We start from the raw sequence: 48,067 nt of genomic DNA on the forward strand, positions 1-48,067 counted from the left end.
TTTTAACGGACTTTGGCTATGAGCCTTGAACTTAAGTTCAAGGCGTACTAAAGTCGAGGTGTAAGATCTGAGTCAAACTCGTTTATTGTATTACTTGCGGCAGAGCAGCCCCAAGCGCATTTCCAGGTGGAACCTGGAAACGAGATTGTAATAACTTTTAAGTTCTCGTGCTATTCCACTCTTGTGCTGCATCCTCCACAGCTTTATCTACAGTCTTCTCACCCAGCATAGCCGCTTGCAAGTTCTCGTAAATTGCTTTTTGCAAAAGTTTTATATCCTTGAGCACTGGAGTTAATATCTCTGCCTTTTGCAGTTCTTGCGCACTCATCACTCGCGCCTTATCTAAAGTCGAAGCGTTGGCAGGTGCGTCTTTGAAGTAGCTATCAGCAAGGGACTTCGTTGTGGATGGGAGAACATTCGCGGCTTTGGCAAAACTGAGTTGGTTCTCGTCATTTGTCAGGAACAAGGCGAATTTGAGGGCGGCGTCGGGTTGTTTGCTGTCGCGAGGAATCACAACATTCATGACAGCGACATTTTTCTTGCCAGTTTCACCAGTGACTTGTGGTGCGATCGCAGAAACTTTAGCTATGCTTGGCGCATTTTTATTAATGTTATCCAGAAACTCTCCTCCAGAAAACAGGAACGCTGTTTCTCCAGCTTGGTACAAATCAACAGCACGACGATGTCCTTGTGTCAATGTTTCTTTGGGAATAAGTCCTTTTTTGTATAAGTCTACCCAATACTGAAACGCTGCTTTACCTTGTGGGGAGTTAAATGCTGCTTTACCTTCAGCATCCACTAAAGTTACTCCCATTTGTACCAAGGACTCTAACACCTCTGCAGCATCTTGGGGAACGAAGGTTACAAAAAAGGCATATTTACCAGTTTTGTCCTTAATTTGTTGAGCAGCCTGTGCTAATTCCGCGTAGGTGGCAGGTGCCTTATTGATACCTGCCTGTTTCAATAAATCAGTGTTATAAATGGTTAGTTGCGTGGTGAGGTACCAGGGAATCCCAAAACTCTTGTTATTGAGCGTGCTTGCTTGCCAGATGTTCGGTAAATAGGAGGAACGCACTTGTTTTGGGACTTTTGCATCTAAATCTAACCAGGCATTTCTTCCTGCAAGTTGGGAGGCAAAATCTGGATTGAGGTTCACAACATCAGGCGGTGTTTTTCCTGAAACGGCTGTTAAAATTTTGCTCTGCATTGCCGTCCAAGGCACGTCAACCCAACTCACTTTTATACCAGGGTTTTTTGACTCAAAAGATGTTATCAGGCTTTTAAAGTAGTCAGTAAATTGGGGTTGGAGTTGCATAGTCCAAAATTGAACATTTGCGATTCCTGATGATGCTTGTTTTGTGCTATTACCAACATTGCCTGTACCACAACTAACCATCCAACTGGTTAATACACCGACTAGTGCCCAAATAATTAGTTTTTTGAATTTTTGAATGCTAACCATCGTGCTTGTATTTTATTTAAGTCTATTGGGTTTAAGGTACTTATGAAACAATTGTGGAGATTATAAGCTAAAACAATTTCTTCGTCATGATATCAATCCTTAACAAAAAAGAACTCAGAACTCAGAACTCAGAATGAACTTCTGTACGACTGGGTGATGAGTAGAGGGGTTTAAATAACGAGAGTTAATGGCGGTGTCTACAATTGGTTTGGTGCTGCACCGATCCAAAAGATTGCTGAATTCTGCGTTCTGACAACTGAGTTCTTCTTCAATATCATTTCATTTTTAAATTTGCAATCCAACGAGCAAAACTGTAGTGAAGCTATTCAATAGTTTGTTTGGTAAATTCCAGAAAGGGGTTGGTATAGAACTGTCACCGCAACGTGTGAATTTAGTTCAACTGCGTAAGTTACGTCAAGGTTTGAAACTAGAAACATTAACATCGGTGTCTCTTCCTGAGGGGGTTTTCGTGAATAGTCAAATCGTTGACTCCCCAACAATGGCGCAATTTATTCAGCAAGCGTTAGCTGAAAGTAACATCAAAGCTTCTCGTGTTGCTACTGCTATACCGGGGCGAGAATCAATTATACGCACCATATCTGTGCCAGCGGAGTTAGATGATCAAGAACTACGCCACATGGTACTAAACCACGAAGCAGGTTTGTATTTACCTTTTCCTTGTGAAGAAGCGGATTTAGATTATCAGAAACTTGGGTACTTTGTAGATGATGACGGCATTGAAAAAATACAGATACTGTTAGTCGCTACACGAAAAGAAATTACTGATACATATATAAATACATTTGAACTAGCCGGATTGCGAATCGATGTTCTAGATATTAACATTTTTGCTTTGATTCGCACACTTCGTGAACAACTTCGAGAATTTGGTTCGCAAGAAGCAGTCGTACTCGTAGATATAGAATTTGATTGTACAGAAATAGCGATTATTGTTAACGGAATTCCACACTTTTTGCGTACAGTTCCTATTGGAATAGGTCTCATGCAAACTGTCTTCTCTGAAGCAATGAACTTACCTGTTTCACAAGAGATAGAACTGTTGTATGAAATATCTATTCCTTCAAGTAATATAAATGGAGGAAAAACGGACGCTGATGATGACATTCCTGAAATCAATCTAGGCGTAGTAGCATTGATGAAAGTGTTGGAAGAACTCACTGATGAACTGCGCCGTTCCATTGATTTTTATCTCAACCAAGATGAAAATTTGCAGGTAGCGCAGGTTATGCTGGCTGGACCTGGAGGCGGACTCAGACAACTTGATGATTTTTTGACACAACAATTGAATTTACCAACTTCTCAAATTGATCCAGTAGCAGCTTTGTCATTGCAAATTGATGAAGAGAAATACTCCTTAGTGGAACGTTCTGGATTGGGAATTGTGCTTGGTTTAGGAATGCGAGAGGCAGAATAACAATTCAAAATTCAAAATTCAAAGTTCACAAAAAATAAATATAAGACTCAGATTTTATTTTTGACGAAGCTAGGTACACTTTATGTTCCCTGTTCCCTGTTAAGCGTTCCCTATCTCTACGAGTCAATTCAGAAATAAAACCGGATTCCTATATAAATGTATAATATAGATATTAACTTTCTCAAAAACCGCAAAATTGAGAATAATTTTGAAGAGAAGCAACTAGGAATATCTCTACCTACAGGCAATTTAACACCAGTGTATATAGGACTAGTCGTTGGTCTATTGTTTCCAGCGTTGGTGGGAGTTGGTTGGTGGTTTGTGCAAAGTAAAAATACAGTATTAGAGCAGAACATCGCACAAATGGAACAGGAAAAGAAAAGATTAGAAGTAGAAATAGAAAGTGTTAATAAAATCCAAGTCGAAACAAGTAAAATTAAGCAGGAAACTCAAGCTTTAGTGAGTGTGTTTGACCAAATTCGTCCTTGGTCAGCTATGTTGCAAGATTTGCGCGATCGCATCCCAACAACAGTCCAAATTGATAGTATCAAACAAATCGCACCCACTACACCAACACAAGGACAATCAGCATCCAATCCTGCTGGAAGTTTAGAAATATCTGGGTTTGCTCGTTCCTTTAGCGATGTCAACGATTTCACGTTGACTTTACAACAATCTCGTTTCTTCAAAGCTGCACAAACAAAAATTATCACAGCAGAATTAGTAGATGCACCCATACAACCAGGTACTACATCTGCAACAAGCTTACAAATGAAACCACCCCAAATAGTCAAATACACAATTCAATCTAGTCTGAGTGATATTCCCGCTTCTGAATTCATTCGTGAATTAGAGCAAAAAGGCACAGTAGGACTTGTGACTCGGATTCGCAGTATGCAACAGACAGGAGTCATTCCAAGATGACGGTGGGTGATGATTTCGATTTTGTAGAAGACACGCAATTTGAGACAACTTCCTCAAGTTATCCTGTTGCTTTTGGCATCACCTTAACACCAAAAGTGATCGGTCTTATTTTAGGAGTTTTAGGACTTGCGGGAGCAGCTTATATGCTGATGAATTTCGTGATGCCAGCATGGGATAATTTTCAACAGCAGCAAACAAAACAGAACGAATTACAGCAAAGTATTGACCAAAAGAAAACTTATATTAAACAAATTGACAAAGTTCAACAGGAGCAAGCGCTTGCTAAACAGCAACAAATCCAGGTTTTAGCTTTATTTGCTAACGAGAAAACTTTGGATACTTTACTACTAGATTTGAATCGCTTGGTTGAGTCTAGCAACACTCAAGTTTCTGCTGATGCAGTCAAAGCTAAACTGAAGAAATATGTGCCGACTGGAAAAGCTGAACCCATTACTGATGGTAGTTTTGGTTCATTGGTGAATGGGAAACTAAAACGCAGTAGTATCAATATTGAAATTATCGGAACTTACGAACAAACACAATTGATTTTCCGCAATATAGAGCGGTTACAGCCTTTGTTAATTGTGAAAGACTATCAATCAAGTTTGGTTCCAGAACCCACAACTCAACAGGATAAAGTTATAGTGCGGGGTGTTCAAGCAACACTTATTAGTACATCTTTTCAATTACAGGCATTAATGCCACTGAGTCATGAGGAAGTAGCTGTAGTGAAAGCAGTGAAATCAAATATTAAGTAGTATTTAGCGGCATTTCGCTTATATTCATTGCCGCTTTGAGGCGATCGCGTCGATAATAAAGTGCTGTATCAGTCCGCAAATAATCATCTACTTAAATCCCTTACTCTAAACTTCAAAGCTGAATTATCAACGCTAAAACTTGATGGACACTGAACCTGTAACAGCTAAGGGAGAACCTTGAAGCACATTAGCAGCGTTTCCAACAGACACAACATATCTTGTATCGAATAAGTTCTCAATCCCTAAGCGGAATATGAGGTGATTCACCGTATATGCAGCCCCTAAATCTACCCGCACATAGCTAGGCACTTCAAAAGAATTAGCGCTGTCTCCTTGTCTTTCACTTACATAAATTAGACCACTACTGAGGCTAAGTCCTCTCAAAGCACCTTTAGTAAAGTTATACTTTGCATAAATTCCTAAACTATTGCTAGGAGAATTAATAAACGTGTTCCCGTGCAAGCCTTCGGAATTCTTATTAATTTTAGTATCCAATAGCGTGTAAGCTGCTATCAGGCTCAAGTTATCCGTTACTTTACCTGCTGCTTGCAGTTCTAAGCCGCGACTGCGAACCTCACCAACGAGGATGCTGAAATCTGGATTATTTGGATCAGGTTCTGCAATGTTGGTTTGAGTGAGGTCGAAAAGGGCACCAGTGATGCTGAGTTGATTATTCAGCAGGTTAACTTTGGTGCCAATTTCGTATTGGGTTGCCGTTTTGGGTTCGAGCAAGCTACCATCTGCACGTCTACCATCGTTTGGCTCAGTTGAGCGACTAAAACTGGCGTACACAGAAGCAGAATCTGTGAAATTATAGACTAATCCTACAGTAGGAGAAATAAAAGTTGTCTGTGCATTTGTTTCAACAATTGTGGGATTTGCAGGCTTAAACTTGGACTTAAATGAGCCATAACGTAAACCCGCAAGAACACGAAATTGCCCAAGTTTCATGAAATCTTGTATGTAAATACCATATTGTTTGTTGCTATAAAACTGGTTACCTAAATTAAAGTTAGGAAGTGGTTCGTTAAAAACAGGATTGAGTGGGTCAATAGAACCAACAATCAAATTGCTGATGTTTAAAATTGTGTCAGCTTTGAAGGTATTGTACTCAAAACCGACCAGTTGTTTGTGTTCCGATGCGCCTATTTTGAAATTGCCTCGTAACTCAGCCTTCAAATCTCCTTGAGTATAACTTTCTGTGAGTGGTCGGGTTATAAACCTTAACCTGTCTTGATTAAACACTGCAGCAGAGAAAATATCTAAATCTCGGTTGATGTCAATATACTGACCACTGAGATTGATCGACCAATTTTTGGTTAATGGTTGGTCAATATAGGTACTTACCCGATAGTTATCCCGTTGACTACGATCGCGCGGATCAACGTAGCTGCGATCGTAAAGAAATTTGTTTTTAAAAAACTTGATTCCGGAATTAAAGTTTAGCTCTTGCTGAAAATAATCAGCTTCAAGTGTTACAGAACCACCATTGCCAGTTAACCATGTAAGCGTTGACGCAATTAAAAGACGGTTGTCCTCAACGTTATCGTAAAACGAATCAGCATCTTGAGCCGCTCCTACAAACCGATAAAGCAATGTCTTCTCTGTATTTAGTGGACCTGTAAAATCGACTTCTCCACGGTAGGAATTAAAGCTACCTGCCTGAAAAGTAATATTATTACTTGATGTTGCTTGGGGCTTTTTCGTGATGTAGTTGACCACGCCTCCAGGTGCGCCTGTTCCATACAGCAAGGAAGAAAGTCCTTTGAGAATTTCAATCCGGTCTACATTTGCCAGGTCTCGAATCACAAAACGTCGGCTATCTCGTAAACCATTGATGTAAATTTGTCTGGCAACACTAAAGCCCCGAATCGTAAATTCAGGGACATTACCTCCCTGATTATCATCTGCTTCTGACCCTCTGCTGACACCAGGGATAAAGGGGATCAAGTCTTCTCCACGCTTTGGAGTCGTATCATCGATCAATTCTCTTGTAATTACTCCAATAGAGGCAGGAGTTTCCAGAAGAGGAATATCTAATCTTGTACCAGTGTTCGCGTCAGGTACTCGATACCCATCTTGCTTCCCTGTTACCACCAATTCAATTGGGTTATCCTGTTGTGCGGCTGGCTTATCTTGCTGCGTCTGGGTTGCTGGCTTTTTAGTAGTTTGCGGGGTCTCTGGTTGTGTCATAGTAGCACTTCTGCCCACGCCAAAAACCAACCCGACATTATCATCAAACAACTCAACCACAGGCAAAGCTTTCTCACCAACCACCGTCACCCGCACAGTATTTGCATCAACATTCGTTACTGTTATTTCTATAATCCCCGCAAGGGGTTTTTCGGAACGAAAGGTGAAAGCATCTGGTGAGGGTAATCGCAACTGTCCGCCCGTAATATCGGCAATAAAATTATTACCTGTACTGCGATTAACAACTTGCAGCTGATCCTTTTGGGTTGTTTCTAAGATTACCTCTAAACCTTTGTCTGTGGGATTTGCTTTTACACCTGTAATTAGTACAGTACCTCTGTGTTGCCCCCTTTGCTCTGGAGAGACATTCCTGGGGGCTGGATTCGGGGAGTTGGTTGGTGTTGCTCGCGCCTGTACTAACATAGCTGCACTGGTCGCGGGAAGTTCTATTTCGCTGAGTTGGGGAATATTCTTACTTGGTTTATCCGACTTGACCCGACTGAAAGAATTTGCTATTTGAGATTGGAATTGCCCAGGTTTTCCGGAACTCGAAACAGATACCGGAGATTTGCTCTGGACATCTTTCACTACAAAATTATTTTCTAGAACTTTTCCTACTGTCTGGGTAGAAGGTTGGACTATTCCATTCTCCCGTACTTCCTCACCTTTTGCGGGAGTACCAATTAAAACAATAATCCCGCTTATAAGCAGAAAGCTTTGAAATAGTTTATCTCTTTTCATTTATTACCGTTACCCATCCCTCTCCCAATTGTTTTGGATGTTTCCAGGTAATATCCAAATCATCGGTTAGATCACTGTACTGCTGCGTCTGATCCACTTCTTCAAACAATTCACAAGAGGCTTGGTGTGAGAGTGCGATCGCCATATCAATCTGCCAATTCAGCTAAAATGCTTAAATTAATGATAAATTTAGCATAACCATACAGAGTTTAATTACAAAACTCTCCAGTAAAACAGTTGCAGTTGCAGTGATTGCACCCCAAAACCAAACAGAACTTGTCAATAAGAAAATTTTTACTATAGTGTTATCAGAAAGCTACTTTGGTTGCTAGCGTCCTTGTTGCGTAGGCGCAGGTTGCACTTCCACAAAGCTCAGTGACCGTCGTAGACATCGCTGTTTGGTCAAAGTCACATCTAAGACCACTGGAAAACTAGCGATCGCTTGTTAATCGAATAGCGATCGCCATAAGTTATGAGCAACAAAGTGAGCTAGTTAAAACTCCCAACTGATGGAGCCAGTAATGATAAACGGCTCACCTCTGTTGATATAATTTCTGCCATAGGCGGAACTGGCGTAGTCTATATCAAATAGATTACGGACGTTGAGTGCGGCCTGGAAGCGATCGCGACGGTAGTAAAGGGCTGCATCAGTACGCAAGTAATCCTTTATCTGAAACGAGTTAGCTAAATCACCCTGTCTCTCGCCTACATAAAATAGCCCAAAACCAAATCCTAACCCTTGCAGAGTGCCCTGCTGAATCTGATATGTAGTCCAAAGGCTTGCTTGATTTGTAGGTACATTATTGAGTCGATTACCAACGGGAGTAGTAGTATCCTTGGTGACTTCTGCATCAGTGTAAGCGTAGGCAGCAATCACCTTCCACCCAGGTAGAATCTCACCTGCAACATCTAACTCAATCCCTTGGCTGCGTTGCTCTCCAGTCTGAATCGAAAACACGGGGTTGTTTGGATCGGTCGTTGCCACGTTAGTCTTAGTGAGATGATAAGCCGCTAAAGTTGTGGAGAGCTTACCCTCTAGCCAATCTGCTTTGATGCCAACTTCGTACTGAGTGCCTTTGGTGGGATCAAAGGGTTGAGTAGCGGAATTAAAGAAGGTTTGGGCGCGAAATGAGCGACTGTAGCTGGCATAGAGAGAAATCGTATCACTGGGCTGATAGACTAAACCGATCCGAGGACTAAAAGCTCCAGCATTTCTTTCTGGCTCATCTGTGGTATTTCCCAGTGAGCCAAAATCACCAATTTCAAATGTGCTAGAAACCCAATCATAACGACCACCAATCAGCAGTTTGAAATTTTCAGCAAACGTAACTTGATCCTGAAGATAGATTCCATAGGAACGCACCCGGTTTTGAAATTTGAGAAATGGATCATAAGTTGGCTCTGGAACATCATAATTGGGGTTGTTCAGGTCAAGAAGGGGTAAATTGGTATTAAACAGCCCCTGGTAAGTATCAGTATAATCATTGACATCAAAGCCAATCAGCAGTTGATGGGAAATTGATCCTGTTTTGAACTTGCCTAATAAATCGATTTGTCCGAAGTAGTTATCATAGCCATAGTCCAAATCGTAGGACTCTACTGTGGCAAAGCGATCGCCCGTCACATTGGTTGTATAAGTTTGGGTTTGTATGAGTTTAGAAAGTAGCCCCGCAAAATTATTCCGAACTTGCCAGTTGTCATTAAATTTGTGAGTTAAAGTGTAGCCAAATCTTTGGGCGGACTGTTCGCTATCAGTGAAGTTGGGGTAACTAGTATAGAGATTTCGTGGAGTTAGACGATTATCACTCAGTAGCAAACCACTACTCACAGCAGGATCGGCAACAAATTTAGTGTACTCATAGTACACATTTAACTCTGTATTATCCCTTAGTTCCCAAGTGATTGAGGGTGCTACTGTCACCTCATTCTTCTCGACGAAATCTTGAATATTGCCTTCACCTTTATAACCAGCGATTAAGCGGTACAGTAGATCACGCTTGGTCGTCAATTGGCCTGATAAATCGATAGTTGGTTGGTAGAATCCGTAGTTTCCCACCTCCAACCCAATACTGTAAAAAGGTTGACTCAGGGGTTTTTTCGTGGTGACATTGACAATTCCACCAGGTTCTGTGTCTCCAAAAAGCACAGAAGCGGGGCCTTTCACAACTTCCACTTGCTCAATTGTGCCAATGGGACTGCTGAGGATGTATGTATTAGGCGCATCTCGATAGCGATTGCGAAAGTTACCTGATTGCTCAAATCCTCGGATGAATCTGCTGGATGCGGATGAACCAGCTCGGTTGCCACCATCTATCACACCAGCGACAGTTTCCACTGCTTCCGTTAGGTTTCTCACCTTGCGATCGCGCAATACTTCCTGCGGTACAACCTGAATCGACTGCGGAATATCCCGTAATGGTGTATCTGTCTTCGTTGCAGTACTTGCATTCGGTACTCGATACCCATCCCGTTCCCCCGTCACCACCAACTCAATCGCGTCATCCTGTTGCGCTGCTGGTTGCTGTTGCGGTGCAGGGAGTGCAGGTGTTTGGGGTGGCTGCGTTGCTGTTACCTGTGATACTACCCCAAAAACCAAACCCGCATTATCATCAAATAACTCAACTGTAGGTAAAGCTTTCTCACCCACCACCGTGACTCGCACAGTATTTGCATCAATATTCTGTACTGTTATTTCAGTAATTTCCGCAAGTGGTTTTTCGGAACGAAACGTAAAAGCTTTGCCTGACGGTAAACGCAACTGCCCACCAGATAAATCGGCAATAAAATTATTACCTGTACTGCGATTTGTAACTTGTAGTCGAGTTCCTTGGGTTGTCTCTAAAATTACCTCCACACCTTTGTCTGTAGGATTTGCTTTAATCCCCGTGACGTGATTGCTACAACTGAACCTGGTTGGGTAGGAGGGTTGTTTGGTGTTGGCGACTGTACCAGCATTTGAGCGCTATTAGCGGGAAGTTTGATTTCACTCAGTTGGGAAATATTTTTACTTGCTTCATCCGACTTTGCTCTTTGCGGTAAACTTGCACTTTGAGACCGTTTGAGTTGGGGTTTCCTGGAACGAAGGACACCAACTGGAGATTTGGCGATGACTACGCCCGGCTTCGGCAACGCAAATTCTTTATCTGTAACTGCAACCTTTTCATCTATTTGATCGCTACTTTCTTGTGCCTTTGCTGGTTGAGCTACCAGCACTAATAAAGCACCCATTAAAGATAAGCACTGTAGCTGATTCAACATTGCTCACACCACACTGAAAAATACTCTCAATTACTCTATAACTTTGTTCAGTCCAGAGGAATAGAGTTTTGATCGCTAGACGGAATTTTTTTGATCGCTAGACGGAATTTTTTCGTTGCTTTTTGTATTCTTTGGGATTTAGTCCAAATTTCTCTCGGAATGCAGCCGCAAAATAACCCCGATTAGCAAATCCCACCAGCCGCGAAACTTCCGTCGTACTTATATCTTCCGTTTCCAGTAGTTGGCGGGCTTGTTCTAAGCGATAATCACGCAAGTAGCTAAATACTGTCTTACCAAACACTTGACGAAATTCACGCTTGAGGGTGCATTCGTTTAGTCCTGCTTGCCTTGCCAACTCGCCCAATGAAAGCGGATGATCTAAATTCTGTAATAAAATTTCTCTAGCATGATAGATGCGATCGCGTCGCTCTGGCTCTAAACTAACACTTTGTATTTGCCCTTTGTAAATTTCTGCCTCTTGCTCTAGTACCAATGCCACTACTTCCAGTACTTTTCCTTGCAAACACATCCGTTTAGTAATACCCTGATAGGGACAGCGTAAAATTTGCCACAACATACGCTTCATCATAGGTGTTATACTTCCACAGCGCGTGTAGTGTTCTTGATCGGGTTTACGAATCAAATGGCAAAATTGGGCAGGAAGCTGTCCTTGGAAGTTGCCAATGAAAGAATGTAGCACCTCTGGTTGCATAGAGACTGTTACTTCCAAAACATAATCGCTGTGAACACTATCTATTGTGTCTTTGGGGGCTATGCCGCTACCATAAAGCACGTACTGATGGTCACCCACCTCAGTATATTTATCCTTGTGTTGTCCACAGAGATGGAAGTGAAAATCTAACCAGCTTTCCCGTTCTGGGCGAATAATAAGCAGGCGATTGCACCATCGAGAATTATCAATGTGTAGTTCCAGCCCTTCCCTTAGTATAATTTTTCTTGAATAGCCATGTCCCACAAGCATAGGCGTTAGCTGCACCATATCTAGCTCGTCATCGGGATCTAATTGATAGCAATCTTCAACAGTTTCATCATATAAATCGTCGAAGGCTTCCTCTGAGATGCTGATCGTCAAGTTGCTTCACTTATAAAAAGATTTAATTAAGAAACTATATCATTATTTGCTAATTTCCGAAAACGATACGGCGGGGAAAAAGGCGATCGCTCGCAACTTCCACTATGTATACTTGGGAACAGTCGCAGATCTTCAAAATTATCCAGACTACAAAACATCCGTCTGGGATTTATTTGAATTAGAAAAAGCTGTGTATCAGTTGAAGAAACGATCGCTTGCACTGAAATAGCTGATACCAATAAATCGTTCTGAGGTTCCTCATTCGTCTGTAAATCGCGCCTTGAGGTAGCTTAACCATTACTCAAGCATTTGCTCAATGACTGACAATGGCAAAAATAGTTCTAAAGACGCATCTTCCAAGCTGACAAAACCATAGCCAGAGTAGTAGGTTTTTGCACTTTCATCTTTTGCATCAACAAATAAACCAATGCTTCCCGCATTTTCTGCAACAATTAAGGCACGCTGCATTGCTTCAATCATCAAAACTTCTCCAATTCCTTGTCGCTGATAGGCTTGATCGACTGCTAATCTTGCCAGCTTGACACCAGGAACTTTTGAAGGATATTTCTTAAAAAATTTCGCGCTCAAATTGTCTACGCGCACTTCACACAATGTTAATGTGAAGAAACTAATTATCGCCTCTGGCTGCTCTGTATTAACTAGAACGAAAGTACGGGAAACACCTTTTTGGATATGCTGTCTTGCTGTTTGTTTAAGGAATTGATTTAATGCTTCATTGCCACAGTTAAAGCTATCGCGGTCATGCTGCTTACCTAATAATTCAATGACTATCACTGAAAAATTCCTTGTGCTTTTTCAAGGCTGCTTTTAACTTGGCATTCGGTACAGGAGGATTCTCAATTAGGCTAAATACCGTATCAGCATCATTTTGTGACAAAATAATCACTCGTTCATCTTCTATGATTTTTTTTGCTTCTTTCAACGCTGCCTGAATCATAAACTGATTCAAGGTAGCACCTGATAATTCTGCTGCTCTTTCTAGAGTTTCTTGAATACTCACAGCAATTCTCGCTGTTATCCGAACTGTATTTTTGTGACTATTACACATGGAGATAATCGTGTGATGTTCTCCTAATTTTAACTTATTGGTGTCATTTTGGCACCAATAAGTTACGAGTGGGATTTCGGGAGCATTTAGCACAAACAGCCCATCAATCTCGAACTTCGGTTCCTTGAGTGCGACACAATCAAATCAATACTCGTTTAATAGTAATTCACTTTTGCAAGAAGTTTATTCCCTACTTACCCACCAATGGCAACAACAAAGTCACAAAATAATAAACCAAAGGAGCCGTGAAAATATAACTATCCGTACGATCCAAGATACCTCCATGACCAGGAATTAACTGCCCTGAATCCTTTACCCCAGCATCACGCTTGAGCATAGATTCGGTCAAATCACCCAATAAACTAGCAATACCAATCAGCAAACCTAATGCGACACCAGTAAAAACGAACTTAGGCCAATTGAGATAATATGCTGTGACGACAGCGACGATAACACTGCCAGCAATACCAAAAACCGCTCCTTCGACTGTTTTTTTCGGACTGATATTTGATAAAGGCGTTTTCCCAAAAAATTTCCCAAAAAAGTAAGCACCAATGTCAGCGGCCCAAATACACATAAATGTGAGTGCTGTTCCGGTCAGACCTTGGGGTAATGCGCTAAAATTTCCGTTGACTATATTTGTCCAAATTATGGACAGGTAATCACTCACAGGTAGATTGCTGATAGTCGCACTGTCGAGCGATCGCAACCGCACCCAATAACTCGGCAGATACCCTGTGTAAAATAGTCCTAAAATGGAAGCGGCAATATCCGCTATTGTTGCCATTTTTGGCTGAAACAGCAGGTAAAAACAAATAAAAGTGCCAGCCAGTGGCATTACGGCATCAGCCAAGTTCCGATCTAAAGTGCAAATAATGAGCAAGACTTGACTGACAAACATGGTGGTTTTAGCAGTAGGAGCTATGCCTTTTGCTCGCACCAAATCAAAATATTCTAGTTGACCTAGAAAGACAATAACCGCAAATAAAAGAGTATAAGGCCATCCACCCAAAAGAGTGGCGCTCAAAGCAAGGGCTATTGCAACAATTCCACTAAAAATCCGAGACCAGGGCATGGGCAAAAGAACGAAAAAGTCAAGAGTTAAAAAAGAAAAATGAAGATTGAAGAAATTTTGCATCTTCGTTTCTTCGTACTTCTTTGTTCGATGATTCTGTTTTCTAGTCTAGTTTCTCACCACTGAGAATAAAAATGGGATTAACCGCAGTAAAAGTCGCAGAAGAACCTCGCGTTTCTAAACGGTTCACAGCCGACTGGATGACTTCAACATTTCTCGCTTGCAGTTGGGCAAAGCTTTGAGAAATAGCATACAGACTTTCTAGATTAGCAGCTGTAGCGACAACTCGACCTGAGGGTTGCAAGTAATGCCACGCTGCCTTCATAATTTCTTGAATGGGATGTCCTCCTTCAATACAAACACGATCAGGAGCAAGTTTTAAGTTATGTAAACACTCAGGAGCGCTCCCTTCAATGACTTCGACATTTTTTACCTCAAAGCGATCGCAATTGTGGCGGATCAAGTTGGCGACTTCTTCATCTCGTTCTACAGCAAAGATCTGTCCTCTTGGGCACAGTAACCCCACTTCTATTGGAATCGTTCCTGTACCTGCACCAATATCCCATAACACAGTGTTGGGTAAAAGACGCAGTTGGGCAAGCAACAGCAGTCGAATTTCTCGCTTGCTGAGGGGAATTCCTGGCAAGCGTTCAAATAAATCATCTGGAATACCAGGAGTAATATAAGGCCAAAGTTGGCAGGGCATAGACATATTCACCCATTCGCTTATTCAAAATTAAAAAAAAGATATGTATCTAGCTAGGTTAGGTAAATAGAATAAATAAAAAGGCTTTAAATTTATATCCATAAGTAATCGTAATGAATGCTCAAGTATTAGGCGATCGCTACGAAGTACAGCAGCAATTAGGGAAAAAGACTGGGCGACGGACGCTTTTAGCTCGTGATCTTCTGACAAACGAAATGGTGGTTGTCAAGTTACTGTCTTTTAGCAGTGACTTTGAGTGGGATGATCTCAAGCTGTTTGAGCGAGAAGCTGAAACTCTAAAGAAGATAGCACATCCGTGTATTCCTCGCTATTTAGACTATTTTGAGATAAATTCATCAAATATCAAAGGGTTTGCTCTCGTACAAACTTATATACCAGCACAAACCTTAGAACAATACATCAAAGCTGGACGTACTTTTACAGAACCAGAAGTTAAACAGATAGCTAAAGCACTTTTAAAAATTCTCATCTACTTACACGAGCAAAAACCTCCTACAATCCACCGAGATATTAAGCCTAGTAATATTTTGCTGACAAATCGCTCTGGCAATAGTGTCGGTGAAATCTACTTGGTAGATTTTGGCTCAGTGCAGACTGTAGCCGCAGGTGAAGGCGGGACAATAACTGTAGTCGGAACTTATGGCTACATGCCACAAGAGCAATTTGGTGGACGTACGGTTCCGGCATCTGATCTCTACAGCTTGGGTGCGACTTTAATTTACTTAGTCACGGGGATACAACCAGCAGATTTACCTCAAAAGGACTTACGGATTCAATTTGAGCAAACGGCAATTCTGAGTCCTATTTTAACTGAGTGGTTACGCTGGATGAGCGAACCTAGTTTAGAACGACGGTTAAGTTCTGCGCGTGAAGCACTAGCAGCTTTAGAACATCCACTACTTTTACAACAACAGCACTCAGAAGAAATGCTCCTTACAGACAGGAAGAGAGGGAGTTGGTATTGGGATGGTCAACATTGGATTACTAAAGATCAAGAAGTTTCGCAAAAGCTTAACACCAAAAGTGAGTCTGGACGTCATAGTTTAACCATTAAAATGACGAAACCAGCAGGAAGCAAAATCACACTCAAGCAAGATGAAAATTCTTTTGATCTTCTGATTCCACCAACTGGTTTTCAGCCGTCGATGACGTTCATGGTTTTGTTTGCTATTTCTTGGAATACTTTTATTCTTTTTTGGACAATCTGCGCCCTTGCAGCACCTTTTCCAATAAACATACCCTTTGCTTTATTCTCGCTTCCTTTTTGGGGTGCTGGTTTTCAGATGTTGTCTTCGATTTTATTTCCTTTGTGCAGAAGGACTCGACTTCGTTTAAATCGGGAAAAAATTGCCTTCGTCTGGGATTTTTTTGGCTTGAAATTCAATCGTGTTGCTTCAGCACCAACACAGGATATCACTAAGTTAGTATACTCACCGAAGACCTTTCAAATAGATTCTCAGGGTAAGAGAGTTGACATTTTACCTCAGTTGATAATTTGGGCCGGAGTGCGTAAATATCAGCTTGGTGGTGGTCATGGTCCTATAAAATCTGAACCGGAAATTGAATGGCTTGCTCATGAATTAAGTGATTGGTTGGGTTTACCTTTGACGCAAGAATGAAAATAGTACGAAGTGAGGCAGATCAGGAGTAGATCACAAGCTTCGTACAGTTAATCTTAAACGTTAAGAGTTAAGTGTTCGGGTATTCCCTGTTCCCTATTCCCTGCAATGCATTGCGCCGCCCTGAGCACTTCGATAAACTCAGTGTAAAACTTGTCGTAAGCGCAAGCGCACGCCGTGCCGCAGGCTCAGGACTCAGGGAGCGTGGTCGTTGTGTTCCCTAGCTCAACCAGTTCGCTCATAAACCAAACCAAATTCCTATACTTATGCATTAAAATTTTAAAAAATATAACGTTTAATTGCGGTATCGTAAAAAAATAAGTTTGGTTCTCGTGAGTCAAGCTATGAGCCACTCTGATATTACCCCTACCCAAGCTACTAACCTGATTCACCACGAACCAATTTACCTGCCTACTTCAATTCAGCCTCATGGCGTACTGCTGGGGCTTAGTTCTCAGCTCGAAATTGGATGGCTGAGCAATAATACTCAAGATTTATTAGGTAAACAGCCACGCGAATTACTCAATCAACCCCTCAGCACTCTGCTTAATGCAGAACAAGTCAAAGCTATTGAGCAGTTTTGCCAACACCAGGAAAGTAGCGTTTATTCTTTCAAGCTGTCTATCCAAACTTCAAAGGGTGAGCAATATTTTGATGCGATCGCTCATCGTACGCAAAGTACTGTGATTCTTGAGCTAGAACCAACTGATTCTATCAACCAGATCAGCTTTTTGAACTTCCATGCCTTGGTGCAAGAGGCGATCGCCAAAATGCGAACGACATCGAACCTCACAGATTTTTTGCATCTGGTTGTATCCGAAGTGCAAAAAGTCACAAAATTTGATCGGGTCATGGTCTACCAATTCGATCAAATGGGAGCAGGTTCCGTAGTTGCCGAAGTTAAACGTTCGGATTTATCACCTTATTTGGGACTACACTATCCAGCTACAGATATCCCCCAGCAAGCTAGGGAGTTGTATCAGCGCTGTCTGCTTCGATTCATTCCTGATATGAATGCTCAACCTGTCGAGCTTCTGGCAGTTGAAAATCCCGAAACGCATTCTACACCTGTTGATTTAAACTTGTCTGTACTTCGGAGTACTCATCCTTGCTGTGTTGAATATCATCAAAACATGGGTGTAACAGCTATCCTGGTGATAGCGCTTATTAAGGAACAAAAACTTTGGGGACTCATTTCTTGCCATCATCAAGCACCAAAGCATATTCCTTACGAAGTGCGGAAAATGTGCGAATTTTTAGGACAGATTGTGTCCTTAGAATTAGAACACAAAGTCAATCAGTCTGAATTAGACTATAAAATCAAGCTTCAATCGCTACAGGCAGATTTCATAGAGTCCATATCTAAAGCAGATAACTTTAGAGAAGCGCTTATTTACCCTGAGCCTCGCTTACTGGATATTGTCAATGCTCAAGGAGCTGCAGTTTGTTTAGATAATGACATTACGCTTGTAGGTGCAACACCAACAATTGAGGAAGTTCGCGCCCTTATTGAATGGGTAGACACCCAGATCACTGACAATCTCTTTTCCACGGATTCTCTGCCCAAGCTTTATCCAGAGGCTGTTGCTTTTAAAGATACTGCAAGTGGTTTGCTAGTGTTGCGAATTTCTAAACTTCGGCGCTATTACATCCTTTGGTTTCGTCCTGAAGTTACCCAAACGGTAAACTGGGCAGGTCAACCTAATGAACCAATTCAGGTTAATCCTGATGGTAGCTTTACCCTTTGTCCGCGAGTATCCTTTGAACTGTGGCAAGAAACGGTTCGATTGACTTCGTTCTGTTGGAAATCGTGTGAAGTTGAGAGTGCGATCGCTCTTAGAAATGCAATTGTGGGCATTGTACTTTCTAAGGCAGATGAGTTAGCCAAAATCAATCAAGACTTAGAGCGCAGCAACCGCGATCTCGCTTCTTTTGCCTTCGCCGCTTCTCATGATTTAAAGGAACCTTTGCGGGGCATTTACAACTACTCAAATGTCTTGCTGGAAGATTACGCTCAACTACTGGATGAGGATGGAATGGAGTACCTAAACACCGTGGTATCCTTGTCCGTACGCATGGAAACTCTGATTAATTCACTTCTGAGACTTTCTCTGTTGGGGCAAGGTCAACTGAACCTACAAGCAACTGACCTCAACAACTTGCTTTGTCAAGTAATTGATGTTGTACGTGCTAGCCGAACACCCGCTCAGTTAGATATTCGCATCCCTAGACTAATGCCCACGATTCAATGTGAGCCAGTTCTCGTTAGCGAAGTCTTTAGTAACTTGATTATTAATGCGTTTAAATACAATGATAAGCAAGACAAATGGGTTGAAATTGGTTATTTGGATATTCATCAGCAACCAGAAAAGAGATTGCAACAACTGCAACCGCAAACTTCAGCACCTTATGTCTTTTATGTACAGGATAACGGTATCGGTATTCCAGAACATCACTACCAAACTATTTTCCGACTCTTTAAGCGGCTCCACTCTCAAGAAAAGTATGGTGGAGGTACAGGTGCGGGGTTAGCTATTTCTAAGAAGATTGTTGAGCGTCACGGTGGTCTTATCTGGGTTGAATCGTGTGTTGGTATTGGTTCAGCCTTATACTTCACGCTATAATAGATGAAAATAACATTACAAAATATTTCTTTTTAATACGATTTGTAAAGAAAACCAATGATCACAAAACTCAATGAACCACTGCTGGTTGTTGAGGACAGCAATGAGGATTTTAGGATGCTACAACGCCTAATGCGGCGAATGGCTGTCTCAAACCCCATATATCGCTGTACGAATGGGGATGAGGTTTTAGAGTTTCTCTATAAAGAAGGGAATTATCAAGACCCTGACTTAGCACCAAGACCTTGTGTTATCTTGCTTGACCTCAATTTGCCAGGGATAGATGGTCGTGACATCTTAGAACGGCTGAAGCAAGATAACAGCTTTAGGGAAATCCCCATTATTGTTTTCACCACATCATCTAATCCAAAAGATATCGAACTTTGCTACCAAAAAGGTGCAAACGGCTATCTCATCAAGCCAATGGATACTCAAGAACTGCAAAAGACAGTCCAGGCATTTGTAGGTTACTGGTTGGAGGTAAATACTCGCCCAAGTGTGGGTTAATAGCACAGATCTTATACTAAATATGCTGTCATTTGTGGTAATAAGTGAGACTAGCGAGAGTGGCAACCAACTCCACCGGATCAAACGGTTGGGCTAAATGAACTTGAAACCCCTCTTTAATAACTCGTGAACCCTCCAAATTATTATTGGTTAGCGCTATAGCCGGAATTTTTACGCCTTGCTGGTCTGAAAGATTTCTTACCTGACGAATCAGAGTATAACTGTCTTCGCCTAATGCTCCAATATCAACGACTAGCGCTTGTGGTGGATCTTGAAGCAATTCGAGTGCTGCATTAGCTGATGTAACTGCAATTACGTGGACATTACGTTCTTCAAGCACTGTGCGTAGGCGATAGCGCACCTCAGCCTCAGCCGCCATGACTAATATTCGTAAGCCTTTTAGCCGGAGATAGCCGAACTCGTACTCTGATCTATGGCTCTTACCCCAGTCACACATCAATTCTGTGATTGGTCGAATCGTCTCACCGTATGGTGTGAGCGAGTATTCAACGCGAGGCGGAGTCTCAGGGTAAGTTTCTCGACGAATCAGCCCATCTCGTTCCAGTTCACGTAACTGTTGCGTCAAAACCTTTTGAGTAATTCCAGGAATCAAAAGTTTCAATTCTCCAAACCGCTTTGCATCTCGTCTTAGCCACCACAAGATGACACACTTCCATTTGCCGCCAATCACCTCAAGGGTTACTTGGACAGGGCAAGTATATTCTGTTCCCAACTGTGATGCTCTCATAACAACTTCATTAGTATCTATTTGGTAACTATTGATTGCTTATGGTATCTCTTACCAAGATGGATTCATAGATGACAATGATTACTTGTGCACAGGCTGAACAACCGAAAATATTACGAGGAAATAATGACTGAAGAACTACAAAACATTGAAGTTGCGAAGCGATTCATCAATCAAGGTATCGCCAAGGCTAATATGAAGGTGTTTGATGATATTTTAGATCCGAACATCACAGTTACAACAGGATTAAGTCCCGCCGCATCCATCCAAGGGATAGAGAACTATAAGCAAATCTTCTCCTCATTTGCTGACGCTTGGCCAGTAAAGCACTTTGTCATTGACGATATCTTTGGTGTCAATCACAAAGTTGTGGTCCGGTTTACCGCAACCAGTGTTTTCAAGAAAGACTATTACGATGTAAAAGCAACCAATCAAATAGTACCGCTGAAGGAGGTTCACATACTTACTTTCAGAAACGGAAAGATTGTTGAAAATATCGTTAGTGCTACAAACTTTCCATTTGAATACATTATGTACCCAGTTTTAAAGGATGCTGTGATTGGAAATCTTGAGATAGATATCTGATGCAGCTTGGAAAAGTTCTGGGCAAAGAAATACGTTAACGAAACAGTGAAATAACAGGAGAATTATGGACTTACAAAATAAAGTTGCCATCATCACCGGAGCAAGCAGTGGTATCGGTGAAGCTACTGCTCGTGAATTGGATGCTGCCGGAATGAATCTCGTCCTCACCGCTAGAAGTGAAGACAAACTCAACAAGTTAGCTGCTAGCCTCACTCATGCTACGTTTGTTGCTGGTGAGGTGAGCCATCCAGAATTACCCAAACGTTTATTAGAAGAGGCACTTAGCTCATTTGGTCGAGCAGATGCCCTTGTTAACAATGCTGGGGTGATGGTCGTTGGAACAGTTGAAACCGTTGATATTGAAGCACTTTGCCAGATGGTACGCATCAATGTTGAAGCAGCTTTTCGCATGGCTTATGTTTTTGCAAGGCACTTCAAACAACATGGGAATGGATTTATTGTCAACTTGTCCAGCATTTCAGGGACGACGAACTACCCCACAATGGCAGCTTACTGCGGTAGTAAACATGCCATAGAATCCTTTACCGATTGCTTGCGGTTAGAGTTGGCGGGTTCTGGGGTTGGTGTTGGCTGTGTTGAACCGGGCAAGGTAGCGACGAACCTTTACCAAAACTGGAGTGAAGAGGAAAAGCAAATGGTTGCGATCGAACAACCGCTTGTCGCAGAGGATATCGCCAGAGGAATTCGATTCCTGCTACAGCAACCCAGCAACGTAAATATTGGTCGCCTGCTGATCACACCAGCGAATCAGTCGGCATAACTCATACAAGTAATTTGTACTGCTTGACGCTGGATCACTGAAGAATGCACGCTTTATTGAACCAGCAATGATGCTCTTGGTACAACTGGCTTATGCTCAGAACATGGGTGGAGAGATTGGCTTGAAGTTGCTGCGGCGTTAACGTGTTTGATTTTTGTGAAATTGCCTGCGCGTAGTGCATAAATCTATTGGTTCAGATTCCTGACTTGGAGCCAGAAGTCGGGAATCTTGTTGTTCACGTCAGCTTGTAGGGCTTATGATTGAAAGTCGCTATAGCAAAAAATAAGTTACCTTAGAGATCAAGATACAAGTATTATTTTTCAACAAAGTTAGAAGAAGTCTTAACACACAACAGACAAGGCACAAAAATTATTAATTTCCCATGAACATTCTCAGTAACCTGCTTTTTCAACCAGCTCAAAACAACGGTCAAAAAAGACAACGTAGAGGAATTGAAATAAAATCGCCGCGTGAAATTGACATTATGCGGCAATCAGCAAAAATAGTGGCAACTGTGCTAAAAGAAATTTCTGAGCTGGTCAAGCCAGGTATGACGACCGCTGATTTGGATGCTCATGCGGAAAAACGTATCCGAGAAATGGACGCAACACCAAGTTTTAAGGGATATCATGGCTTTCCTGGTTCAATCTGCTCTAGCATCAACAATGAAGTTGTGCATGGCATTCCTAGCGCAAAAAAAGTTATCCGCACTGGAGATGTTTTAAAAGTTGATACTGGCGCATATTACCAAGGCTTTCATGGTGATTCTTGCATCACAATCGCTGTCGGCGAAGTCACCCCAGAAGCAGCCAGACTGATTCGTGTTGCAGAAGAAACTCTTTTTAAAGGCATTGAACAAGTGAAAGCAGGAAACGACCTGATGGATATTGCTGGGGCAATTGAAGATCATGTCAAAGCAAACAAGTTTGTTGTGGTAGAAGATTTTACTGGACACGGTGTTGGTCGCAACCTACATGAAGAACCCTCGGTTTTTAACTTCCGCACCCGTGAAATGCCTAATGTCAAACTGCGTGCAGGTATGACGCTGGCGATTGAGCCAATTTTGAATGCTGGTTCCAGGTATACACGCATATTATCTGACCGTTGGACAGCTGTAACAGTGGATAATTCTCTATCCGCTCAGTTTGAGCATACTGTGTTGGTGACAGAAACTGGATACGAGATTTTGACTGATCGTACAAAGCTTTAGCTAGCTGTCAACGGTACTGAAGTGTTCAAGAATAAAAGGAACGGAACTTCATTAGGCAATCCTACGTCTTTCTATATCCTGTACAACAGCAACAACGCTTGCGATTCCATCTTCGGCTTGGATTTTTTTCCCCAGATTCGCTGCACGTTGACGCATCGTTTGATCGCTCATAGCCTTTTGAATCGCTTGGGCAAATCGTTCAACCGTTAGTTGCTTACGTGGAATAGGTTCTGGTCCAACACCTAATTCCGCTACGCGGCGTCCCCAAAAGGGTTGATCACCAAAGAAGGGAATAACAATCGTAGGAACACCTGCCCTGAGTCCGGCAGCTGTTGTTCCCGCACCGCCATGATGCACAACAGCCGCGACACGCGGGAAAAGCCATGAATGGGGTATGGAGTCCAAACGATAAACGGTGTCCGGTAAATTTTCTTTATGCAGACCACTCCAGCCAGAGAGTATGATGCCACGTTGCCGCGTTCGTGCCAGGGTTTGCAAGACGAGATTGGCAGTTTCTTCCGGATTCCGATTGCCCATACTCCCAAACCCGATATACACAGGAGGTGAACCGCCTTGCAGGAACTCCATCAGGGCTGAGGGTGGAGTCCAATTAGGTGCTGAATCCAAAAACCAGTAGCCAGTGACATGGGTGTTCTTCCAATCCGATGGCTGGGGAATTATGGATGGGCTGAAACCATAAAGAATTGGATAACGATGTAGACAGGTGGCATTGTATGGGCCAAAAAACGGGGCTACAGGCAAGTTAAGTACCTGCTTTCGTGCTGATGCATCGGCTGTTCGGAACCCCTGCCACATTATCTGCCTAATCAAATGATGGGACAACCAATTAACTGCACTTCCAAACTTGGCAATGGACTGCGCAAACACAACACCAGGAAATGCTTTAGTAGGTGTAAAGGGAAAGACATAGGCTTGAAGCAATGGAAGCCTTAACTTCTGAGCCAGTGAAATACCAATATATAGTCCTCCAACTCCTGTCAACAACATATCCATGCCTTGACAAGCCACTAAACCTTCTTGTGCCCAATTGATCGCTACGCGCTGGGATTCCTTTGCGGTATGGAACATAATGCCAAGGAAATTCCCTTTCTCCAAAAGCTCACGCATTTTCTGGGTTTCAATGATTTGTTGCACATTACCCTGAAAAGCCCAGAAATCCAGACCATGCGAACTAACCAGATCTTCAAAGTTTTCATGGGTCAATACGCGCACAACATGACCCGCTTGTTTTAAACCTTTTCCCAAAGCAACATAAGGTTGAACATCGCCTTGACTTCCTAAAGCAATGATAGCGATACGCATAAATGACACTCTTTTAACTATGGTAGATCCGCACTAGCCCCATCAACCTAATTGGAGTTTAGACTACAAGCTCATGAGAGGTTTGAAAACCGGATTTGGTATCACTTGGGATCCTCCTCTACTATACCGCCAGGTATAGTAGAAGGGATGTCAATCCCTAATTACTGGACGCGGCAGAACTTACGCTGGTTATCATACTGTGGATCTTGCCAAGAAAAAGCAAAATGACTGACTCCCTTGATTTGCGGTGCAAGTTTGCGCAGTGCCTGCATTTGCACTTCCAAGGGAGGACGATTGCTTATTGACGCTCCCCACTGACCGGCTATAGCTGGAATCACCTGGGTACCTGGTTTTGACATGTTCAAAACCCGCTGCACCTGCGCCGCAATACAATCGGCACTAGCACAATTTGCATAGGACATAGGATGCCATTGTATTGTGTTTGGGAATTTATCCCAAGGCTGCAAGCGAGAATCATATCCTTGACCAACCATTTGGTTACCATCAGGAAAAAATACCGCTCCCGCTGGAATACCTTGTTGCTGTGCTGGATAAGCAGCTAAGGCTAAAAAATCTACAATGCCTTGCATGGCGTGAGCAACTGATAACTGCCATAGCTCCAATTGTAGTTGCGGTTGCCTTTGCTCTGGGGGAAGGATTGACTTTTGCTCTTGGGGTGGAGTCCGACCTTGCCATAAGGGTTCTCCTTCTTGAGGATAGAGTTTATCAGCCTCATTTACATCTCCGGGTGTGATATATCCCTTAGCTAAAAAGCGTCTAATTAATTCCAATCCTTTGTAATTTAGTGCTCGTCGGAATAAAGCCTGTTGAGTTGCGTCAGTATACAGCCATAAATCTGTAACTTTGGTGGCGATCGAATCAGTGCCTGCTTGCCGTGGATAGCGTACATAGTCGAAGAGTACCCCATCTGGGCGACGGCGTAGCACTTGCTGTAACATTTGATAGTAGTCTCGTTTGGCTTGCAAGTTGTAGGGATCGATAAAGACCTGAGAGCCGTTATCTACGACGTAGAGGCTGGTTTGACCCTTACCGTTGCGGGCAACTGCCCCTTCTCTATCTGAACGCTGGGCGTAAGTATAGCCAAAATTTGTGGTGAACATCCAAGCGTAAACTTTCAGACCCCGTTCCCGCCCTTTTTGAATAGCTGTGGCGAGCAAATCAGTCTTTTCTGTTCCTGGTGTGCGAATCACAGAAGGCCAAACGGTGGGATTAGCCCCTTTTGGCAGAAGTACTTGACCATCGTAAAAAACTTCCAAATAAACTTCGTTATAACCTCGGTTAACAATCCGATCCATGATTTGGTCAACCATTCCCGGTTGAACATCACAAGGATACAAGCGCAACCAAATTGCTTGCAACTCAGGCCAAGTACGGTTGCGGCATTCTTGCAAAACTTGTGCATTTTGTTGTAACAATTGCTGGTAACGACTTTGTGCCTGTTGATCACCCTTAAGTGCAGACAAACGTAAGTTTTCTTTTTCTTGTGCCTGTGCTTGTGGTAACTGGCAATACTGAGTAACTTGCGCCGCTGCTGGCTGATTTTTGAAAAAGGGAATCAGCAAACTACTGCTAAAAATCAGAGCAGCAAGCAGGCGTTGCCAAAAAAATATTGTTGCAACATTCAAAGGACGGTTGGACATACGTACAAGTAGAAAGACAAAACAGCCATCAATCCCAACGGACGTTACGTAGGATAATTTGTATCAAATTCTATTATTGATAAATAGGGGCTTTGAAGCCCAGATGGTATAGACTGCCAAACCCCTATTTCTGTTGCCGAATTTTGTGATTCAGTTTAAGTAACACGAAATTTTCATACAACGTCTTGAGAAACAGACTGTTTGTTATATTCAGAGCAAGAATCCTATGGTATCTACAAGATTTGACGATGCAAAATTTTAAAATTACAAAAAATCAAAAGACTCTTTTGACTATAAATATGTGGTAAAATTCTTACTAGTATAGAGTAAAAGTTCAGCACTCAAGACTTTAAAATCTGGACTTATGAGTCAGCTGAGTTTTGTTTTACAGGCTTACTTCAGGGATATTTTTATCATCTTTTTGGCTAATATCCCACCGCTATAACGGTGCTCCGTTTAGTGGTGGGAATTACGCCCAATACTTAAGCACCACGCTTTAACGCCACTTCTACCCGCTCAAACTCCTGCTCTAATCGGTCTTTGAGTTTTTGTGGCACGGGACGATTTGGATAAGAACTATAGTGTCCGGCTAGGGAGTTAAGGGCGGTTCGCATGGTTGTAAAGGAAGCCAAACCAGCAACAGAGTCATCTCGCTGATAGCGAGCTGCAAAATCATTAATTTTCTTACGCGCTTGTGCTTGAAGTGATACTCTATCTGGAGAATCTTGTGGTAAGTCTATAGTAGTCCTCAAAGTATTTACGACAGCTAGGGTATCTTGGCGGTAATCTCCTGTTAAAGTAGCCGGAGTGTTGTTACAGCCCATCAAACCAACGACGACAAGCAAAACTAGGGCAAGCAGACGTGACCAATAGCGCTTCATAAACATTAAAGTGAAACAATACCTAAATCAACGTCCATCGTATCCTGGATTGGTATCTTGGGGATCATCTGATCGGGAGATGGACGAGTGTAGGAGTATGCGAAATAAGGAGTTATATCAAATCCTGTTGATTGCACGCAGTTCCCACAAACCTTCACCCTTAATTTATAATGTTTATGGGTTTTTTATACCATGTGCATTTACCCGGATTTGATATTAAGGAGTGTGGGAGTGAGGGAAAAGACTGATTTCGCATTAACTTTTCCCTCCCTCTGTTCCTTCCTCCCTTACACCAAGATCCTTCCCCCCTCATCCCACTCTTTGATATAAAGTATCTCGTTGTTGGTAAGGACGCCCTAGATCGGTGATAGCAGCTTGCAAGGTTTCAACTTCCATGTTGGTTCCACCTTGAGCACCTGCCATTGTCGTAATATGTTCTTCCATTAATGTGCCACCAATATCGTTGCAACCCCACAATAAAGCTTCTGTTGCACCTGCCAAACCCAGTTTTACCCAACTTGGTTGATGGTTAGGAATCCAGTTTCCTAAAAAAATTCGTGCAACAGCAGTCAGTAGCAGTGCATCTGCCAAAATAGGTTGATCGTGTCCTACACGATGACGTAGAGGTTTGGGGGCTTCTTTACCAACGAAAGGTAATATAATAAACTCAGTGATGCGAGCAGGGTAGTCTCGATCAATCGCAGTTTGTTGGAGCGATCGCAGTTTTTCCAAATGTTTAATTTGTTGTTCCGGCGTCTCAATATGCCCTGATAGAATTGTGCTCGTGGTGTATAAACCAAGTCTATGAGCTGTACTCACAATTTCCAGCCAAAGGCTTGTGTTAATTTTTTCTGGACAAAGAATGCGCCGCACTTGATCATCTAACACTTCAGCTGCGGTTCCTGGCATAGAATCAACACCAGCATCTTGCAAAGCGATAATCACATCGGCATATTCCAGTCCATCTTCTCGTGCGATGAATTGCACTTCTTGGGGAGAAAAAGCATGTAGATGCAGTTGAGGAAATTCTTGTTTAATCTTTTCCACAACCTTGAGGTAATAAGGCAGAGATTTTCCGTTCACCTTCGCCTGTAGGTTTAAGCCTCCCTGCATACAGATTTCCGTTGCACCCCGTTGCACCGCATCTGTCGCCTTTTCTAAAATACGCGCCCAATCTAACCAGTAAGCACCCTCCTCCCCCTCATCTCGCCGGAAAGCACAGAAACTACAGTGTTGTTCACAGATGTTGGTAAAATTAATATTACGGTTAATAACGTAAGTAACAGTATCGCCTGCTTGCCGTTGACGCAATTTGTCGGCTGTAGCGCGAATAGCACCAACTGCACTTTTGTCATTTTGTTTGAGTAATACCACTGCCTCTTCCGGAAATAAATCATACCCAGTTAAAGCACGTTCAAGAATAGCATCAACAGTTACAGTAACCACAGTTTCTCAAAAGCAAACCACATTTATTATTTTGACATTTTTGATAAGTATATCGGCACAAAATCAGACATACTTATCAAAAAATCTTATTTTTTGTCTGAGGCTATTCGCACATTTTGCAACTCTAATCATTGAAAAGTATTTAGAGATTTATGCAAGATGACTTTTTTAGCGTTGGGGGACAGTTTCCCATATTGGTAAACACTATTTAAGGTAAACCGCTTGCGACATCAAATAAATAACTTTACCAGAAGTTTTCTCTTATGGAAAAGGTATTATTGAATGCTAATTTACATCAACTGTTAACCAAATTTTAATCAGACTTTTTTATGCTAGAAAATTTTATTTGTCAAGAAGAAGAGTAAAGCTTAACGATATTTTTGATTTTTTTAAGATTTTGTCAAGAGTAAATCAAGCGATTTTATTTACGAACAGCAGTGTTATAATTTGCTCATTACGCCAGGTGGCATCAATTATACCTAGTTTGAAGTGGTCAGGTCTGGTGAAAGTAAGCCGCGAATACTTATTCACTAGTTAATTGGAAGACTATCTAGTCAGAAAGTAAACTCTAAAATGCATAGTACTATCACTTTCAAGTAGGTATAAGCTTTTACTGCTAAGTTCTGCTGTAAATTTAGTTCTCTAGCTTTTGGTGACCTATCCTTTCGATAGGGCAAACTTTGTAATGGCAAGTATTTAAAAATGATAAAGCACATTTCTCATAAAATATTCATCACTGTATTTATTTTGATTGCTCTTCATGCATCACCTGATGGACCTCAAACAAGTCGCTACACTGATAGCATTCACTCCTTTGTTAATTTTGGTACGTTTGCACTGCAAAAAGGATACCGATCTCATATAGATATTTTGCTGCTTAATAATAATGCTTACTCTGTTATCCCGCCCGGGATTCCAATTCTTTTGGCTCCTCTTTACTTTCTTCACCAAATGTTAATGAGGCTGATTGGTATTCCAGAAGGAGAAGTTTATTGGTCAATATTTGATATCTTATCGAACGTTTGTGTTAGCGCTCCTCTTCTTGGAATAGTGGCTGTCATAATGTTTAAGACTTTAGATTATTTCACGAATGATCTTGTCAAGAAATTATGGCTCGTTTTTACCTTCATCTTCGGTTCATTAGTTTTCTTCTACTCTACTAATGGGATTTGGTCTCATGTCTATACAATGTCGTTTATTTTTATAGCTTTTTATTTGATAATCCATCAAGCAAATGGATTTTTTATTGGGCTTTCCTTAGGCTTTGCTCAAATGGTTGATTATATTGCGATCGTCCCAATATCTTTATTAATTGGATTTTGGATATATTTAATGATTAAAGAGAGAAACTATACAAGTATGTTGACAAATATGTTGTTGCTATTGTTCGGTTACTCGATATTTTTAGGAATAATTATGTACTATAACCAAAGCATTACAGGGTCAGTGCTTCAAACTCCTAACTCGCTGTTCCTCAAACAGTTAAATCAAGAAGACTCTATCCAAAAAAGCATGTTTATGGTTCCTTCCTTAGGAACTATTTGGGGTTTGACATTCAGTTCATTTAGAGGAATTTTTCTATATTTTCCTATGGGTTTTTTATTTATTGGCTCTTTTGTAAAAAAGACTTACCAAAAAAATAATGTCATATTGTTCTGTTTTATATTCTTTGCCTTTATCTTTGTGTTAAATGCTTCTTACTATGCATGGTCTGGTGATGTTTGTTTTGGTCCACGTCATTTAGTGGTTGCTACCCCATTTATTCTTATCCCAGTGGTCTACTCTCCTCTAAAGTATATTAAGTTATTGGGGGTACTATCCATGTTTATTAATCTGGCTGGAGTCTCTACGATTCCGTCTAATAATTTACTTATAAATATAGCGATGTTTCTGTATCGAGGACCATTACTTCATTGGCAAGATTACTTCTACAAAGTTATTTTGCCTCAGTATTACAACATTCATCTCTCTTCAATGACACCATTCTTCATATATCTGGCAATAGGTTTTGTTCTTTACCTAATGTGGAAACCTAGTATAAATCAGCAAGACGTGCTGCTTAAAGATAGATTGATCAGCTAATGCGCGTCTGAGTGGTACTTTGTGAATAAAATTTATTTTAGTCAAGTACTATAAAACAACACCACCCAAAACCTGGTAAGGCTGTTATTAACAAAACCACTGGAAATCTGTTTACCATATCATCATTTCTAAATGAGTATCATCCAACCTAATTCCCTTTTACCAGTACCCACTGGTTCATTGCAGATATTAGAATCGTCAGCTGCAACAACAAACGCAAATACTGAACCCATCTTATTTTCTCTAATTATTCCCACCTACAAAGAAGCAGGAAATATCCAAAAAATCGTCTCTAGATTAAGCAACTTACTGGATGAATCTATACCAGGTAAGTACGAGTTGATAGTGGTAGACGACGACAGTCCAGATGGAACATGGAACATTGCACAGTCATTGATGACAGAATATCCCCAATTGCGGGTTATGCGACGACAGAGTGAACGGGGACTATCCAGCGCTGTGATTCGCGGATGGCAAGCTGCTAGTGGAAGTATTTTAGGAGTTATAGACGCTGATTTACAACATCCACCCCATGTGCTGCTGCAATTATTGCAAGCAATTGAGGAGGGAGCAGACTTAGCCGTCGCGAGTCGTCACATAGAAGGTGGTGGAGTCAGTAGTTGGAGTTTTGTCAGGCGTTTGTTGTCTCGGGGTGCTCAGCTGTTAGGATTGCTCATCTTACCAGGCGTTCTGTCAAGAGTGTCAGATCCGATGAGTGGTTATTTTATGTTCCGTCGCCACTGTATAGTCGGTAAAACCCTCAATCCGGTAGGATACAAAATTCTGCTGGAAACCATCGGGCGCGGAAACGTGGGCAAAATCGCTGAAGTTGGTTATGTGTTCTGTGAGCGCAAAGAGGGTGAAAGTAAGGTAACTTGGAAGCAATATGTCGATTACATCCATCACTTAATCCGCTTACGCTTATCCACAGGGAGACTCTCGAAATTTAGTCAAATTAGTCAACAATTCCCCATCGATCGCTTCCTCCGCTTTGGCTTGGTAGGATTATCGGGGGTGTTTGTGGATATGACAGTACTGTACTTGCTCAGTGACCCAACGACTTTGGGTTTCCCCCTAACACGCAGTAAAATCATTGCTGGGGAAGTGGCAATTTTAAATAATTTCTTGTGGAATGACATCTGGACGTTTGCTGATGTCAGCAGCCAGCAGCGGGAATGGCGTCAGCGTTTAAAGCGGTTTTTGAAATTTAACATGATTTGTCTTGCGGGATTGGTGTTGAATGTGTTGGTGTTGAACTTGGTGTTCAATTTCGTGATTCCTAACCGCTACGTTGCTAACCTGATTGCGATCGCTGTTGCTACTGTTTGGAACTTCTGGGTGAATTTGAAGCTCAGTTGGCGTGTGACTCAGGTAAAATAGAAGGGAACAAACAGCTATATGTTTTGAGTTATTAAGTTATGAGTGGTAAATCATAATTTATGAATGTCATTATCAAAACTCAAAACTCAAAACTCAAAACTCTCTTACTGCTGGCGATTTGGCTACTCATTGGTGTCGGCTTGCGTTTAACGAACTTGAGTGCTAAGCCACCTTGGACTGACGAGTTTTCTACTCTGGTGTTTAGCCTCGGAAATAGCTTTTTGCCAGTACCGTTAGATCAGCCGATATCTGTTGATGTTCTCTTACAACCACTACAACCACAACCTACATCTGGCATACAAGATGTATGGAAACACTTATCTACTGAAAGCAATCATCCGCCGCTTTACTTTTTCCTGACTCACTTGTGGATGCGGCTGTTTCCGACACATGAGGGTTTGGTGTCGTTGTGGGGGGCGCGATCGCTCGCTGCTTTTTTCGGTGCAGCATCTATTCCAGCTATTTATGCTTTAACTGGGCTAGCATTTCGTTCCCGTCTTGTCAGCCATTTAGCGGCTGCAATGATGGCAATATCACCCTACGGCATTTTTTTAGCACAGGAAGCCCGTCATTATACTTTAGCAATTTTATGGGTGATTGCTTCTTTTGCTTGCTTAGTCATTGCCAGTCGTCACATCCAAAACAATACTCCAATACCCATCAAGATAGCACTCTCGTGGGTGGTAATTAATGCTATTGGTATTGCGACTCATTACTTTTTCACTCTCACCCTCTGCTGTGAAGCATTAGTTTTGCTGTTTCTTGCCTGGCGACAGTGGACTAGGAAGACGAGGGAGATATCTCCTACTTCCTCATCTCCCTGGTTCCGCATCTACGCTGTGGCGGTAGGTACATTTGTTGCTGCTTTAATTTGGCTTCCAGTGTTTTTACACAATAGCTATGGAGGTAAGTTGACTGAATGGATTCAAGGTCCACGTACTGGGATGGCTTGGCTCAACCCAATATTTCAAGCGTTGGCGGCATGGATTACAATGATTTCTTTGCTACCAGTGGAAGCATCACAGTTAGCAGTTGTGATTGTTTCTGGACTAGTGATGCTGATTTTTTTCATTTGGGCAGTACCAATTTTAGTGCGTGGAATTAAAATTTATTTCAAACAACCACAAACCCGTTTGATGGTTCAAGTGTTTGCTGGTTTAGTTGTTGGGGCTATAGTTTTATTTTTTATTTTCACTTACTTTTTTGGTATTGATCTGACACGAGGCGCTCGTTACAACTTTGTTTACTTTCCTGCTGTGATAGTCTTAGTTGGGGCAAGTTTGGCAGTTTGTTGGCGTCATCCCATTTTGGAAAAAGGGAGATGGGGAATAAATGGCAAAAAAGCTGTGATTATCATTTTGTTGATGGGATTGGCGAGTGCTATCACTGTTGTCTGCAATTTGGGCTATCAAAAATACTACCGTCCAGACTTATTTGTAAAACTTATTGAACAAAGATCCCATGTTTCTGTACTCATCGCCACAACTCATAAAACTCACGTACAAATTGGGGAAATGATGGGGATAGCGAGGGAATATAAAATACAAAATTCTATACAAAATTCCAAATCCACATCACCGCTCTTTCTCCTTGCTCATCAAGACGAAGACGCCAGTATTTCCACGGTTGCACTCCAAAACACATTAAAAATGCTACCACGTCCTTTTGACTTATGGTTAGTAAACTTTTATGCTCCTCAACCTGAGGAAGTTAAAAACTGTGTTATGCAAGCGAAATCGTTACCATTCGTAGACGGCTACGAGTATAAACTGTATCATTGTGGCGATTAGTCATCGTGCTAATGGATTTTTGTTTTCTGCTGCTGAACTTATAGTTTGCTCAATTCTCTTCAACCTTGTCTGGGGACGTTTAGCACTGTCAAGCCAAAAGAGGATGTTCTTCTTGGATGAGTTACTAAACGCCTCAAAATACTTATTGGCAGTTTCGTTTGCTTCCAATGCTTGCTTTAAATCTGCTGGTATTATTAACGCTTCGATCTCATCTAAAGTAGTCCATGAACCATTTTGTTTTGCAACTTCAATCTTCTTAAAACCAGCCTCAGTCATCAAATCTTGTTCGATGAGTTCTTGAATATATTGCTTATTTAATTTTGACCACACACTTTTCGGTTTTCGGGGTGTAAATATTTGCATGTAACGTTCTTTGTCTAAGGATTTCACTTTACTGTCAATCCAACCAAAGCATAAGGCTTCCTTTACTGCTTCGCTATACTGAACGCTTGGTTTACCACTTTTTATTTTGTAGTAGATCAGCCATACACCAACACAAGTGTGATGATTTTTCTCCAACCATTCCCGCCATTCTTTGCGATCTTTGGCATAAACGGTTTCTAATTGCTTATCAAATTGCGACAAAACTCCGAACTTATCGGAGTTGAGATTATCAATCATAATCTGCCCTCACATCACTCTGACAGCAAACAAACTTAACGCTAAAGCAACAGACAACTCATCAACTAGCGTCACCACTGATAGCTTGAGTAGCCTAACTTATATCTTGCACCAGGGTCAAAAACCGGGTTTCTTGAGAATGACGACACAAGCCTTACTTTAATTTTCCGTTTATAAACCCGGTTTTTTAGGTCTTGTTGAGAATAGTGCATTCCGGTCAGCTAACTCACTTATCAAAACTTTCCGGAACACTCACTGATGACAAACCAGCGATCGCTCGTAAATTTTGGCTACGAATCAACTCAATAAACTCTAATCCAGAACGCCCTTCGATTTTTGCCACTCCTTCAATAGCAGATAACAGGTGTTGTGCGGCTTCAGCTTCTGAGTAACCCCGTCGTTGTGCAACACGAATGGCGGCTTGATCAGCGTCTAACTCTGTTTGCTGGGATCGGTTCGTTCGCCAAATGCGAACCATAGCCAGCGTAGTTAATCCACCAGCGACAACTATACCGACTGGATCTGCTTGGGCTGATTCTACAAAAGTACCCAAAATACCAGCGATCGCCATACCCTGATAAATGTCAGGTTTAAACCACTTGACTCCTATTAACCAACTAACAGTCCGCAATAGTAACAAATCGCGTTGCGCTTTTGTCAGGCGACGCCATAAATCAAAGTTAATATAGATTGGTCGTTCCCGATTCCAAGGTAATGGAAATGTTGCGTCAATCACTTTTGCTTGTTCCGGCTTGATAACGATTTTTGTCATCATTCGACCAGAAGCAGGCATTACATCTAGCAAACGGCGAATTTCAACGTTTGTTTCCATGTTAATATCAGCTTTCATACAATTTATAATATATGCTTATGCTTAGAATACATGGTTTATAGGCTTTCTATGTAGTCATTCATAATTGATATAGCTAATGACAAACGACTTATAACTAATGAATATAGATGCTTTTGCTGCAACTCCACCTGAATGGACAAACACAGGAATTCATGCTCATGAATTTTGCTGTCCTAGCTGTCACTCCAGTAGCTTAGAAGCTGTACAAGTCTGGATAAATCGTCGTTCGCCTGTGATGACGGAAAACTATCGTCGCAAATGGCAGGAGTTTTACCAGTGTCATTGTGGTTGCGTATGGTGGGCTTGGAGTAGCGATCGCCCTAAAATGAAGCATCCTTCGGACGATGACTCCTCCGGAACTGGTTCTCCAACAAATCTCGACGAGCAATAAACTTGCTCTAAATTATCTGCGTTTATTCGGCTGCGTCCATCTGCGGTTCTAAAAACCCCTAAACCGGATTTTTGCAAGAAATGCAACACTCATCAGTTGAGTCAAACAAAAAAGCCTGCTTACGCAGGCTTTTTTCACATAACCCCACCCTAAAGAGATGAGAGTTACCATAAAAATAAGTTTAGAAAGTAAAGGTAGTACGCAATGTACCTACATAAACGGTATCGTTCCTGTCGTTATGTTCTGGGTTGAAGATCACCAACACACCAGGAGTAACAGCAATGTTGTCAGTCAGTTGCAATCTGTACAGTGCCTCTAAGTGATATGATGTGTCTCTATCTTGACGACGAATACCGTTTGCTTGGATGAATTCGTTACCTGTTGTTTTAGGTGGTTGACCAAAGACAAAAGCAAGCACACTACCAGGTCTGGCAAAGTCTTTGAAAGAGAGGGTACCAGCCCAGTACTCAGAGTATGCATTGGCACCATTTGCAGCACCGCCCTTAGCTTCTGCTTCAGTGTAACCATACCAACCACCAAGGGTGATTTTAGAACCAAGTCTCAAGCTGGCTTCTACACCATAATTATCAGCAGTTAAAGCCGCGCCATTAAAGGGGTTATTAGCATACTGACTACCAGTACCGTCAAAAAGACTGATACCTCCCTTATTCTGATAGGTGCGAGCGTAGGTTAAACCGATGTTGAATGCTTGACTCGGCTGGAAGGATACCTGACCCAAAGCCGCATAGCTACCATCGAAAAGACCAAACCCATCGTTAGGGTTATTTGCAGTCAAATTAGGTGCACCTGCTACATAAGCTGCAGATACAGTGATAGGTCCTTTGGGATTCAATGTAAGTGTCGCACCTGAACCACCATTTCCTTGGCGGTAAATCGGGCTGAAACGACCGTAGCGGGAAATAGCACCTCTACCAGAGCTCGCGAGGTCTGGGTTGAAGGTGTTGACGTTTTCGTATAACTCAGCGCCAAATGCATCAATCTTGATACGTGCAGCGCTGCCTAGGTTGAAAGCATAATTGAGTTTGTCGAGTTCGATGTCATTGGAACCTATAGTAGTACCTCGACCAGACCCAGATCCCCTATCTCCGTCAAAGCTCAGACGGGTCATGCTAGTACCCGTAATGCTAGCTCTGTTTTGACTCGTACTTCCACCATCATATATAGGAGTGTTGCGAGCTTGCAAACGTGTTTGCAACTGGTCTGAACCAAAGAAGCTGGTGAGCAAGTTCAAACGAACTCGGTCGGAAAAAACAATGTTTTCTTGCAACTCGGCAGCCGTTGCTGTGTTAACTCCAGAAGGAACTGCCTGCCTTGCACTACCAAAAGCGTCAGATAGATTGAAAATCGCTTCCCCAACCAGTTTTGTTGTGGTAGAGAATTGATTTGCTTCCAACTCAGCAGTGCGAGCTTCTAAGGTATCAACACGACCACGCAGGGTAGCCAATTCAGCAGAGAACTCTTCTTGCAAGCGCTGCAAAGTAGCTAAGTCTTCTTTCCTGACTAAGTCAGCGGTTGCTGTTGCAATCAGTTCATTCACCCGATCCAAACACGCGTTCAAACCAGCAGCAAACTCATAACGAGTCAAAGCGCGGTTACCGCGATAGGTACCATTGGGATAACCCGCAATACAACCGTAGCGTTCTACCAGAGACTGCAATGCTTGGAATGCCCAATCTGTTGGCTGTACGTCGGAAAATTGGGATACAGATGTTACTTGACCAATGTTGTCTTGTGATGTCAGCACAGATACGGGAGTCACCTGTTCCTTGACTTCTCCAGCCATAGCGCTATTTGCTGCAAAAAATGTTGCCGCTACAACAACTGGGCTTAACCTTAGAATTTTTTTAGATAGTTTCTTCATGGTTTATGTCTCACTCACACCTACCGACTGAATTATGGTACTATTCCCTAATGGGTATATTTTTTTGGGGAATTTACTAATGACTTTCTGTCAGAATTGTACCAGATGTTAATGGTGACTAACACACAATTAATCACCACTTTTTTACTGTAGACTATTTAGATTCCTTATTTGATGAACATAGAATGACACGACGTTTGTGACGGATCAAGGTTCCCTCTTCTTCAAACTGCTGAAGCAAACGAGTCACAGTCACCCGTGTTGTATTTAAAACTTCTGCCATCTCCTGATGAGTGACATTGAGATCGATCAGTTTTCCTTGCTCCACATCGCGGCCAAACTTTGCACTAAGCCAACTAAGGAACTGCCATAAACGCAAGCAAATGGGCTTGCGATGTACAATGCTAAGTAACTCTTCTGCCTGTTGAATGTGAGACAATAAGGCGTTTACATCCTGACTCCATAAGTGAGGTGGCAGTGCGGTCACTTCTACGCTAGTTAAACATTCAATCTGGTAAGGCTTGACTCTAGACAAAGGATAGCCAATCAAATCCCCAGCTCCCCAATAACCTAAAGTGATAAACGTTCCATCTTCACTCCAGGTTAATGTCCGAACTGCTCCGCGCTCAATCCGCCACAGTACGTCATTACGTGCTGGAAGGATTTCGCGACGTGTAAACAATCGTTGTGGCAGTTGTCCAGTAGAAGAAGAAGAATTATGAGACTGGGCAGAATTATGAGAACGACTTGTGGAATACATCATGGGGTTTTGTCAAGTAAAACTAATTGAGCAATCGACTGAGAGGTTATTGAAGCCATCCCAAGGATTTGGCTTTTAGCATTCCCTTGTAGAGAAATTGATTCAAGTTATCATACCCGTGCTCTTTGCAATCATGCTCTACCAAATGAGAATTTTTAGCACTTGAGAGACTCTGGGGATTTCATGCCGCAAGTTGGTTGACTATAATAGAGAAACAACAGAAAGTGATTTGATGACTAACAATCAAACTCTATAACATTGCTGGGAGCACGCTTACCAGCAAGTAAAGGGATGAGTGTGTGCTAGGTGTGTTAGAAAAAGTAATACGATGAAGTTAGGTTTAGAGTTTGTAGTCGTTGTCTGAGCATAGAATCATTGTCGTGTAAAGTCGATTCTTTGCGTTATTTTTTTTTATAAAGATTTATTTAGAAATGCTAGAAATTGCAGATTTACGTGTATAAAAAATCATTTTTTTTGAAAGAAAAATAAAACCTTGCAGCAAAGGATAGTAGCTTTTACTGAATGGTTTGTCAAGACACCTGGGGTTTAGAAACACCGACAACTACGGGTTTGAGCAGATCATCAGGTTTTTTGCTGGCTCAATTGGAACCAATTGGAATCTGAGGAGTTTGTAAAAATTCTTTACCTAATGTGGTGATGATGATCAATGCCTCTGTACCTAGATTATGATGCCGCTTACAGCAGCAATTCCTGAGTCACCAAGTCAGAAGTGAGCCAGCGCGGACGCTACATGCCTACGGAGGAAGACGCCGTGGTTTCCAACGCCAGTACCTACGGAGGGAAACCCTCCGTAGGTATTGGCTCCCTATGGCGCTGCGCCACGCCTTACGGTTATCAAATTCATGTTGCTTGCTAGCGCTCCCTGCTGGAGCATCGCGCACAAAAAATGTTACAGATGACCAGAACTAGACCTTAGTTTTGGTCAAAAGCGCTACATTTCAACTTCTCATCTCACCCCTAAAGCCGGAAAAACTTTTGCCTGCTTCGATGTAACATAGACACGCTGCTCTTCCTTAAGGTTGAGCTTATTAAACTGGTCACGAGTGAGGAAAGCATTTACTGTTTCTCCAGACTTGAGAACTAACTCAAGGCGAATTTCCCATCCTAAGTTAAGAATGCGCAATACCTTGGCAGGTGTCCCATCCTCAGTCGGGCTGGTCTGAATCAAAACGTCATGAGGGCGTAAAAAGATTTGCTCGTTTGTTCGAGAATTTAAATCCCTATCTGGTAAAACACCAGAAGTAGGTGGAAGAACATTCACTGGACCAATAAAGCTCATGACAAAAGGTGTTGCTGGCTGGTCATAAATCTCAGCAGAGGTACCAACTTGCTCTACCCGACCTTGATTCATCACCACAATTTGGTCTGCAACTTCCATTGCTTCTTCTTGGTCGTGGGTGACAAGTACAGTTGTCACATGAACATCTTCATGCAGTTTTCGTAAGCTCGCCCTTAATTCCTTACGGACTTTAGCATCTAACGCTCCAAAAGGTTCATCCAACAGCAATATTCTCGGCTGAACCGCCAATGCTCTTGCTAGCGCCACCCGTTGGCGTTGACCTCCAGAGAGTTGGGAGGGATAGCGATCGCCAAATCCCTGCAACCTCACCAAATCCAGAAGTTCCTCAACTCGCGGTTTAATTCTATTTTTGGCAAACTTGCGGATTTCCAAGGGAAAAGCAATGTTCTGGCGCACTGTCAAGTGCTTAAACAAAGCGTAATGCTGAAACACGAAGCCTATTTGGCGTTCTTGCACCGATTTGTATGTTGCATCTTCACCAATTAGCCAGATATGACCAGAATTAGGAACTTCTAACCCCGCAATCATCCGCAACAAAGTTGATTTTCCAGATCCAGATGGTCCTAACAGCGCCACAAGAGAACCTGTTGGAATTTCTAAACTGACGTTATCAACAGCAAGGAAAGAGCCAAACTGCCTAGTTACATTCTCAACAACAATGCCCATAGTAAGATCCTTCAAGAAACTGATATTGTAAAAAAGTACGGCTTGTCTATCGAAAAGCGAGAATCAGATGACAATGTCTATTTCATCACGTTTTCAAAATCCTCCTGAACAAAACACCAAACTTAGCTTTAAGGCCCGTTCATTCTTACCCCTGAAGCACAATAGTTTGTTAAAAATTGAAACGGGAGTTGTGCGAATTATCACTTGGCATGAAGATGGTACGCTTGTGACTTTGGGTATTTGGGGACCTGGAGATATCGTTGGTCAAGCGTTTTCTAAACTTGAACCATATCAGATAGAGTGTCTAACTAAAGTAGAGGTAACCATAGTGCCTTTAGAAGGGTGGTTTCCATTCACGGATGTTATGCTTGCCCATATTCAACAAGCAGAAGAATTGATGATTATTCGTAGCCATAAAACAGTGGAAGTCATGCTTATTAAACTCCTAGGTTGGTTAGTAAAAAAATTTGGTCGAGAGGTAAAAAGCGGACATCTCATTGACTTACGCCTAACTCATCAAGATATTGCTGATATGCTTAATTCAACTCGCGTGACAATCACTCGCGTCCTCACTCAGTTAGAGGAACAGGGGTTGATTCATCGTCTTCCCTTGCATCGGATTGTCTTAAAAGAAGAAGAACTTTGGCACTATGAAATATAGCTGTCCATGCGTTAGCAAGACCAGCCATCTCCTTCAGTGTTTGGCTTACCTACAATTTTTAGATTTAAAGATTCCAGGTAAGCTAAACCATGCCTAATTTGTGCTACTGTCCCACGAAGTTCCAAGTCAAAGCATCCCTCTCCATTGGTCTGTTTTCCTAGCATTGCGCCCGTAATATTAACGACTAAACCATAAATGGCAATCAGGCGAGAAATCACAGGTTCTTGTTGGTAATGTCCGGGAATCTGTAGGCGTAAGCGAATCTTTGTGATACTGCTGCTTTTAAAAACTGCTGTAATCATAGTTATTAATAATTTATAATTTATCACTTTTAGTGAGTCATTAGATCTTTGACAAAAATAGGAGATTTAAAGATATTTGAAACCGCAGACCAACGCAGAGCAATAAAGATAGATTGTTTATGTACTTCTGGTGTTTGTCTGTGGTTTCAGAAAAACTTGACTTTTCTAATAGACTCAATGAGGTCTATTAACTTAGTCATTACAAATTACGAATGAATCATCACCAACTCCCTGTGTCGATGTCGTGCCAAATTTCTAGATTCAAGTCATTGATGTAGATCAACGCACTATCAATTTGTGCAGAAGTTCCTTGTAAATCTAGGTCAAACCAACCATCTCCAACACCATTAGAACCCAACATAGCAGCTGTGATATTCACAATGAGACCATAGTCTGACACCAAGCGAGAAATGACAGGTTCTTGGTGATAGTCTTTTGGAATTCTGATCCGAATTCGTTTGTGGGTGAGCTGATTGTCTGAAACCATAGGTGAATTTACCCCTTGACTAACCATCTGCTTTAATGTTTTACATTTGTTTTCTTACCTGTATTCCGTTCCACAATCTCCTTCACCACCAAAGTCACGACTGCAAGCAGTCCTAACAAGACAGCAGCCGAAAACGCTGCTTCAGTTTGATACTGTTTGTAGGAATCCTCTATAAATAAAGGTAAGCTCTGAGTTTTGCCTTCAATGTTTCCAGAAACTACCGAAACAGCACCAAATTCACCCATTGCTCTAGCGTTGGTTAAGAGTAAGCCGTAGAGCAAACCCCAACGGATATTTGGCAAGGTGATGCGCCAAAATATCTGCCACTCATTTGCACCCAGCGTTTTCGCTGCTTCTTCTTGGTCACCACCTATCTCCTCTAGAACGGGAATCACTTCACGCGCAACAAAGGGCATACTCACGAATGCTGTCGCCAGTACCATCCCCGGAAAAGCGAAGATAACTTTGAAATCCAATGCTTGTAAAGCTGGACCGAACCAGCCATTGCGCCCGTAAAGTAGTACAACCATGAGTCCTGCAACTACAGGCGAGATAGAAAAGGGCAGGTCGATAATGCTTAAAAGAAAAGCACGACCTGGGAATTGGCGGCGGGCGATCGCCCAAGCTGCACACAAACCAAATACTGTATTTATAGGTACAGTAATGACAGCCAAAGCTACCGTCAACCAAGCTGCATGAATAAAATTGGGTGCGCTGAGGTTAGAAAAGAAGGTACCAATTCCACCTTTAAAAGCTTGGACGAAGACATTGATAGCAGGAATATAGATTACCAAAGCCAAATAGAACACTGCGATCCCAATCAAAATGACTGGCGCAATATTTCTTGGTTTAACACGCTTTTGAGTATTTGGTTCTGCTCCTGTCGTTGAATGAAAATGTGGTTGTGGAAAATCATCACTTTGCGTCATATCTTCGTCCCCAAGCTTGTAAAAGATTAATTCCCAGCAGCATTACCAACGAAATTATGAGTAACACCATCCCAATAACTGTGGCTCCAGAATAGTCATACTGCTCTAAGCGCTGGAAAATAAGCACAGGTGCAATTAAGTCATTGAAGGGAGTGTTGGAGGCTACAATGACGGTCGAACCATACTCCCCGACTGCACGAGAGAAACCCAAAGCAACACCTGTCAATATCGAGGGAAATAACGGTGGTAGAATAACCTTCCAGAAAGTTTGCGACTCAGATGCACCCAAGCTCCAAGCTGCTTCTTCAGTTTCCTTTTCCATCTCTAGCAGTACAGGTTGTACTGTTCTGACGATAAATGGTAAGGATATGAATATCATTGCTATTGCTACACCTGCGCGAGTGAAAGCTATCTTGATCCCAAATGGTGCTAATAAAGAGCCAATCCAGCCGTTGTCACTGTAAACTGTTGCTAGGGTTAGCCCTGCTACTGCCGTTGGTAATGCAAACGGTAAATCTACGGTGGCATCAAGCAAACGCTTAAAAGGAAAATCGTAGCGAACGAAGACCCAAGCAATAAGTGTGCCAAAGACACCATTGATGAGACCTGCTGCTAGGGCTGTTAAAAAAGTGACTTGGTATGTCGAGAGCGCAATTTCACTGGTGGCAATTTCCCAAAACTTAGCAGGAGGTTCAGTACCTGCTTTCAGTAACATCGCAGTTACTGGTAAAAACAACATTACAGCTAAGTACAAGAAAGTAATTCGCCATGTCCAGGGAAGCTTAGCCAAACCAACCAGGTAGCTCTTCCAACCTGGAAGTTTTCGACGAACCTGTTTTTCCTGTGAAGATGATGGAGGTGAAGATATAGTCATAAGCAGTGAGTGAGAAAGTAGGGAGATGGGGGAGTGTTAGCGTTTGCGCAGCGCCCCCTCCGGGGCTAGCAAGCCGTAGGCTGGGAGAGAGTCATTAGTGATAATTTATGACTAATGACTAATGACTATTTTTTTGCTTGAATTTGGTCAAAAACAGCCCCATCTTCAAAGAACTTCTTCTGAATAGAGTCCCAGCCACCGTAATCTTGAACTGTACCTAGACTTTTGACCTTGGGATATTTGCTAGCAAGTTCCTTGGTCTGTGGAGTTTCTTCTATAGGTCGGAATCCCACTTTGGCAAATTCCTGCTGTGCTTCTGGAGTGTACAAGTATTTGACAAAAGCTTCAGCAACTTCCCGATTTCGGTGTTTATCGACGTTCTGATCTACAATTGCGATTGGATTGTCGATGGAGACGTTTACATCAGGAATGACGTAATCTACTTTTTCGCCCTTTTGTTGCGCAAGAATAATCTCGTTTTCGTAGTTGATTAGCGCATCCCCTTGACCCCGCTTAGCAAAGATATCAGTTGCTTCACGAGCATCTTTTGTTAAAATAGGCACATTTTTGTACACCTTGGTCACAAACTCTAGCGCTTTTTGATCTCCTCCTCCTGTTTTCGCGACAGAATTCCAAAGCGCGAGGAAGTTCCAACGAGCTATACCAGAGGTTTTGGGGTCAGCGGTAATTAACTTTACGTTATCCTTTGCCAAATCTGCCCAAGTTTTGAGACCTTTTGGATTACCTGGGCGAGTGACTAATGCAGCAACAGATTTGGAGACAATGGCATTATTGGGAAATTCTTTCTCCCATCCTGGCTCAATTAACTTAGCCTTCTGAATCTTGTCTACGTCTAACCCAAGTGCTAGGTGAACAACATCTGCTTCTAAACCATCAATCACAGCACGGGTTTGAGAACCAGAACCCCCATAGCTTTGATCAAAGGAGACATTCTGGTTATGTTCTTTCTTCCACTGTTCGACAAATTTTGGAATAATAGCGTCGTGAGCTGCTTTTGTGACGGCAAAAGAAACAAGAGTTAATCTCACATCTTGGTTATTTGCAGCCACAGGTTTTGCAGTGGAACCACCTGCATCAGTGCTAGTGGAGGAATTACTCGCACCGTTACCAGAGCAAGCGGCGATCGCTACACTCAAACTTACTCCCACCAAAAACAGTGACAGAAAGCCTTTTATAGAATTCAGCCTAAATTTATGAACGATTTTTAAGAATATTTGCTTTGATTCTAAGATCTGCTGCCAAAAACTCATGTTGTTTTTCCCTGACATTTTACGGCATAGCGCTAAGTTAACCGTATTTATAGCGTATTGTGAGATATAATACATAGAATTTGCCGAAAATGCAAGAGAAATTCATCACTTTCTTGATAAGAAAAGTGGAAGTTTTTGGGAGCTATTGCCGGAGAAACTGTTGCGGGAAGCAGCTATGGAAACTTATGAGGTAACCCATCTTGAAAGACTAGCAGTTCTCCGGGGAGGATTTGCGTCCAGACTTCGTTGTCAGTTAGAGGAGTGGTGGCGATGACAGCAACGCGATCGCTTGGACTGGTCAATTCACTAAAATCAACAGTCACGTCTTGGTCAATTAAATGAGCCGCTGCAAAGGGCGCTTGACGTACGATGTAGCTGAGTTTTGTTGAGCAGTGAGCAAAAAAGTGTTCGCCATCGGAAAGTAAGTAGTTAAAAATACCTTTTTGTGCTAATTTTTCACTGACTTCCTTAAGTACTGAGTAAAGTTTCTCCAAAGGAGGCTTTTTCTGAGGAAAATATTCTCGAAATCTTTCCAGTATCAGGCAAAAAGCTTTTTCACTATCGGTGTTACCTACAGGTTGATAAAAACTAAAGTCTTTAGGATCAAAACCTGGCAAATCTCCATTGTGGGCAAATACCCAGTATCTTCCCCACAGTTCACGACGGAAGGGATGGCAGTTTTCCAAAGTAACTTTGCCTTGAGTTGCTTTGCGGATATGAGCAATTACGTGAGTGGAGTGGATAGGATAGTGTCGCACAAACTCAGCGACGGGAGAGAAAACAGAGGGTTTGGCATCTAAAAAAAATCGGCATCCTTTCCCTTCAAAGAAAGCAATTCCCCAACCATCGCGATGGTCGTCAGTTTTGCCTCCCCGCGTCGAAAAGCCCTCAAAAGAAAAGCAAATATCAGTTGGTACATTGCAATTCATTCCCAGCAGTTGGCACATGGATGTTGAAACTCTGAATTTTAGACTAGTGGCTGGGATCAAGATAATCCAGAATCGCTCAATTGATCTGGTACGAATGTTTCATTCCACAAAAATTCACTCTTCAGTTCTGTAGGAACGCTTCACGGGCAGCGATTGCAACCCGTTACCAATCAAAGAAACACTCTTGAGGGAAAGAGAGAAGGAGGGAGTGAAATCAATTGAAGGACGTTGTTAGTCGGGGAACTCGCCTGCAGTACTGCGTTGCTCACACTTGGTTTGAAAAACTGACTTCTGTTAATCGCGAGTCATGGTTACCACAGGTACTTGATTTTTTAATCAGTCTATGGAACTGTATTAAATCAATAAACACATTTTTCAGTCAAATAGCCGTACTTTTATTTCTGGAGCAATTTTCAATCATGGATCTAATCAAAACTTGGAAGTCTTGGTCACAACCTTGGCAAAAGTCTTCAACCCGTGCCCGTACCCTGTTCATTGCTGCGGGTTTAAGTGTTGGCGCAGTCATACCTGTCTATGCAGGAGCGACTCTACAAAACCCAACTTCTAAGCCTGAACTCATCAGTCAGAACCAAAAACCACTTGAATTAACTCTGGTTTCCTACGCTGTAACCAAAGAGGCTTACTCAAAAATCATTCCACTATTTGTCAAAAAGTGGAAACAAGAGCGTAAACAGGACGTCACTTTTCGAGAGAGTTACGGTGGTTCTGGTTCCCAAACACGAGCAGTCATTGATGGTTTGGAAGCTGATGTAGTAGCGCTGGCGTTAGGACAAGACGTGAACCAAATCCAGAAGGCAGGGCTAATCGGTCCTAACTGGGAAAAAGAGGCTCCTAACAATGGGATTGTTACTAAGTCCGTGGTTGCGTTGGTGACTCGTAAAGGCAATCCTAAACAAGTTCGTGATTGGAACGACTTGGTTAAACCAGGAGTTAGCGTCATAACTGCCAATCCTAAAACTTCTGGAGGTGCCCGTTGGAACTTCTTGGGACTGTGGGGTGCAGTGACTCAAAATGGAGGGGATGACGCAAAAGCCCTCGATTACGTCTCTAAGGTTTACAAAAATACCCCTGTGCTGCCAAAGGATGCGCGGGAAGCCAGTGATACTTTTTACAAGCGAAATCAAGGGGATGTATTGTTGAACTATGAAAATGAAGAGATTCTAGCTAAACAGAAAGGTGAAGCTGACAATGCTGTGGTGATTCCTCAAGTCAACATTTCCATTGATGCCCCGGTTGCTGTGGTAGACAAGGTGGTGGATAAACGCGGTACTCGTCAAGTCGCAGAAGCTTTTGTCAAGTTCCTGTTCACACCAGAAGCACAACGGGAATTTACGAAAGTAGGGTTTCGTTCTGTGAACTCTACAGTAGCTAACGAAACACAGAAGCAGTTTCCGAAGGTTGGCAAACTCTACACAGTTTCAAACTTCGGAGGCTGGGACGCAGTTCAGAAGAAGTTCTTTGCAGATGGAACTGTTTTTGACAAGATTCAGGGAGGAAGACGCTAAAAAATAATACGGTTCAGTTAGTAGCTGTGGGCTTATCTGAACCGTATTGCTCTAAAAAAAGCTTTATTGGGTAAAAGTGTCAGAGAAAATAATTCACCCTATGGCTAACGCCACGCCTTACGGCTATCGGGTTCGCCAGATGCCTACGGAAGAGCCAGTACTGCGGGAGGGTAACCCTGGTGCAGGTATCTGGCGTTGGAAACCCTCATCAAGCACTGGTCTCACCTAATCAATCGGTGCGTTGGGAACTTGTGCGTCTATTTGCGCTTGAGACAAATAAGGAACTGCTGGGTTTAACTCGCCTACACTGAAAACACCAGCAGGAGGTGCATTCAATTCAATCTCGCCAGTTAATGGATTGCTTCTTACAATTAAGTTCGTTCCATCCACAATCTTGACATATAGAGGCTGCCTTGGCTGTTGCTGTTGATTTTCTGCAACGGGATTTTCTGTAACGGGATTTTCTACAACAGGATTTTCTGTAACAGGAATGCTTATACCAGCTACGTTCACACCACTCGGCAGGTAAATGCCATCACAGTCCCATTCATCGTCTGTCTTTCGACCATTTCCCAGGTAAAAGAGGGTGTTGGCAGAAGAGCCATATTTGCTGGGTTTATGAGCGTAAACAGCTAATGTCCTTCCAGTTTCATTGCGACAGACGCCCCAGTCCTCTGTGGTTTCCATAATATACTTCTGGAATTGCAAATCAGAGATGCCCTTCTGAATTTGCTCTACGGTATTGTAACCAGCTGCTGATGGGTTATTTCTTGCCTGCAAGAGTTGATTAAGTTGTTGAGTAATCTGAGCATACTCAGGACTCTTTTCGGCAATTGGATCTGCAAATGAAGGCTGAGCAATAACTAGATTGAACAGCAGGAAAAGAAACACTAAAATTGGCTTGAATATTTTCACCATTTTTCTCCTTTTTAACAAGAAATAGTCTTTTCCACTAAAAAGTATGTTATTCTGCCTGAAACATTTTTTTACAAAATGCACTTGTTGACCCTATGATATCTAACCACCTTTGATGGCATCAAATATTCTTATTTATCAAAATCATAAAAGTCATTTCTTAAACTTGAAAAATAAAAAGTCAGCAAATGTCAATAGACGAGCTACATAGCACAAAATTCTAACAAGCACAAAGAATACACTCGAAATGACTATAGCAATCCTATCTGATTTTTGTGAATCACAAAGTAGAGACGCTTAACGCTTA

45 protein-coding genes are annotated in these 48,067 nt (G+C 42.1%); 18 read left to right on the plus strand and 27 right to left on the minus strand.

Going from position 1 to position 48,067, the window contains the following annotated elements:
- Window positions 1–157 precede the first annotated feature (157 nt).
- On the minus strand, window positions 158–1,462 hold the full coding sequence (locus AC5590_RS21115; protein ID WP_169265391.1) for an ABC transporter substrate-binding protein: 1,305 nt from the start codon (window positions 1,460–1,462) through the stop codon (window positions 158–160).
- A gap of 316 nt (window positions 1,463–1,778) precedes the next feature.
- Between AC5590_RS21115 and pilM the strand changes: the two genes are divergently transcribed.
- From pilM to AC5590_RS21130, 3 genes are all read left to right on the plus strand, one after another.
- Window positions 1,779–2,897, plus strand: coding sequence for a type IV pilus assembly protein PilM (gene pilM, locus AC5590_RS21120; RefSeq protein ID WP_169265392.1), 1,119 nt, complete (start codon window positions 1,779–1,781; stop codon window positions 2,895–2,897).
- Window positions 2,898–3,053: 156 nt separating this feature from the next.
- Window positions 3,054–3,821, plus strand: coding sequence for a PilN domain-containing protein (locus AC5590_RS21125; RefSeq protein ID WP_169265393.1), 768 nt, complete (start codon window positions 3,054–3,056; stop codon window positions 3,819–3,821).
- Window positions 3,818–4,579, plus strand: a complete 762-nt coding sequence (locus AC5590_RS21130) for a pilus assembly protein PilO (protein ID WP_169265394.1) — start codon at window positions 3,818–3,820, stop codon at window positions 4,577–4,579. Before AC5590_RS21125 ends, AC5590_RS21130 begins: the two co-directional genes overlap by 4 nt.
- A 132-nt stretch (window positions 4,580–4,711) precedes the next feature.
- On the opposite strand, the gene AC5590_RS21135 is transcribed toward AC5590_RS21130, so the two are convergent.
- From AC5590_RS21135 to AC5590_RS21155, 5 genes are all read right to left on the minus strand, one after another.
- Entirely contained in the window at window positions 4,712–7,513 is a 2,802-nt protein-coding gene (locus AC5590_RS21135; RefSeq protein WP_169265395.1) for a TonB-dependent siderophore receptor, read from the minus strand.
- Window positions 7,500–7,658 carry a hypothetical protein gene (locus tag AC5590_RS21140; protein ID WP_169265396.1) on the minus strand — a complete coding sequence of 53 codons (159 nt, stop codon included), beginning with the start codon at window positions 7,656–7,658 and terminating at the stop codon, window positions 7,500–7,502. The genes AC5590_RS21135 and AC5590_RS21140 overlap by 14 nt, the downstream gene beginning before the upstream one ends.
- 348 nt (window positions 7,659–8,006) lie before the next feature.
- On the minus strand, window positions 8,007–10,367 hold the full coding sequence (locus tag AC5590_RS21145; protein WP_348982710.1) for a TonB-dependent siderophore receptor: 2,361 nt from the start codon (window positions 10,365–10,367) through the stop codon (window positions 8,007–8,009).
- Complete coding sequence (locus AC5590_RS21150) at window positions 10,358–10,771, minus strand: hypothetical protein (RefSeq protein WP_246163140.1); 414 nt, start codon at window positions 10,769–10,771, stop codon at window positions 10,358–10,360. The genes AC5590_RS21145 and AC5590_RS21150 overlap by 10 nt, the downstream gene beginning before the upstream one ends.
- A 97-nt stretch (window positions 10,772–10,868) precedes the next feature.
- Window positions 10,869–11,864 carry an AraC family transcriptional regulator gene (locus AC5590_RS21155; RefSeq protein ID WP_169265397.1) on the minus strand — a complete coding sequence of 332 codons (996 nt, stop codon included), beginning with the start codon at window positions 11,862–11,864 and terminating at the stop codon, window positions 10,869–10,871.
- 46 nt (window positions 11,865–11,910) lie between these two features.
- Here AC5590_RS21155 and AC5590_RS21160 point away from each other — a divergent pair, with 46 nt between their 5' ends.
- A complete protein-coding gene (locus AC5590_RS21160) occupies window positions 11,911–12,093 on the plus strand; it encodes a hypothetical protein (RefSeq protein ID WP_169265398.1) in 183 nt (60 codons plus the stop codon).
- 68 nt (window positions 12,094–12,161) lie between these two features.
- On the opposite strand, the gene AC5590_RS21165 is transcribed toward AC5590_RS21160, so the two are convergent.
- The 4 genes from AC5590_RS21165 to cbiT form a co-directional block, all read right to left on the minus strand.
- Window positions 12,162–12,659, minus strand: coding sequence for a GNAT family N-acetyltransferase (locus AC5590_RS21165; protein ID WP_169265399.1), 498 nt, complete (start codon window positions 12,657–12,659; stop codon window positions 12,162–12,164).
- On the minus strand, window positions 12,646–12,933 hold the full coding sequence (locus AC5590_RS21170) for a type II toxin-antitoxin system TacA family antitoxin (protein ID WP_169265400.1): 288 nt from the start codon (window positions 12,931–12,933) through the stop codon (window positions 12,646–12,648). Before AC5590_RS21170 ends, AC5590_RS21165 begins: the two co-directional genes overlap by 14 nt.
- 190 nt (window positions 12,934–13,123) lie before the next feature.
- Window positions 13,124–14,008, minus strand: a complete 885-nt coding sequence (locus AC5590_RS21175) for a phosphatidate cytidylyltransferase (protein ID WP_169265429.1) — start codon at window positions 14,006–14,008, stop codon at window positions 13,124–13,126.
- 103 nt (window positions 14,009–14,111) lie between these two features.
- Complete coding sequence (gene cbiT, locus AC5590_RS21180; protein ID WP_169265401.1) at window positions 14,112–14,714, minus strand: precorrin-6Y C5,15-methyltransferase subunit CbiT; 603 nt, start codon at window positions 14,712–14,714, stop codon at window positions 14,112–14,114.
- A gap of 113 nt (window positions 14,715–14,827) precedes the next feature.
- Between cbiT and AC5590_RS21185 the strand changes: the two genes are divergently transcribed.
- From AC5590_RS21185 to AC5590_RS21195, 3 genes are all read left to right on the plus strand, one after another.
- Window positions 14,828–16,354 (plus strand): serine/threonine protein kinase, encoded by a 1,527-nt coding sequence (locus AC5590_RS21185; RefSeq protein WP_169265402.1) that lies wholly within the window; start codon window positions 14,828–14,830, stop codon window positions 16,352–16,354.
- A gap of 344 nt (window positions 16,355–16,698) precedes the next feature.
- Entirely contained in the window at window positions 16,699–18,978 is a 2,280-nt protein-coding gene (locus tag AC5590_RS21190; RefSeq protein WP_169265403.1) for an ATP-binding protein, read from the plus strand.
- A gap of 57 nt (window positions 18,979–19,035) precedes the next feature.
- A complete protein-coding gene (locus tag AC5590_RS21195; protein ID WP_169265404.1) occupies window positions 19,036–19,485 on the plus strand; it encodes a response regulator in 450 nt (149 codons plus the stop codon).
- Between the two features lie 28 nt (window positions 19,486–19,513).
- On the opposite strand, the gene AC5590_RS21200 is transcribed toward AC5590_RS21195, so the two are convergent.
- Window positions 19,514–20,233 carry a winged helix-turn-helix transcriptional regulator gene (locus tag AC5590_RS21200; protein WP_169265405.1) on the minus strand — a complete coding sequence of 240 codons (720 nt, stop codon included), beginning with the start codon at window positions 20,231–20,233 and terminating at the stop codon, window positions 19,514–19,516.
- Window positions 20,234–20,359: 126 nt separating this feature from the next.
- Between AC5590_RS21200 and AC5590_RS21205 the strand changes: the two genes are divergently transcribed.
- The 3 genes from AC5590_RS21205 (at window position 20,360) to map (ending at window position 22,809) form a co-directional block, all read left to right on the plus strand.
- Entirely contained in the window at window positions 20,360–20,818 is a 459-nt protein-coding gene (locus AC5590_RS21205) for an ester cyclase (protein ID WP_169265406.1), read from the plus strand.
- Window positions 20,819–20,882: 64 nt separating this feature from the next.
- Window positions 20,883–21,599: an SDR family oxidoreductase gene (locus AC5590_RS21210; protein WP_169265407.1), complete on the plus strand. Its 717-nt coding sequence runs from the start codon at window positions 20,883–20,885 to the stop codon at window positions 21,597–21,599.
- A gap of 382 nt (window positions 21,600–21,981) precedes the next feature.
- Window positions 21,982–22,809, plus strand: a complete 828-nt coding sequence (gene map, locus AC5590_RS21215) for a type I methionyl aminopeptidase (RefSeq protein ID WP_169265408.1) — start codon at window positions 21,982–21,984, stop codon at window positions 22,807–22,809.
- Window positions 22,810–22,860: 51 nt separating this feature from the next.
- Here map and AC5590_RS21220 read toward each other — a convergent pair whose 3' ends face one another.
- From AC5590_RS21220 to cofH, 4 genes are all read right to left on the minus strand, one after another.
- Entirely contained in the window at window positions 22,861–24,132 is a 1,272-nt protein-coding gene (locus tag AC5590_RS21220; RefSeq protein ID WP_169265409.1) for a glycosyltransferase, read from the minus strand.
- Between the two features lie 161 nt (window positions 24,133–24,293).
- Window positions 24,294–25,793 (minus strand): family 10 glycosylhydrolase, encoded by a 1,500-nt coding sequence (locus AC5590_RS21225; RefSeq protein ID WP_169265410.1) that lies wholly within the window; start codon window positions 25,791–25,793, stop codon window positions 24,294–24,296.
- Between the two features lie 482 nt (window positions 25,794–26,275).
- Entirely contained in the window at window positions 26,276–26,674 is a 399-nt protein-coding gene (gene psb27 / locus AC5590_RS21230; protein ID WP_169265411.1) for a photosystem II protein Psb27, read from the minus strand.
- 309 nt (window positions 26,675–26,983) lie between these two features.
- Entirely contained in the window at window positions 26,984–28,120 is a 1,137-nt protein-coding gene (gene cofH / locus AC5590_RS21235) for a 7,8-didemethyl-8-hydroxy-5-deazariboflavin synthase subunit CofH (RefSeq protein WP_169265412.1), read from the minus strand.
- A gap of 702 nt (window positions 28,121–28,822) precedes the next feature.
- On the opposite strand from cofH, the gene AC5590_RS21240 reads away from it, so the two are divergent.
- From AC5590_RS21240 to AC5590_RS21250, 3 genes are all read left to right on the plus strand, one after another.
- A complete protein-coding gene (locus AC5590_RS21240) occupies window positions 28,823–30,202 on the plus strand; it encodes a hypothetical protein (protein WP_169265413.1) in 1,380 nt (459 codons plus the stop codon).
- 132 nt (window positions 30,203–30,334) lie between these two features.
- Window positions 30,335–31,582 carry a glycosyltransferase gene (locus AC5590_RS21245; RefSeq protein WP_169265414.1) on the plus strand — a complete coding sequence of 416 codons (1,248 nt, stop codon included), beginning with the start codon at window positions 30,335–30,337 and terminating at the stop codon, window positions 31,580–31,582.
- Between the two features lie 59 nt (window positions 31,583–31,641).
- On the plus strand, window positions 31,642–33,372 hold the full coding sequence (locus AC5590_RS21250) for a glycosyltransferase family 39 protein (protein WP_169265415.1): 1,731 nt from the start codon (window positions 31,642–31,644) through the stop codon (window positions 33,370–33,372).
- Here the strand turns inward: AC5590_RS21250 and AC5590_RS21255 are convergent, their stop codons facing one another.
- Together AC5590_RS21255 and AC5590_RS21260 are read right to left on the minus strand one after the other, a co-directional pair.
- A complete protein-coding gene (locus AC5590_RS21255) occupies window positions 33,373–33,993 on the minus strand; it encodes a YdeI/OmpD-associated family protein (RefSeq protein WP_370460789.1) in 621 nt (206 codons plus the stop codon).
- Window positions 33,994–34,219: 226 nt separating this feature from the next.
- Complete coding sequence (locus AC5590_RS21260; protein WP_169265416.1) at window positions 34,220–34,825, minus strand: DUF3318 domain-containing protein; 606 nt, start codon at window positions 34,823–34,825, stop codon at window positions 34,220–34,222.
- 118 nt (window positions 34,826–34,943) lie between these two features.
- On the opposite strand from AC5590_RS21260, the gene AC5590_RS21265 reads away from it, so the two are divergent.
- Window positions 34,944–35,237: a hypothetical protein gene (locus AC5590_RS21265; protein ID WP_169265417.1), complete on the plus strand. Its 294-nt coding sequence runs from the start codon at window positions 34,944–34,946 to the stop codon at window positions 35,235–35,237.
- A gap of 181 nt (window positions 35,238–35,418) precedes the next feature.
- On the opposite strand, the gene AC5590_RS21270 is transcribed toward AC5590_RS21265, so the two are convergent.
- The gene (locus AC5590_RS21270) at window positions 35,419–37,119 is read right to left on the minus strand and encodes an iron uptake porin (protein ID WP_169265418.1); all 1,701 of its coding nucleotides are present in this window, start codon (window positions 37,117–37,119) and stop codon (window positions 35,419–35,421) included.
- Between the two features lie 154 nt (window positions 37,120–37,273).
- Window positions 37,274–37,879 carry a Crp/Fnr family transcriptional regulator gene (locus AC5590_RS21275; protein WP_417281513.1) on the minus strand — a complete coding sequence of 202 codons (606 nt, stop codon included), beginning with the start codon at window positions 37,877–37,879 and terminating at the stop codon, window positions 37,274–37,276.
- Window positions 37,880–38,609: 730 nt separating this feature from the next.
- On the opposite strand from AC5590_RS21275, the gene AC5590_RS21280 reads away from it, so the two are divergent.
- The gene (locus tag AC5590_RS21280; RefSeq protein WP_169265420.1) at window positions 38,610–38,756 is read left to right on the plus strand and encodes a hypothetical protein; all 147 of its coding nucleotides are present in this window, start codon (window positions 38,610–38,612) and stop codon (window positions 38,754–38,756) included.
- 90 nt (window positions 38,757–38,846) lie between these two features.
- Here the strand turns inward: AC5590_RS21280 and AC5590_RS21285 are convergent, their stop codons facing one another.
- Window positions 38,847–39,866, minus strand: a complete 1,020-nt coding sequence (locus tag AC5590_RS21285; RefSeq protein ID WP_169265421.1) for a sulfate/molybdate ABC transporter ATP-binding protein — start codon at window positions 39,864–39,866, stop codon at window positions 38,847–38,849.
- Window positions 39,867–39,939: 73 nt separating this feature from the next.
- Here AC5590_RS21285 and AC5590_RS21290 point away from each other — a divergent pair, with 73 nt between their 5' ends.
- Complete coding sequence (locus AC5590_RS21290) at window positions 39,940–40,527, plus strand: Crp/Fnr family transcriptional regulator (protein ID WP_169265422.1); 588 nt, start codon at window positions 39,940–39,942, stop codon at window positions 40,525–40,527.
- Between the two features lie 11 nt (window positions 40,528–40,538).
- Here AC5590_RS21290 and AC5590_RS21295 read toward each other — a convergent pair whose 3' ends face one another.
- The 6 genes from AC5590_RS21295 to AC5590_RS21320 all read right to left on the minus strand — a co-directional run bounded on the left by AC5590_RS21295 (window position 40,539) and on the right by AC5590_RS21320 (window position 45,337).
- Window positions 40,539–40,829 (minus strand): NIL domain-containing protein, encoded by a 291-nt coding sequence (locus AC5590_RS21295; RefSeq protein WP_171976217.1) that lies wholly within the window; start codon window positions 40,827–40,829, stop codon window positions 40,539–40,541.
- 220 nt (window positions 40,830–41,049) lie between these two features.
- Window positions 41,050–41,316 (minus strand): NIL domain-containing protein, encoded by a 267-nt coding sequence (locus AC5590_RS21300; protein WP_169265423.1) that lies wholly within the window; start codon window positions 41,314–41,316, stop codon window positions 41,050–41,052.
- Between the two features lie 32 nt (window positions 41,317–41,348).
- The gene (gene cysW, locus AC5590_RS21305; RefSeq protein WP_169265424.1) at window positions 41,349–42,245 is read right to left on the minus strand and encodes a sulfate ABC transporter permease subunit CysW; all 897 of its coding nucleotides are present in this window, start codon (window positions 42,243–42,245) and stop codon (window positions 41,349–41,351) included.
- On the minus strand, window positions 42,232–43,119 hold the full coding sequence (gene cysT / locus AC5590_RS21310) for a sulfate ABC transporter permease subunit CysT (RefSeq protein ID WP_169265425.1): 888 nt from the start codon (window positions 43,117–43,119) through the stop codon (window positions 42,232–42,234). Before cysT ends, cysW begins: the two co-directional genes overlap by 14 nt.
- A gap of 125 nt (window positions 43,120–43,244) precedes the next feature.
- Complete coding sequence (locus AC5590_RS21315) at window positions 43,245–44,390, minus strand: sulfate ABC transporter substrate-binding protein (RefSeq protein ID WP_169265426.1); 1,146 nt, start codon at window positions 44,388–44,390, stop codon at window positions 43,245–43,247.
- A gap of 173 nt (window positions 44,391–44,563) precedes the next feature.
- The gene (locus tag AC5590_RS21320; protein ID WP_169265427.1) at window positions 44,564–45,337 is read right to left on the minus strand and encodes a class II glutamine amidotransferase; all 774 of its coding nucleotides are present in this window, start codon (window positions 45,335–45,337) and stop codon (window positions 44,564–44,566) included.
- A gap of 401 nt (window positions 45,338–45,738) precedes the next feature.
- On the opposite strand from AC5590_RS21320, the gene AC5590_RS21325 reads away from it, so the two are divergent.
- Together AC5590_RS21325 and AC5590_RS21330 are read left to right on the plus strand one after the other, a co-directional pair.
- Complete coding sequence (locus AC5590_RS21325; RefSeq protein WP_169265428.1) at window positions 45,739–46,845, plus strand: sulfate ABC transporter substrate-binding protein; 1,107 nt, start codon at window positions 45,739–45,741, stop codon at window positions 46,843–46,845.
- Between the two features lie 100 nt (window positions 46,846–46,945).
- Window positions 46,946–47,074 carry a hypothetical protein gene (locus AC5590_RS21330; RefSeq protein ID WP_256379368.1) on the plus strand — a complete coding sequence of 43 codons (129 nt, stop codon included), beginning with the start codon at window positions 46,946–46,948 and terminating at the stop codon, window positions 47,072–47,074.
- Here AC5590_RS21330 and AC5590_RS21335 read toward each other — a convergent pair.
- Window positions 47,071–47,763: a hypothetical protein gene (locus AC5590_RS21335; protein WP_211178465.1), complete on the minus strand. Its 693-nt coding sequence runs from the start codon at window positions 47,761–47,763 to the stop codon at window positions 47,071–47,073. The genes AC5590_RS21330 and AC5590_RS21335 overlap by 4 nt on opposite strands.
- Window positions 47,764–48,067 lie beyond the last annotated feature (304 nt).

Source organism: Brasilonema octagenarum UFV-OR1, from assembly GCF_963888615.1.
GTDB lineage: Bacteria > Cyanobacteriota > Cyanobacteriia > Cyanobacteriales > Nostocaceae > Brasilonema > Brasilonema sennae.

Bases quoted from the DNA above. Each gene is read 5' to 3' on its own strand.
- AC5590_RS21115 (WP_169265391.1), bottom strand. From the start codon at position 1,462: ATGGTTAGCATTCAAAAATTCAAAAAACTAATTATTTGGGCACTAGTC.
- AC5590_RS21125 (WP_169265393.1), top strand. From the start codon at position 3,054: ATGTATAATATAGATATTAACTTTCTCAAAAACCGCAAAATTGAGAAT.
- AC5590_RS21130 (WP_169265394.1), top strand. From the start codon at position 3,818: ATGACGGTGGGTGATGATTTCGATTTTGTAGAAGACACGCAATTTGAG.
- AC5590_RS21135 (WP_169265395.1), bottom strand. From the start codon at position 7,513: ATGAAAAGAGATAAACTATTTCAAAGCTTTCTGCTTATAAGCGGGATT.
- AC5590_RS21140 (WP_169265396.1), bottom strand. From the start codon at position 7,658: ATGGCGATCGCACTCTCACACCAAGCCTCTTGTGAATTGTTTGAAGAA.
- AC5590_RS21150 (WP_246163140.1), bottom strand. From the start codon at position 10,771: ATGTTGAATCAGCTACAGTGCTTATCTTTAATGGGTGCTTTATTAGTG.
- AC5590_RS21170 (WP_169265400.1), bottom strand. From the start codon at position 12,933: ATGTGTAATAGTCACAAAAATACAGTTCGGATAACAGCGAGAATTGCT.
- AC5590_RS21175 (WP_169265429.1), bottom strand. From the start codon at position 14,008: ATGCCCTGGTCTCGGATTTTTAGTGGAATTGTTGCAATAGCCCTTGCT.
- cbiT (WP_169265401.1), bottom strand. From the start codon at position 14,714: ATGCCCTGCCAACTTTGGCCTTATATTACTCCTGGTATTCCAGATGAT.
- AC5590_RS21185 (WP_169265402.1), top strand. From the start codon at position 14,828: ATGAATGCTCAAGTATTAGGCGATCGCTACGAAGTACAGCAGCAATTA.
- AC5590_RS21190 (WP_169265403.1), top strand. From the start codon at position 16,699: ATGAGCCACTCTGATATTACCCCTACCCAAGCTACTAACCTGATTCAC.
- AC5590_RS21195 (WP_169265404.1), top strand. From the start codon at position 19,036: ATGATCACAAAACTCAATGAACCACTGCTGGTTGTTGAGGACAGCAAT.
- AC5590_RS21200 (WP_169265405.1), bottom strand. From the start codon at position 20,233: ATGAGAGCATCACAGTTGGGAACAGAATATACTTGCCCTGTCCAAGTA.
- AC5590_RS21205 (WP_169265406.1), top strand. From the start codon at position 20,360: ATGACTGAAGAACTACAAAACATTGAAGTTGCGAAGCGATTCATCAAT.
- AC5590_RS21210 (WP_169265407.1), top strand. From the start codon at position 20,883: ATGGACTTACAAAATAAAGTTGCCATCATCACCGGAGCAAGCAGTGGT.
- map (WP_169265408.1), top strand. From the start codon at position 21,982: ATGAACATTCTCAGTAACCTGCTTTTTCAACCAGCTCAAAACAACGGT.
- AC5590_RS21220 (WP_169265409.1), bottom strand. From the start codon at position 24,132: ATGCGTATCGCTATCATTGCTTTAGGAAGTCAAGGCGATGTTCAACCT.
- AC5590_RS21225 (WP_169265410.1), bottom strand. From the start codon at position 25,793: ATGTCCAACCGTCCTTTGAATGTTGCAACAATATTTTTTTGGCAACGC.
- psb27 (WP_169265411.1), bottom strand. From the start codon at position 26,674: ATGAAGCGCTATTGGTCACGTCTGCTTGCCCTAGTTTTGCTTGTCGTC.
- AC5590_RS21240 (WP_169265413.1), top strand. From the start codon at position 28,823: ATGATAAAGCACATTTCTCATAAAATATTCATCACTGTATTTATTTTG.
- AC5590_RS21245 (WP_169265414.1), top strand. From the start codon at position 30,335: ATGAGTATCATCCAACCTAATTCCCTTTTACCAGTACCCACTGGTTCA.
- AC5590_RS21250 (WP_169265415.1), top strand. From the start codon at position 31,642: ATGAATGTCATTATCAAAACTCAAAACTCAAAACTCAAAACTCTCTTA.
- AC5590_RS21255 (WP_370460789.1), bottom strand. From the start codon at position 33,993: ATGATTGATAATCTCAACTCCGATAAGTTCGGAGTTTTGTCGCAATTT.
- AC5590_RS21260 (WP_169265416.1), bottom strand. From the start codon at position 34,825: ATGGAAACAAACGTTGAAATTCGCCGTTTGCTAGATGTAATGCCTGCT.
- AC5590_RS21265 (WP_169265417.1), top strand. From the start codon at position 34,944: ATGAATATAGATGCTTTTGCTGCAACTCCACCTGAATGGACAAACACA.
- AC5590_RS21270 (WP_169265418.1), bottom strand. From the start codon at position 37,119: ATGAAGAAACTATCTAAAAAAATTCTAAGGTTAAGCCCAGTTGTTGTA.
- AC5590_RS21275 (WP_417281513.1), bottom strand. From the start codon at position 37,879: ATGTATTCCACAAGTCGTTCTCATAATTCTGCCCAGTCTCATAATTCT.
- AC5590_RS21285 (WP_169265421.1), bottom strand. From the start codon at position 39,866: ATGGGCATTGTTGTTGAGAATGTAACTAGGCAGTTTGGCTCTTTCCTT.
- AC5590_RS21290 (WP_169265422.1), top strand. From the start codon at position 39,940: ATGTCTATTTCATCACGTTTTCAAAATCCTCCTGAACAAAACACCAAA.
- AC5590_RS21295 (WP_171976217.1), bottom strand. From the start codon at position 40,829: ATGATTACAGCAGTTTTTAAAAGCAGCAGTATCACAAAGATTCGCTTA.
- AC5590_RS21300 (WP_169265423.1), bottom strand. From the start codon at position 41,316: ATGGTTTCAGACAATCAGCTCACCCACAAACGAATTCGGATCAGAATT.
- cysW (WP_169265424.1), bottom strand. From the start codon at position 42,245: ATGACGCAAAGTGATGATTTTCCACAACCACATTTTCATTCAACGACA.
- cysT (WP_169265425.1), bottom strand. From the start codon at position 43,119: ATGACTATATCTTCACCTCCATCATCTTCACAGGAAAAACAGGTTCGT.
- AC5590_RS21315 (WP_169265426.1), bottom strand. From the start codon at position 44,390: ATGAGTTTTTGGCAGCAGATCTTAGAATCAAAGCAAATATTCTTAAAA.
- AC5590_RS21320 (WP_169265427.1), bottom strand. From the start codon at position 45,337: ATGTGCCAACTGCTGGGAATGAATTGCAATGTACCAACTGATATTTGC.
- AC5590_RS21325 (WP_169265428.1), top strand. From the start codon at position 45,739: ATGGATCTAATCAAAACTTGGAAGTCTTGGTCACAACCTTGGCAAAAG.
- AC5590_RS21330 (WP_256379368.1), top strand. From the start codon at position 46,946: ATGGCTAACGCCACGCCTTACGGCTATCGGGTTCGCCAGATGCCTACG.
- AC5590_RS21335 (WP_211178465.1), bottom strand. From the start codon at position 47,763: ATGGTGAAAATATTCAAGCCAATTTTAGTGTTTCTTTTCCTGCTGTTC.